We start from the raw sequence: 57,671 nt of genomic DNA, 5'->3' as shown, positions 1-57,671 counted from the left end.
TAAGCAAAGCTTTAGGCCACTTGCTATAAATTTAGTGGCTAAAAGTGCTGAATCTATACCCACCCGTGCAGGCCTTGCTATAAATCCTGATTGCATAACAACTAACGCGCCTTACAGCGATTTGATTATAGTGCCGGGTATTTGGCGGAACCCACGCCCAGTGGTGCGAACAAATCAAGAAATAGTTGATTGGCTGAGCGAAAGCTTTAGCGCAGGCAGCCATATAATTGGTGTCGGCACTGGCAACTGTTTATTAGCAGAGGCTGGCTTACTTGATGGCCACCCTGCTACCACCCATTGGCATTACGCCAAACAATTTAGCCATGACTACCCGCAGGTGCGCTTAAAGCCCGACTTTTTTATAACCCAATCAGAGCGCATGTATACCGTAGCAAGCCTTAATGCCCTTGCAGATGTGATCGTACATATTATCAGCCAGTACTACACAAAAGCCGCCGCGCAGCATGTAGAGCGTAATTTTTCGCACGAAATACGCAAACCCTATGAAGATCAACGCTACTTAGAAGGTGCAGTAGACCGCCACCCCGATGAGCTAATTGCGCAAATTCAGTTTTGGCTAAAAACAAATTTAGCCACCGAGTTAAACCTGCAAGAAGTCGCAGCTCAATTTAGCTTAAGCTATCGTACTTTTACCCGCCGTTTTAGAGCCGCCACTAATCAAAGCCCTATTGAGTATTGGCAACAATTACGCGTAGAAGGTGCGAAAGAGTTATTAGCATCATCAAATTTATCAATTCAAGAAGTGGCTTTAGAAGTTGGATATAACGACCAAGGGCATTTAACCCGCGTGTTTAAAAAAGTATTAAGCCAAACACCCAGTGGCTACAGAAAAGTAGTTAGACGAAAGTTATTTGGCTAATTATAGTGCTTGTTCGAATAGTACTAATTTCAATAGCACTAAAAAACGCCACTTTTAGTGGCGTTCTGATTCGTTAAATTCTTTTCGATAATAGCGCTTTTGATAGTTTTTTACTTTAGTGTGTACGCCTTTGCTTAAGCTTTTAAATTTAGCCTCAAGTACGTCTACACCATATAAAATACCGACCACCAGTACCGAGAGTTTTATTGCAGCACCAAGGTTTTCGGTCGCTATCATCACGCCTATTGATGCAAGCACCCAAATGGTTGCAGCAGAGGTTACGCCAACTACCGCACCATCTTTTGCGAGCATAACGCCTGCCCCTAAAAAGCCAATACCTGTAATTATTTGCCCAACTACACGAGAATGATCAATTACATCCCCCTGTAAATTAAACGCAGTGGATAAAAACAAATACGTGCCCAGCGTTATTAGAGCTGATGTACGAATTCCTACAGGTTTACCACGCAATTGGCGCTCTATTCCAATAATAGCACCACAAAAAGCCGCAGTACCAATAGCTGCCCACGAATACGGGGCTACATCAATTAAATCTAAAAAAGTCACTGTTAACCTTATATTTTATTAGCTATAGCCACCGCCGTTCTTAAACGTTGGCTACCAAACGCTGACATTTTACTAAAATCACTTCGTGCAATAGGTACATATTGGCAATCTATTGCGAGCTGTTTATCATTACCGGGCTCACAAAATGGGTCGTGAACATACACGCAGTGCTCATCAAGGTGCGTAACACACACCCAGTGTGGCGATTTTTTACCATCAAAACTGTATGTACTAATTAATAACAGCACACTAAAGCCTTTACTTAACCACTGCTCAATATGCTCAAGCTCTACATCTTTATACGTAAGCGGTATATTTGCCTGTGCAATACCATCTACAAATTGCTGATGCACGGTGGCAAGTACCACTTTTTTGTTTTCGTTGCGTACGCCATCTAAAAACAAAGGCTCTGTGGTATTAACCATTACTTCGCTTTTAAAACCACGCTTATTAGCCCCAAGCGCCAAGCCAAACGGATGGCAACCACCATGACCCGATGTCATAAAAATGGTGGTACCTTCACGCCAAAGTGCCAGCTCATGTGATTGAGTTAGCTCAGTTGTTGGCTCAAGTGCACCCATTGCCATTAATAGCGCAGCAGGTCCGCACGTAAACTCAGTAGTTTGCTGATACCACGGCGTTAAACGCGCCACTTTTAACTCACTCGTTTGTCGAATGTTTTTTTGCATTCGTAGTGCGTCACTGTGGTCATCGTAATAATCGCTATATTGACCAAACACTCTGTAACCTAAGCTTTTATAAAGCCCTATCGCACCTTCGTTATTTACAGCCACTTCTAAACGAAGGTAAATACGCCCTCGCTCATACGTTTCTTTTTCAAGGCTAGTAAGCAATGTCTTTGCAACGCCCTTACCTTGCATTGTGGGTTTTACAGCAAGCGAATATAAACGCGCTAAACGAGTCCCTTTATGGCACCACACTAATCCATATCCACATACTTGCTCGCCATTTTGGGCAACGAGTAAAATACCGTGTTTTGCACTAAGCCAGCGTTTTAAACTACGCGGACTTAATTTATCGTTATTAAAGCAAGCGTTTTCAACGTCGATCAGTGCATTTAAATCACTACTAAGCGCTTTTCGAATAACAAGGTTGCTCATGTTATTACCCACGGCCTCGTGCTTCTAAGCGTTGTTTAAACTCATCCATAATGATCATGTATAGCTCGTCGCCTAAATAGCCGTCTTCTACCTTGTGATCAATACTTGGGTTGTCGTTTACTTCAAGTACATATGCTTTGCCTTGATGCTCTTTAACATCTACGCCATATAACCCCCTACCCACTGTTTTACATGCTTTTAATGCTGCATCTAATACCGCTTTTGGTAACTCAAAGGTTGGTAATGTTTCAAAGCCACCAGAGAAAAAACGTTTAGCATCGTGGTTATAAATTTGCCAATGGTTACGCGCCATTAAATAGCGGCATGCATAAATTGCACGGCCGTTTAACACACCTACTCTCCAATCGTATTCGGTATACATGTACTCTTGTGCAAGCACTAATGCGCTATATTCAAACAGCTCTGTAAGCTTAGCGGCAAGCTCATCACGGTTTGAAACTTTAAACACACCTTTGGAGAACGACCCTTCAGGCATTTTTAAAACAAGTGGATATGTAAACGCTTCTTCTAATTGCTCAAGCGTTTCATTTGCTTGATCAGCCACTACAACCGTTTTTAAACTTGGCACTTTTTGATAATTAAATGCATCGTGTAAATACACCTTATTACAACAACGCAAAATAGACTCAGCATCATCAATAACCACTAAACCCAGGCTTTGCGCTTTGCTTGCAAGGCGATAGGTTGGGTGGTCAATCGCTGTAGTTTGGCGAATAAATAACGCATCAAACTGGGCAATGTTATCAATTTCGTCAAAGCTTAATGCTTGTGCATAAATACCGTGTTTAGCCGCTGCTTTAATAAAACGTGCAATGGCGTCTTTGTCACTCGGTGGTACTTTTTCGTTATGATCAACAAGTATTGCCATGTCCCATCTAAAACGACGTTGCACAGAACTAATACGCCACTGCGTTTTAGTAAAGTTATCTAGCTTGGCTACAAATTCGCTGTACTGCTGCTCGCTTAAAGACGACAAAGACCCTTGTTGCAATAATCCTTGTTCATCAACAAATAAAATAGGCGCTGGGTATTGTTTAAATACCGACTTTGCCGCTTTTGATTGTAAATCGTTTTGGGCATTACCAAAGTAAAGTGTGCCATCTATTTGGCCCACATTTAACATAGGAGCTTGGCCACTACGAAGAGCATTAATGGTTTTTACACTGGGTAAAACTTGGTGCTTGCGCGCCTCTGCGAGTAATGAGCAATAGTAACCTTTGCTCAAGTATTGGCTTGAGTCGCACAGATTAATAATGCGTGTTTTTGGTTCGTTATGTTTTGGGTAATCACGTAAGTAGGTATTAAACGTAATTACATTTTCGAACGATTGAGCAAGCGTTTGCTCGTTGTTATCAACCACAATTAAGGTTTTAAACACGACTTTTCCTAGTTAAGTCAAAATATAAAAAGCATGCTTAGTAAAATACTAAGCATTATAAATAGAAACACCCATCGTACTAAGTGGGCATTGCGCGAATCACTTAATATGATGGGTGCTTTAACAGGTACCTACTGTACGAGTTAGCGCTTAAATTGCTTAAGCGACATGTGCTTTATATGCCCTTTTTTAAAAACGCACAAACGAGATATTTTTAGCGTGAAGATGAAAAATATTGATTAACTAATAATGCAGATTAAAATACGCAAAACAACACCTTATGAGAGTTAAAAATGTCGCTGCCTGCTTGCCCAAAATGCCAATGTGAATATGTTTACGAAGACCAACAACTGCTTATTTGCCCCGAGTGCGCCCATGAGTGGAACCCTAATAATACTAGCGATGAAGACGCTATTTTAGTTAAAGATGCCAACGGCACATTACTTAATGATGGCGACAAAGTGACAGTAGCCAAAGATTTAAAAATTAAAGGCAGCTCGCAAGTAATCAAAATTGGCACCAAAGCGGTAGTTAGAAGAGTGCTTGATAAAAAAGATCACGAACTTGATTGTAAAGTAGATGGCATTGGCGAAATGATGGTAACTGCTAAGTTTGTAAAAAAAGCTACCTAAAATTGGATATTTAAAATATAGGATGTTAGATGAAAAATCATAAAAATAAATTCATCCAAGCCTTATGGTCTGTTATTGAAGCTTATTATTAGTGCGTGTAATAGATTTTGTTTAACTGCTATTAGTTGGTGTATATCTAAAGGTCCACCTACATTTAATAAGGCGAATTATCGCTTAGGTGTGTTTAAGCATTTAACCTCCTCACCTTAATGAGGAGGTATCTCTTGAACTGATCAGTTTACATTTCAGTTAAAGTGCTTTTTAAGCTTTGATTACCCAGTAAAGAAATCAAATACGTTACCAAGTGTTGATGATGAACCTTTATAAAATTCAGTAAAACTACATCGACTGCATGTCACAGCGGTGTACTTTTTATTTTGAACATCAAAAATTCTTGACCAAAAGCCACCCGAAACTCTTATTTCACCGGTATCAAATTCGTTATTATTACACTTAGAGCAAGACCAATTGTTATGTCTCATATTTCAACCTCCATATTATTTATGTACCGTATATTAAACACTTAAGGAACGTGTGTAGCAATTTTTTTAATAAACAAACTATAATTTAGTTCTTATATTGGTTAAGTTGGAATTTTGATAGATGTTTGGATGGCTTTTTAATAATTGCTTTTTATAATAATTAGTATGGGGGTCATACTAATTTCACTCAGGGATTACCTACTTGTTAGCTGTATATTGCGTTAGCAACAAAAATTTTCGTAAGTCTCGTTCTTGTCTCATTACGTGCAAAATATATACTTTATTGTTATCTTTTTTGTAAAATATACGACAAGGATTCACGACCAGTTCAAGATAATTTAGGTTAGCTAACTCAATTGGTTTTTTACCTGATTCAGGAAAGAGTTCGAGACGTTCAACTTTTTCAAATATTTTGGAAACCAATTTTTTCGCTGACTGCAAATTGCTTAATGCGATATATTCAGCGATATCGTTAAGATCATTCAAAGCTGGATTAGTCCAAATTATTTCAGCCATTTATTCATTTTATCTTTAGCTTCAAGATTCGACATGGTTTCACCACGACTTATTGCTTGCTCTCCTTTTGCAAGAGACTCAAGAATTTGCATACGCTTTTGCATAAATTCATAATCATCAACATCTACTAAGTATGCAGATGGTTGTCCATGTTCAGTTATCAACACAGGTTCTTTAGAGGAATGAAGTTCAGATAATATCTTCGTTGCTTGACGCTTCAATGTTGTGACTAGTTCTACTCTCATAATAATCCCCAAACAAATGTATCACTATAGTAGCACCGAGTAGCCAACTTGGGAAATACAACTAACGAGGCTGTATAACCACTAAAATCAATTAAAAAGGGAGCACCTAACGTCAACCCTGCTCATTTTTAAACTATTAGGTACTTCTCATTATATGCCTTTGTACAAATTGAAATACACACCACGTTACGCTATAAAAGCATAGCTGTAGGTTGGAGAAATGGTGAAGCCATGCCATCCGACAATTAATTTATGAATATAAATAAGCAATTATTACGTTGGTATGGCTCTGCCAGCAAACGCTTCTCTTAAAAAACCAAAGCTTTATAAGATCTCTACCACCACATATTCGTGGGCTTTACCTGCAATTGTTAACGTAATTTCATCATCAATCTGTTTATTTAATAACTGCTTACCCATTGGTGCGCCGGGTGTTACTACAGCTATTGCGTGCTCTTTAACATTTACCGTTAAACCACCAGCGGCTGGGCCTAAATAAAACCATTTTTGCGCTGCGTTATCATCTTCTAAACATACCAGCGAACCGATAGCTATTTTGTCGGTTGGTTTTTCGTTAAAAGCAGGCTCAAACAATTCTATGCTTTTATAGCAATCGTTTACGCGCTGGGCTTGGCCTTGTGCTAAATAAGCGGCTTCGAGCCCTAGGGTATCGTATTTGTTTTCGGCTATGTTTTCTTCATGTGTGGCGGTGTCGTGCGCGGTTTTTGCCGCTACTTTTGCTGTTGTAAGCTGCGCTTCTAGCGCAAAACGAAGATGTTCGATAACGTGGGTTTTATTCATGGGGATTAATACAATACAGGCAGTAAAAATAAGGCTACCAGTTTAACATTTTTGCGGGGCTTAAAACCATTGTTTTAAACCCCGCAAGGTTGGTTGGAATACTAGCCGGGTTTAAATAAACATTAAACAAGCAAAGAGCCGCTGGTTGGTGCAGCTCTTTGCTTGTGCTTTATTAAAAACCTTATGGCATATCTAATAATGTTTGCGTGTGGGCATCTACTTTAACTTCGTAGTTTTTAGCGCTTAAGCCTAATAGCTCCGGCAAGGTTGCCGCTATACAAATAGACGAGAACGTACCCACTACAATGCCAGTAAATAATGCAATAGCAAAGCCTTGCAGTGGTGCGCCTGCAAGTAACCAAACGCTCGCAACCGTTGCAAGTGTAGTACCCGACGTAATTAAGGTGCGCGTTAGTGTGCTTTTAATAGCATTATTAATAATGGTCGCTGGGCTAAGTACATTGTTTGATTGAACACGTAAAAGCTCACGTACTCTATCCCCTACTATTATTGAGTCGTTAAGTGAGTAACCAATAATAGCCAGTAAACTTGCCAGCACGGTTAGGTTAAATTCAATTTGTAATAGTGAAAATAACCCAAGAACGAGTATTAAATCGTGCACTAGCGCTACCACAGAGCCAACGGCTAATCGCCATTCAAAACGCACTGCAAGGTAAATCATTACCACAATCATTGCAGCAAACATTGCTAAACAGCCTTGATCAAATAACTCATCGCCCACTTGTGAGCCAATATAAGCTGACGATAATACCTGTGCGTTTATATAATCGTTTTGTGTAACGGCGCTTTGCCAATCAGGGCTATTAGCTGTTGTTGATGCACTTGGCGCTTCTCTTAATTGAAAATGACTATTACCTTGCGCGGTTAGCTCAAACTCACCGTTGTGATTTTTAGCAATAAACGATTGAAGCTCTTTTAGTTCAACACTTTGGCTGGTTGTAAACTCAGTTAAATAACCGCCGGTAAAATCTAGGCCAAAATTTAGACCTTTTTGCGTAAGCGTAAATACTGATAGCAGCACTAATATGGCGCTTAAAAGCATGCCCATAAAACGTAAACGTGTACCCGCCTCACCTTTCAAAAAATAATTAAGCATGTGCTTTTACTCCTGCTTTTTTACCCGTTTTTAAATACAACGTTTGGCTTAATATTTTTGATACGTACACACCTGTAAATACAGACGTTAAAAGCCCCAGTGCGAGTGTAATGGCAAAACCTTTAACGGGCCCATAGCCTATGCCGTATAAGATAAGTGCGGTGATCATGGTGGTTATATTGGCATCAAATATTGTATTTGCGGCTTGTTTATAACCCTCTTGAATAGCTTGATATGGTGCACGGCCTTGGCGACGTTCTTCTTTAATGCGTTCAAATATTATTACGTTAGTGTCTACCGCCATACCTATGGTTAGCACCAAGCCTGCAATACCCGGAAGCGTTAACACAACCCCTGGTAATAATGACATTAAGCCCACAAGCGACGTTAAATTTAATATAAGTGCCACGTTTGCAATAAGACCTAAACGGCGATACCAAAGCGCCATAAATGCAAGCGTAATACCCATGCCTAACATAAGCGCGGCTAAGCCATTACTAATATTTTCGCTGCCGAGGCTTGGCCCTATTGTTTGTTCGTGCACAATTGTAACGGGTGCTGTAAGCGAGCCTGCGCGTAGTAACAATGCCAGATCGGCTGCCGCTTGTTGGCTTTTCATATTGGTAATACTAAAACGCGAACTTAAATGCTGAGCAATATTGGCAACGTTAATAACTTCGCTTTTTTTAACTACTTCGCCTTTAGCATTTTGAGAATACTCAGAGTAAACCGTCGCCATTGGCTTACCAATATTGGCTTTTGAAAACGCCGACATTGCATCCCCTCCTTGGCCGTCTAGGCTTAGCTGTACCAATGGTTTACCCCAATCGTCGCGGCCTATGTTTGCATTATTAATATGGTCCCCTGTAAAAATTGGCACAGGATCGAGCTTTATGGTTCCGCCCGATTGCATATTAAATGTTTGCCCGCCAATTTCTTTTAATTGATAAAAACCAAGCGATGCTGTTGCACCAATAATACGCTTAGCTTCGGTTGGATCTTGCACGCCTGGTAGCTCTATACGAATGCGATGTTTGCCTTGTTGCTGTGTTACCGCTTCGGTAATGCCTAACTCTTCAATACGCGAACGAAGGGTTGTAAGTGTTTGCCCCATAACCTCTTTATCAAAGCTGCTGCGGCCTTGCTCTGAATAATTAAATTTGGCAGCTTTAACGCTGCCGTTATTGCTTGTTACAACGGCTAAATTAACAAATCGGCTTTGTAGCTCTTCAATAACGGGGGTTAACTTGTCGGTTGCATTAGGCAGTGCGTTTATTTCAAACCCATACTGTGTTTGCTGCGCTTTTACGCCATGTGCTTTTTGCTTAATAATGATTGATTTAGCTTGTTGATACGCACTGACTAATTGCTCATCAACGGCTTTATCTAAATCTACGTCTAGTACAAATAACACACCGCCATTTAAATCAAGGCCCAGCTTTATTGGTGATAAACCAAAATTTTGTAACCATGTAGGGCTGGTTGCATGCTCAACAATTTTTACTTGCGTGTTTGGGTATTGCGCTTTTATAGCCGCTTGCGCCTGTGCGCTTTTAGTTGGCTCGTTTAAAAGTACATTAATAGTTGATTGTTTATCTAAGCCTTGCTCAACCTCAAGTCCTTGGTTATTTAAAAAAGTAACTAGGGTTTTAGTGCTTGGTAAAGATTGTGTTTCGCTGTGCGGCGTATTACTTACGTGCAACCACGATTTATTTGGATATAGGTTTGGTAATGCGCTAATAGCTAATAAAACCAGTACTATTAGCATGGCTATATAGCTTAATTTGAACTTAGCCGTGGACGGCTTTTTATCTTTTTTAAAACTTAACATGTTGAATCCTTATTGCCAGCAAAGCTAGCAACGTACTTTCTAAAAGCACAATTAATCTGCAGGCTAAAACTTTAAAAGTTAAAACCTAATAAAATTAAATAAGGAAAATTAAGCGTGGTAGGTAGTTACGGCAGTGTAGAGTAAGTTAACGTCTTTCCAGCCACTTAAGCGCGACTTTTTACTATTAGTTACAAGCGTATACCAAGGTTGTATGCGGTTAACGGCTCTTGGTGGTAAGAATATATGCCTAACAAGATTTTGAGCAAAAAATTCAAAAACCACATCGTATTCAGGCTCACTTTGCACAGTATGCAAAAACAATGATGAATTATTGGCAGTTAATCTTGGTTGGTGCGCGTTAAAATCGGTTTGATGCGTTTTTTTATGTTGCGAAGTATCTACAGACTTACTAATAGGCTGTATTTTAGTTAAATCGGTAATATCAGTAGGAGAAACCTGCGTGCTAATATTTATATTTAAATTTTGTGAGGCGCCCATAGCATTGCTCTGCACACTAAAAAGTGCAGCAAGTAGCAAAAAGGCAGTTAAAAACACTCTAAATTTAAACATTCACGTTTTAAAACTAAAATAGGGGATGCGTAGTATATAAGGGCAAGCATTTAAAATACAATGCTTATTAATTAAGTATTTAGTTTTAACAGAGATCACTAATGCGCCCCAGACAAAGCACAGAAAAACGCCCCGACGCCATGAATTTACGCCAAAGTGTAAAAACACTGTGGCCCTACCTTACAAAATTTAAAGGCCGTGTTTTTATTGCACTTATGGCGCTTATAGGCGCAAAAGGTGCCACTTTGTTAATGCCTTGGGCGCTTAAAGAAATAATAGACTCGGTAGATAAGTCAATTAACCCACTGTTAGTTATCCCTGTTTTATTGTTATTGATGTACGGTGCACTGCGTTTTGCTAGCGTATTTTTAGGTGAGATAAGAGATGCTGTATTTTCTCGCGTAACCGAGCACGCTATGCGTGATATTGGTTTAAAAGTATTTAAGCATTTGCACTCACTTGAGCTGGCTTTTCATTTAGATAGGCAAACTGGCGGTATTAGCCGCGATATAGAACGCGGTACAAGTGGGTTAAGCTTTTTAATGCGTTTTTTAATGTTTAACATTGTGCCTACTTTATTTGAAATACTGACTGTTGCGATTATTTTTGGCACGTTGTTTTCTGTTTGGTTTGCGCTTATTACATTATTGGCAGTTGCTATTTATATTACCTTTACTGTGGTTGTTACCCAGTGGAGAAACCGCTTTATTAGAGAAGCAAATGCTGCCGACAATCAAAGTAATACCCGCGCTATAGACAGCCTACTTAATTATGAAACTGTAAAGTATTTTAATAATGAGCAGTTTGAAGCAAAAACGTACGACACCTTTTTAGCAAACTGGGAAAAAGCCCGTTTAAAAAATAGAATGTCGCTGCTCGCCCTCAACTCAGGCCAAGCACTTATTATCGCTTGTGCTATTACCGCTTTAATGTGGTTGGGCTCAACCGAGGTAGTTGCAGGTACGCTTTCTATTGGTGAACTTGTGATGATTAACGCGTATATGATTCAATTGTTTTTACCGCTTAACTTTTTAGGTTTTGTGTACCGCGAAATAAGGCGCGCACTAACCGACCTTGAAAACATGCTTGGACTACTTAACAAAAAACCACAAATAACCGATGCACTTAATGCTAAAGAGCTCAATATTAGCCAAGGTGAAATAACATTTAATAATGTAAGTTTTAGTTACGATGCGCATCGCCCTATTCTTAATAATCTTAGCTTTAGTGTTAAAGCAGGCAGCAAAGTAGCTATTGTTGGTGCCAGTGGGGCTGGTAAAAGCTCATTGGCGCGACTGCTTTATCGTTTTTATGATGTAAGCGCCGGTGAAATTAGTATTGATAATCAAGCTATAAACTCAGTAACACTTAATAGTTTACGAAAAGCCATTGCAATAGTCCCGCAAGACACCGTGTTGTTTAACACCACCATTCGTGAAAATATTGCTTACGGTAGACCAACAGCAAGCGATGCTGAAATTGACGACGCCATTGTAATGGCGCATTTAAAAGACTTTATAGACACACTTGATAAAGGCGATAAAACACTGGTTGGCGAGCGCGGTTTAAAAGTATCCGGCGGCGAAAAACAGCGTATTGCCATTGCCCGCGCTATTTTGAAAAAATCCCCTATTTTAATTTTTGATGAAGCAACATCTGCACTCGACTCTCATTCTGAGCAAGCAATACTTGCTGCAATGCGTGAAGTTGCCAGTAACCATACGAGTATTGTTATTGCTCATCGGTTATCTACTATTACCGATGCAGACACCATTATTGTGCTCAAAGCCGGACAAATTATTGAGCAAGGTAAGCACGATGAATTACTTACACTCGCCGGAGAATACGCCCGTATGTGGGAACTACAGCATAAAAAATAAATAGTGTGTAACCCCTCTTAGCTCGGATACCTTCAAGTATTCGAGCTAAATAAAGCGTTTATAGAACCTATTAGCCCTTCTCTTTACTCCTATATTAGTTTTATCGAGCACTGTGGTGATTCACCTCAAAAGATTTGTTTGTCTGATTAATTTCAATAACAATCGATAAGTTAAATATTCGTAACAATAAAAATAATTCACTGCTGCTTTAATTCAATCAGTGATACTCAGGAGTAAGTAATGAAAAAGAGTTTAATTGCCGCAGCATTAGCTGCCACATTTATTACCGGTTGTTCAGAGCCGCAAACAACAAAAACACACGAGCAACAACCTAAAGTAGTCACTGCAGCAGTGACAGAAAAAGCAGAGTTAGGTAGTTTTGGTGTTGATCTAACAGCTCGTAACGAAGCCGTTAAACCAGGCGATGACTTTTTTATGTATGCCAGCGGCACGTGGTATGACAACTACGAAATGCCTGCAGATAAAACCCGCTATGGTGCATTTTCTGGCTTAGCTGAGCGCAGCGAAGGCGATGTTAAAGCTATTATTGAAGAAATAGCAGCACGCAAAGACTTAAACGCAGAAGAAAAACTCGTTGCTGATTTTTACAATGCCTATATGGATACCGAAACACTTAATAAACTAGGTGTGGCGCCAATCAAGCCATTATTAAGTGAAATTAGTGATATAGCGTCGACCGACGATTTAGCTGAAATGTTTGGTAAGTCTTGGTTAACCGGTAATAAAGCTCCTTTTGGCGGCGGCATGTGGTTTAATCGCCTAGACCCTAATAAATATGAAATGTCACTAGGTGCTGGTGGTTTAGGTCTACCCGATCGTTCTTACTACCTTGAAAATGCTGAGCGCTTTGTTAAAACCCGTACAGCTTATGTTGCCCACATTGCTGACATGCTTGAGTTTGCAGGAGTCGAAAATAGCGCAGAGCGTGCTCAAGCAATTGTTGATCTTGAAACCAAAATTGCACAAGGTCATTGGCCCCGTGAAAAGCGCCGTAATCGCGATTTAACGCTAAACCAAATTGAACGCGCCGATTTAAGCACTGCTTATCCTGGCTTTAACTGGGATTTATACTTTGCGCAAACAGGTTATAAAGTACCTCAGTTAAATATCTCTCAGCCTGAGCCAATAAAAGCGATGATTGAACTAATCAATCAAGAAGATATTGCAGTATGGAAAGACTACCTAACGTATCATGCTATAAGCGGTAACGCAGGTTTACTATCAGAAGACGTATTTAATACTAACTTTGCTTTTTTTGGTAAAGAACTAAACGGACAACAAGAGCCTCGCCCTCGTTGGAAACGTGCAATAAGTGAAATGTCAGGCACAAGTTCGCTTGGTTTTGCTATTGGTAAAATATACGTAGCACGTTACTTTCCTGAGTAGTCAAAACAACAAATGTCAGAGCTGGTTGAAAACCTTCGTACAGCCCTTGGTGAACGTATTGATAACCTAGAGTGGATGGGCGATGAAACTAAAGTAAATGCGCGCGCTAAACTGGCTGCATTTGTACCAAAAATTGGTTATCCCGATGTTTGGCAGTCTTATGATGGTTTAAGCATTACTAAAAACGATTTAATCGGTAATGTGAAAAACATGCGTGAATTTTTTCATGCAGAAAGTGTTGAAAAAGAGCTACAAAAAACAGACCGTAACCGCTGGGGCATGACGCCACAACGCGTAAACGCTTACTACAATAGCTCGTTTAATGAAATTGTATTTCCGGCTGCGATATTACAACCGCCGTTTTTCGATCCAAATGCCGATCCGGCTGTAAACTATGGCGGTATTGGCGCTGTAATTGGTCACGAAATGGGTCATGGGTTTGACGATCAAGGTTCAAAATCAGACGAAAACGGTGTGCAACGTAATTGGTGGACTGATGCTGACCGCGCTGCATTTGACAAAAAAGCCGACCAACTGGCTGCGCAGTACAGTAAATACGAGCCAATCGAAGGTAACTTTGTTAATGGTCGAAATAGCCTTGGCGAAAACATTGGTGATGTAGGTGGGTTATCAATGGCTTATCACGCGTACAAGCTCAGTTTAAATGGTAAAGAAGCGCCTGTTATTGACGGCGTTACTGGCGATCAGCGTTTCTTCCTTGCGTGGGCACAAGTATGGAAAGAAAAACGTACTGAGCAAAGCATGCTTAACCAACTTCGTGGAGGCACACATGCCCCAGGTCGCTTTAGAGCACAAGCGCCGCGTAACCACGATGCATGGTACAAAGCGTTTGATGTAAAACCAGGCGATGCGTTATACCTTCCTGAAGATGAGCGTGTACGTATTTGGTAAGTAACACTTACTTTTTATTACTTAGTAAGGCAACCTGTTATACAGGTTGCTTTTTTATTGAATTAAATTTACACATAATAGATATAATTCCAACGTCTAGAACCCTCGATGATCCCATTAATAAAATACAGTTTACATGGCTTTTAAACGTTACCGATTTAATCTGTTTTAATACTTACTAGCCCTTGAATGCATTTACCTTTAGAATACGCATTATAATTTTATTCTATTATTTACATATATTAAGGCGAAACGCAGATGGGAAGAGCTTACCAAAACAAAAAAGATTCAATGGCTAAGACTGCGGGTGCTAAAACTAAAGTTTATTCTAAGTACGGCAAAGAAATTTATATTTGTGCTAAAAACGGCGGTGTAGATCCAGATGGTAATTTATCATTACGTCGTTTAATTGAACGCGCTAAAAAAGACCAAGTACCAGCACACGTTATTGACCGCGCAATCGACAAAGCAAAAGGCGGCGGCGGTGAAGACTACGCAGCAACACGTTACGAAGGTTACGGCCCTGGTAACTGTATGATTATTGTTGACTGTTTAACAGACAACAACAAGCGTACCTTTGCTGATGTACGTGTTTGTTTTACCAAAGCAAATGCTAAAATTGGCGCACAAAACTCTGTTTCACATTTATTTGACCACCTTGCTATTTTTGTATTTGACGGTGATGACGACGAAGCAGTACTTGAAGCTCTTATGATGGCTGATGTTGATGTAACTGACGTAGAAGTTGATGACGGTAAAGTTACTGTTTTTGCTCCTCACACAGAGTACAACAATACACGTACAGCGCTTGAAGAAATGGGCGTGACTGAATTTGACGAAGACCTAATTAGCTTTGTGCCACAAATTGAAACGCCGATTGAAGGCGAAGACGTTGAAGTTATGGAACGCTTTTTAGCAATGTTAGAAGATTGCGACGACGTACAAAACGTTTACCATAACGCGCAATTCTAAAGAGCAATTTAGTAAGTTAGAACGACTTTAAGCCAACAGCTATGTTGGCTTTTTCATTTTTAGAACATGGTATTAATATGAACTCCCTTAAAGAGCTTAAAAGTGGCAAACTTGTTGGTGCTACTCGCCTGCAATTGGTAGAAGAGCTAACGACATTTCCTGAAGAAATTTTTAGCTTAGCTGACACGCTTGAAGTTCTCGATTTATCAAATAATAAATTATCAACACTACCTGATGAATTTGCCTGTTTAACACACCTTAAGCGTGTGTTTTTATCGTTTAATCAGTTTAAGCATATTCCTAAAGTGCTCGCTAAATGCCCTGCTTTAATTATGGTCGCGTTTAAAGGTAACCAAATTTCTGAATTTGCTTTAAACAGCCTGCCAAAAAATATTGAGTGGCTAATACTCACCGATAATACGTTAAGCGAATTACCTGAAGATTTTGGTAATTACACCCAGCTTAAAAAGCTTGCGCTTGCAGGCAATCAACTTAAGCAACTGCCAAGTAGCATGGCGCGGTGTAGAAACCTTGAGCTTGTTAGGCTCTCTGCTAATAACTTAACACACGTAGACGACTGGCTTTTTGAATTACCAAAACTTGCTTGGCTTGCGTTTGCCGGTAACGATTTTAATAAAGCTCAGTGCCTTACAAAAAGTTGCTTAGAAAATAAGCCTCTTAACGATTACACACTTAGTCATGTTATTGGCCAAGGTGCATCGGGCGTTATTCATTTAGCGCAAGCTGCTGATAGCGCTGTAGCAATTAAATTATTTAAAGGTGCAATTACCAGCGACGGCTACCCGCTTGATGAAGTCAATTGCTGCTTACAAGCAGGCGAACACGCTAATTTAATTAAAGTACTTGCCTACATTGAAAAAAGTGATCAGCTAGGTTTAGTGATGGATCTAATAGATAAAAGCTTCGCTAATTTAGGTTTGCCTCCAAGCCTTGAAACCTGTACGCGTGATACCTTTAATGATGATTGCCATTACTCAACTCACGCTATTTTAAAAATTGCACAGCAAATGGTGAGTACGCTGCATCACTTGCATGTTTGTAAAGTAAGTCACGGCGATGTATATGCGCATAACACCATGATAAACAAAGATGCTGATGTTTTATTTGGTGATTTTGGTGCAGCCACAAACTTAGCCATGTTAAGTGATTATCAACAAAAGCAAATCGAGTTAATTGAAGTCCGTGCATTAGGGTGTTTAATTGAAGACTTATTAGGCACGGTAACTGGCGATGATAGACAAAGTGAGCTCTTTGTTAAAATGTCCGATATGGCAAAATGTGCTATGCAACCTGCATTAAATCAAAGACCTACATTTACTGAGCTATTAGCTGAGCTAAAATAAGTTTAATATTAATAATATAAGCGAGCAAAATGTAACACCTTGCTCGCTTTTATTTTATGTTTATTCGGATTTTCCGAACTTATTTAGTGCGCTTAAACGGGTAAACCTGTTGTTTAAGCATACCTACGGGCATGTAATCCCCGACTACACCATACGCTTGTGGCCACTCTTTTTGGCCTTTAACAGCAGTACCAAACACATAATCTAAAAACGAAAAATGTGCAGCGTAATTTCGGTCAATCGCGGCTTTATCTGACGCATGATGCCAATGGTGAAACTGCGGTGTAACCATAAAATATTTTAGCCAACCAAATTTCACACGCACATTTGCATGGTTAAACACAGCCTGCAAACCCACAATTATTACGTACAAACTAATTATTTGCTGTGAAAAACCAAGCACAAATATAGGCGTGAGCACTAAGCTGCGCGTTACGAGTATTTCAAGAATATGCTGGCGAGAGCCCGCTAACCAATCCATTTCTTTGGCGCTGTGATGTACGCCATGAAAGCGCCATAATAAAGGGACTTCGTGATAGGCACGATGCACCCAATACTGCATTAAATCGGCCACGAGTATTATTAAAAACAACTGCACTACAAAGGGAGTTTGCTCTATATAACCTTGTACTGTAGATGATACAGCCCAGCCAAAACCATAATGCACAAAGTGGTTAGTAACGAGTAATACAAAACCAATAATTAAATGATTTACAAAAAAGTGGTTTAAATCGCCCCGCCATTCGCTACGTAATATTTTTTGATCTTTACGATGAGGTAATAACTTTTCAATCACAATAAATATGAGTGTTGAGCCGAGTAAATCTAAAATAAACCAATCAAGCCCTATATAAGGTGTGTCGGTAGCAAATTCGTTTACTTCAACGTTTGGTCCGCCAAACATAATAGCGAGTAAAATAAAAAACCACGCTGTAGCCCCTAAACGCTTATTGGTATTACGTACAAAGTTAAGTAATCCTAAACTGCCCGAGACCAATAATGATGCAAACATAAGCTGACGTAAAAAGTCGACGCTGTAGCTTTTTCTCAGCTCTGGTGTGGTTAAGTATTCAGGGAAGTGAAACGCTAATACGCCTAAGCAACTCAGTATTGCTAAAAAGCAGGCTATGTAGCCACTTATGTTGCCCTCACCTATCTGAAGATGATTTGTGCGAAATACTTTTCGCGATAAAGCTCTGATCATTTTTATTATTCCTTGCGTCGTTGAGTTGATTAAATACAACGAAATTCCATTGATTAACACACCCACATATTAACAAAACTTAGGGTATAAAAAATACAAATAGTTCACTCCGTAGTCTGAGTAGCAAATATAAAGATAAACCAAACGCAAAAAAGCCACGCAATGCGTGGCTTGGTTGGATAAAGCTAAACTTTTACAAGGTCAATTATAAGTACTGACCTAATGCTTTAACTTGGTCTAACATGCGGTTTGAGAAACCCCACTCGTTGTCGTACCAAGCCATTACTTTAACTAGTTTGCCATTGGCTTTAGTTTGCGTTGCATCAAAGATTGACGACGCTGGGTTATGGTTAAAGTCGATAGAAACAAGCGGAAGCTCGTTATATTCTAAAATACTCTTCATTGAACCCGTTGCTGCTTCTTTCATGATTGCATTGATTTCTTCTGCAGTCGTATCACGCTTAGTGATAAACGTAAAATCAACTAAAGAAACATTGATTGTAGGAACACGTACAGACATACCGTCTAATTTACCAGCAAGTTCTGGTAATACTAAACCAACAGCTGCCGCAGCACCTGTTTTAGTTGGGATCATAGATTGAGTTGCACTACGCGCACGGTATAAATCTGGGTGGTAAACGTCAGATAAGTTTTGATCGTTGGTGTAAGCGTGAATAGTCGTCATGCTACCTTGTTCAATACCTACTGTGTCGTTAATTGCTTTTGCAATTGGCGCTAAACAGTTAGTAGTACAAGAAGCGTTAGAAATGATATTGCTGTCAGCATTAATTACGTCGCTATTTACACCATGCACTACTGTTGCATCTAAACCAGTACCTGGAGCAGATACGATTACTTTTTTAGCGCCTGCAGTAATGTGCTTAGCGGCGTCATCACGTTTAGTGAAAAAACCAGTACATTCTAAAACGATATCTACGTTTAGCTCTTTCCACGGTAAGTTTGCAGGGTCACGCTCTTGCGTTAACGTAATTACGTCATCCCCAATTAGCATAGTGTTGTTTTCAAGTGTTACTTTTTTTGAAAATTGACCATGAACTGAGTCATACTGCGTTAAATGTGCATTTACGCTAGCTGGTGCTAAATCGTTAATTGCTACAATTTTAATTTCGTTGTTTTGAGCTGACTCATAAAGTGCACGTAAAACATTTCTACCGATACGGCCGTAACCGTTAATTGCTACATTAATCATTTTAGACTCCTATTTAAGTTCACTTGCTTGGCGAGCAAGCGCTTCAATTGCTTGCCAGTCTTTATTTTCAATTAGTTGTTTATCTAGCATCCACGTACCACCAACACAAATAACGTTGTTAAGCGCTAAATAATTAGGAGCAGTTGCTAGGCTAATGCCGCCAGTTGGGCAAAAAGTAATATGTGGTAATGGGCCACCGATTGATTTAAGCATAGCTGTTCCACCTGCAGCTTCTGCTGGGAAGAATTTTAAATACTTAAAACCATGCGACGCAAGTTGCATAACTTCACTTGCAGTTGCAGCGCCTGGTAAAAATGGTATGTCTGATGTTTTAGCTAAAGCAATAAGCTCATCACTAACACCTGGACTCACCATAAAATCTGCACCAGCAGCAACCGAAAGATCAAAACTTGCCTTATCTACTACCGTACCAGTACCTACATAGGCTTCAGGTACTTCTGCTTTCATTAGCTTTACAGCTTCTGCAGCAATGGGTGTACGTAGTGTTATTTCTAAGGCTTTTAAGCCACCGTTGTATAAAGCTCTTGCAAGTGGTGCTGCATCTTCTAATTTTTCGATTACAACCACTGGCACTACGGGTGCCGATGCTAAGATTTTTTCAATACTCATTACTTGTTCCTCATTACCCAGTATGGCTAATATTTATTCAAGTCCAAAAGCACTCGCGCCTAAATCGGCACTGCTTACGATATTTCTAAATCCAGTAAATAATTCACGACCTGTACCAAATGTTGCACTTGGCAGGCTAAGCTCTGCTTCACGCTTAGCAAGTTCTTCGTCGCTAACGTGAACTTTTAATATTCCGTTTGGCGCATCAAGCGTCACTAAATCGCCTTCTCGGATTTTAGCAATAATGCCGCCTTCTACTGCCTCTGGTGCTAAGTGAATAGCAGCAGGTACTTTACCTGATGCACCCGACATACGACCGTCAGTAACAATGGCTACTTTAAAGCCTTCATCTTGAAGCGTTGCCATTACTGGCGTTAACTTGTGTAGCTCTGGCATACCTTTCGCTTTAGGGCCTTGCTCTTTTAGCACGGCAATAAAGTCTTGGTTTAATTCGCCACGAGTGTATGCATCTTGCAGAGCACTTTGTGAACTAAATACTTTTGCAGGAGCAGTAACGGTTTGATGTTCTTCAGCAACAGCTGACACTTTGATAACAGCTTTACCTAAGTTGCCAGTTAGAAGTTGCAGACCACCTTGCTTACTAAATGGGTTACTCACTGGGCGAAGTACTTCTTCATCGTGCGAGTTTGCTGGGCAATCTACCCATTTAACTTTAGTTGGGCCAGTTGAGTCGCTCATGATCAAGCTATCGTCTTTATCCAAACGAGGCTCTGTCATGTATGGTGCTAAACCATCGCCAAGCATTGTTTTAACGTCTGTATGTAAGTAACCAGCGCTTGCTAGTTCTCGCATTAAGAAACCCATACCGCCTGCTGCTTGAAAGTGGTTTACATCAGCTGAGCCGTTAGGGTAAATACGTGTAAGAAGTGGTACAACTTCTGATAAGTCAGACATATCTTTCCACGTAACCTGAATGCCGGCAGCTTTTGCTATCGCAACAATATGGATTGCATGATTAGTAGAACCACCTGTAGAAAGCAGGCCTACTAAACCGTTTATAATCGTTTTTTCGCTGATCACATCGGCTAAACACGGGCTTTCTTTATCATCTGTAAGCTGCTTAAGCATTGTTTCTACAGCATTACCTGTAAGGCCATCGCGAAGCTCAGTGTAAGGGTTAATAAACGAGCTACCTGGAAGGTGTAAGCCCATTATTTCCATCAACATTTGGTTTGAATTGGCAGTACCGTAGAACGTACATGTACCAGCGCTGTGATAAGACGCACTTTCAGCTTCGAGTAAGTCTTCGCGGCTCACTAAACCTTGTGCAAACTTTTGGCGAATACGTGCTTTTTCTTTATTCGGAATACCTGATTGCATTGGACCTGCTGGTAAAAAGAACACAGGTAAATGACCAAACGACAATGCACCAATTAATAAACCCGGGACGATTTTGTCGCAAACGCCTAAACAAAAAACGCCATCAAACACATCGTGCGAAAGAGAAATTGCTGTAGACATAGCAATTACATCGCGAGAAAAAAGTGAAAGTTCCATGCCATCACGCCCTTGCGTAACACCATCACACATTGCAGGAACGCCACCAGCAACTTGAGCTGTAGCATCGTATTTTGTTGCAATGTCTTTAATTAAATCTGGGTAGTCTTTGTATGGCACATGAGCCGATAACATATCGTTATATGAGTTGATAATAGCAAGGTTTGGCTGCTCATCAGCCTTTAAGCGCGCTTTGTCATCACTGCTACATGCAGCCATAACATGGGCTATATTTCCGCAACCTAAACCGGCACGAACTCTCGTTTGTTTTTTTGCGTGCGAAATGCGATCTAAATAATCTTGACGGGTATTTTTACTGCGTTCGATAACGCGCTGGGTAACTTCTTGAATACGAGGATGTAACATAATTTAACTCATCTCTATTAGTTAGAGGATAAAGGCTCAGTAGCAACTACAGACTCCACGTAAATAACTGTACTGAGCATCTTTGATTTACCCGTTCAAAGGTACGCTACCAGGGAGCCTCTCACAACAACCCTGACACCGGTGTCACTGTATTAACGCATAGCAATGACACCGGTGTCAACCCCGGGTAACAAAAATAGTTTAATATTTTAACATGACCGAATAATGACCTAATTGATTTTTAGGCACAAACCATGTTTTAGCAAGTTCAGAGTAAAAAAAGCCCGAATAAGCGTCACTCATATTCGGGCTACTGTGAAAAGATTTAAAACTCACTATTTTATTGCTGAGGTAGACTCGCGTGTAATCAAGCGTGACTCAAGCGTTACCTGATACGGCTGCTCTTGTGGTTGAGCTATGTGTGAAATAAGTTGTGTTACGGCTTGTTTAGTCATTTCTTCAACGGGCTGTGCAATCGTTGTTAACCCAGGCCAAATATGACGTGCAATGGGTGCATTATCAAACCCAGCTATTGAAATGTCATCAGGCACTTTTAATTGGCGCTGAGTTGCTAATTTAAGTACGGCAGCCGCCATGTAATCGTTTGATGCAAATACAGCGGTTGGCCTAGGGGATAAATCTAATATGCTGCGTGCACTATCTACACCTGAGTGATAACTAAAGTTACCCTCCTCTACTAAGCGCTCATCAAATTCTATACCATGGCTTGCAAGTGAACGCCTGTAACCTTTAAAACGTTGTTGCGTGGCACTGTGATCTGGGTGCCCTTTAATAAAGGCTATAGATTTATGACCGAGGTTAATTAAATGCTCGGTAATCTCAAATGCGCCTTGCTCGTCGTTACTACGCACTGAAATTGAATCATCTTGTAGTAAAGCTGAAGCAACTCTTGCATAAGGAATTTTTTTAGATTTTAAAAAAGAAGCAAGCTCAGCAAAATCACCAAAAGGAGGTGTTAGCACAATGCCATCTAATCGAGAAGTTTGTAGTAATTGCTCAATATTATTTATAAGTGCTTCACCACGAAACTCACAAGGGTGTATCAATAAATTATAGTTGTTTTCTTTACACGCTTCTAAGGCGCCCGTTTGCACTCGGGTAATATAACTTTTACTTGGGTTATCGTATAAACAGCCAATAATAAAGCTACGATTTTGAGCAAGACCTCGTGCAATTGGATTTGGGGTGTAATCAAGCTCTTTAAATACCGCAAGCACCTTTTCTCGGGTGGCGGCACTTACATTAGGCTCATTGTTTAACACGCGTGAGACGGTTTTTTTAGAAACCCCTGCATGGCTTGCTACACTATTTATGGTTACTTTTTTCATCTGTCCATTATCCAAATACAACCTGTAAGACCAAAGCCCTATTTGCTATTGTGTAAACACGCAGCAGCGCCAATAAGCGGTATGTTGTCTTGTGTTACGAGTGTTACAGGGATTTGTCCTGCGTACTGCGACATAATACCCTTTTGCGAAAATCGTTCAACAAAACGACTCTCTAGAAGTCTCGCTTGCATACGAGGTAGTATTCCACCGCCAATAAATAATCCACCTAACGCGCCATAAACAACCGCTAAATCACCGGCAACACTGCCAATCCAATCACAAAACTGGTTTAAGGTTGCATCACACACATCACATTCACCACTATTTGCAAGGCTGCTAATTTGTGCGGCATCTAAATTTTTAGCTGTTACACCCTTAACCGCAGACATTGCTTTGTATAAATGCGTTATGCCAGGACCTGAAAAAACTGTTTCGATAGAAACATGGGGATGATCTTTACGTAACTCATTTAATAATAAAGTATCGAGTTCATTAACAGGTGCAAGTGATATATGCCCCCCTTCTGAACTTAGCACTGCGGTAGATTGAGACGTTCTAACTAAGCACGCGGCACCAAAACCAGTACCTGGACCTATAACACCAATGTTTGCGTTATCATCAGCTTGACCTGATTTAACAATGACATTTTGTTTAGGATCTAAGTAAGGGGCAGCGTAAGCAAAGGCAGCAAAATCATTAATGACTTCAAGTTGTTGTAAATCAAAATGAGTTTTAAATTCACTGACGCTAAAATGCCAACCTAAATTGGTTAAATGCACTTGCCCGGCTTTTATTGGCCCTGCAACGGCTAAACATGCGCGTTTAGGTGAAATATGCGGGACTGTTTGTAAGTATTGCTCAAGCGCACTTTCAAGAGAACCAAAATTGGCACTAGGAAAAATATTAATGTGCTCTATTATAAATTGGTTAGTCTGTTCATTAAAAGCAGTTATTAAAGCAAAGCGGGCATTAGTGCCGCCGACATCAGCAACTAAGATGGGATCAAATTGGGCAGAAGCGTTTGGGCTCATAGTATTATCTCTTTTGTTAAGCGACTCATGCTTATTATTTTACAATGGTGTACCATTGTTATTTATACTTTGAGCTATCACCTCAAAGTAGCTATCACAGTAAAAAATGCTGCCTATAAAGATATAGACAGCGAATACGTTTTGACAACAAAATGATAAAACACTGACATTATGACACCGGTGTCAGGAATTTATCAATAAAAATATGCGTTAATTCACAAAAAGCTTGAAATTATTCATCAATAAACGAAAATGACACAATTATTTATCAATTTAATTAAGTTGTAACAATGAAAGGTAAAGCTACCTCATTTGATATTGCCCACTATGCAGGGGTATCTCAATCGACTGTATCTCGCGCTTTACGTAACAGCCACCTTGTTAATGAAGAAACACGCAAGCGTGTTTTCGATATAGCCAAAAAGCTTAATTATAAAGTTGATAAAAATGCGAGTAACCTTCGCACCCAACAAAGCAGCACGCTTGCATTATTGTTGTTTGAAGATCCCACTTCTGACGAGTCCCAAATAAATCCTTTCTTTTTAGCCATGCTTGGCAGTATTACCCGTGCTTGCGCTAAAGAAGGTTACGATTTATTAGTTTCATTTCAATCGGCCAGTGCTGATTGGCAAGCAGACTACGAAGACAGCCACAGAGCTGATGGCATTATTTTACTCGGGTATGGCGATTACATTGATTACCAACCAAAATTTAACACCTTACTTGAACAAAACACTAAGTTTGTTTGCTGGGGTGCAACGGTAGATAACCGTCCCGATTTAACTGTTTGTTGTGATAACTACGGTGGCGGTAAGCTCGCCGCTGAGCACTTTATTGCGCATAGCAGAACTGATTGCGCTTTTATTGGTGATGCTTCTGATCATAGCCCTGAATTTTTTAGTCGTTTTCAGGGCTTTAAAGATGAGCTACTGGCTAACAACGTAAAAATAAACGAACGTAAAATGGCTAATGCTATATCTACTGAAGAATCTGGTTATCACGCCACACGCTCACTAATTGCTAATAATATTAAATTTAACGCCTTATTTGCTGCAAGTGACTTAATTGCTATAGGGGCTATACGCGCACTTAAAGAAGCAAATATTAACGTGCCGAAAGATGTTGCGGTAGTCGGCTTTGATAATATAGCCATTGCAAGTTATGTAAACCCACCACTAACTACAATAGAGCAAAACACCACTATTGCTGGGCAAATGTTAGTAGAGAACCTATTAAAACTGATACGTGGTGAAGAAGTTCAAAGCACCCTGTTGCCTCCTATTCTCATTCCTAGAAGTTCAAGCTGAGCCGGGCTGATAAAATAAAGTAGAATTTATAAACGGTTTTAATTGGAAGTTACAACGACACTAATTTATTCAGTATATTTTTATCTATTCATTTCACTTTTCTTTCTGATCTATTCATATCTCATGAAAATTCAAAATTTAGATATAAAAAAAGCCTCTAACGAGGCTTTTTTATTAAACAACTTTTAACTCATACTAACAAGTTATTAAAAGTCGTAAGACGCAGATAATTGAATTCTACGAGGAGACTGGTAAGACTGAGCTAAACCAAATGTAGCATTTCCATCGCCAGCAGCTATTTCTGCAGCTTCGTCGTAACGAGTTTCAGTAGAGGCATCAAATACGTTAAATATATCCATAGCTAAACGAACTTTTTGATCGTTAAAGCGAAGGTTATAAGTAAAGTTAAGATCTAAACGTGCTGTCCATGGTGTAGTACCCATGCTGCCACGAGGGAAACGTTTGTCACCTACGTAGTAAGTATCACCGTATACGTATTGATCAGGGTCTGGAGTATAACCTTGACCTAAAGCAGTCCAAGGACGTCCAGATGCGATATTAACATTAGCACCAATTAAGAAGTCTTCTGTAACAGCAAAAGCACCATAAATTTTAATGTTATGACGACGATCTGCAGGTAGATTACCATTAGCACCATCCATTAAATAAGGGTAATCCCAATCTTGCGTAAGACCTGCATCATCCTGACCATTATCAGATTTAACAAAACCTTCTGTATTACCATAGTTGTGAGACCATGTGTATAGCGCTTTTAAAGACCAAACCTGATCCCATGTTTTCTCTAATGTTAAATCAACTGATGCATATTTACGCTTAGCATCCGGGTAACCTAACTCTTCTGCACTAAAGCTATATTCTTCAGTGGTGCCGTCACCATCAAGATCGAAATTGAAAGTAGCGCCATTACCAGGATTAAATAAGAACCAGTTTTCACCTAAATATTCACCATTTTCATCATTAAAGATATAAGAACCATCATCAATTTGATTACCTAAAACACGGTAAGTTGCCTTGATACCCCATGACCAATCATCATTAATTGCTGCTTGATAACCAATCATATACTCATCGTTATACATTGGTTCAAGATCTTTATCAGATAAGGTATTTGATGCTTTCGCAGTACCGTCACCACCATTAGAAATAGCAGGATCACCTAGCTGAGTACCTAAACCTACAGGAGTACCGTCAGCATTTAACCCTTCAAAAGCGTACCAAGTTTGGATAAATGTTTCTGCACCCGCTAAACGAATATTTGTATTAGCTGCTACTGGTAGGTAATAACGACCAGCAGTGAAGAATAACTTACTATCGCCATCTCCATTAATATCCCAAGAGCCACCTATACGAGGGGCAATTTGGTTATCAATAGAAACAAACTCTTCGCCATCTGCATTGTAGTTAGTAAAACTATCATTACGAAGGCCTAATGTTAATGTTAAATCTTCAGTAACTGACCATTGATCTTCAATATAAATAGCCCAGTTTTCTACTTCAAACGAACCGCCATTTTTATAATCGCGTACACGTGTTGTCTTCATTTCTTCAGGTAAGACATAACCATTAGCCAGTCTAGCACCTTCTTCGTATGTACGATAATAGTAGTAAACGCCACCAGAGTTTTGTGTTGTTGAATCAGCTGTATTAGTTTCAGAATCATAGCCAAATCTTAACGTATGCTCATCGTTTAGGTAGTAATCAAAGTCAACTCGCAATTGCTCACGTTTATCTTCATTTTCACCAACGGTAAAGTTTACATAACACGTAGTATCCTCACCTAAATCGGCATCATAACCTGTAGGACAATCATCAAAGTCTGAGTAATCAGTTTCTGAAAACTTAACTTGGCCAAACATTGCTGACATACTTAGATCATCTGTAAGGTTACCAGTATAGCGAACTGCAAAACTCTCTCCGCCTCGCTTATGATACGCAGTGCCACCATCTACAGTATAATTACCATTTCCTTCCGGATCTGAAATTGTTTTTTCTGAATAAGTGCGTTTATCACTAAAGCCCCACAGCATTAGCTGGTGGTCTTCGTTGATATTCCAATCAAAACGAGCTAGGTAGTATGGGTCATCATCTTTTTCAACCGTTAAATCTGTTTGAGATGCATTACCGTATTCGTAGTCATTATCTCTTGCCGTATAGATACCATAGAAAAATAATGTATCTTCAATGATCGCACCTGAAGCATAAATACTTGTTTCAAATGAGTTGTCATAGTCGTCTTGGTTATTAACATATAAATCACCAATACAATGCCCGTCTGCATCGTCACAGCGATCATTTTGCTTGTAAAGTGAATTAGGAGCTTGCTCACTTAATGAGTCAGATGAATAAATCGTTTCAACACCAAAGTGAAAATCATTAGAACCAGATTTAGTAACTGATGAGATTAATCCACCGGTAGTACGCCCAAACTCTGCAGAATAACCACCCGTCTTAACCTGGAAGCTATCATACGCGGTGAAAGGGATTGTTGCGCCACCAAGACCATTTCGGAAATTAGTCATATTTAGACCATTCACGTAATAAGCATTTTCAGCTACAGAAGCACCACCAAATGAAGCTTGGTCGCCAAAACGACTGTCCCCTTCAGTTGCGCCAGGCGCAAGCAATGCAACTGAAGTTACAGAGCGAGATATAGGTAAAAGTTCTAGTTCTTCAGAGCTAATATTGAGTGAAGATTCTGATGCAGAAACATCTATCGCACGAATAGAACCACCGACAACTGCAATTCTTTCGATATTACCTGTAGTTAGTGGAATTTCAATAAGAGCTGTTTTACCAACTCCTATTACTACATCTTTAACTTGAGCTTGGTCAAAACCAGCTTGTGAAACTACTATATTATACTTGCCTACCGGTACCTGTTTTAGATCGAACTCGCCGTTAGAATCTGCAATAAGCGTTTTTGAATAACCTTTAGTGTCATCTGTTATTGTTATTGTTGCACCCGCTAGCGAAACACCTGACTGAGCCGTTAAGCTACCTTTTATAGCGCCGTTAACGTTATCTGCCATTGCAGGCATTGCCGCACTCAACGTCATTGCAACTGCTGCAGCAGTAAATGAGCGTTTAAATGTCTTAGAAAAATTGTGGTTCATCTTGATTTATCCCTAGATAATTAAATTATTATTTTTTATGTATTACATTATTTAAATTCACATAAAAATTACTTATATAAATTAAATAACACCTCTTAACCTACAAGAGAAACAAATTAATAACACAATAAAAATAAACTTGCCAACAAAATGCGATAGCGGTTAACCATGGACTTATCAATAGAAACAATGGATTAACATAAACAAATGGCGCGAACAGAAAATCGGGACAATGAACACAAAATTAACACCACTAACTATTCACGGAGACAATGAGCCAAACACAACAACAACCCTGTCATTTGTAAGTTTAGAGGCCTGAAACAGTAAAAAAAGATAAGGCCTATACGCCAAAACGCGATTCATAACTAATTATTATATAGGCTAAGCTGCATAAATATTCACACAACACTTTTTCAATTAGGAACCATTGCATAAAACAAAACTAAATTAAGAGAAAAAAAGTTCCTAATTAGGAACTTTTTTTGTGTGATTTTAAGACAACTAATTAAGTGACTCGCCAACCACTGGATAATAATCCCATACTTGTTTATCACTGAGTGAGCGTACAAGCTTAATGTATTCTGCATGTGTCCATGCAAGTGGCGTTGCTGAGTTTGTGCCCTCGCCTAGCTCATAACCAGCTTTATTTACACCGACACCATCCCATACTTGCTCTGGTAGCATTAGCCCTTTATTGGCAAATTGCTCCAAACCTTTAACATAACTATTTTTAATTTGCGCTTGTTTAGCATCATCAAAGGCGTTGTTTGCGTTAGCTGCTGCTATTTCATAGTGGCCACGTTCACCTGTGAAAAACGGCCATAGACGACCACGTTGGCCTGGTGTATTACTGCCACCCTCGGCATAGTTTGTGCCCGTTACTTCATCTTCGCCGTAGCCATCATTACCATAGCGGCGGTAGCCTGCAAATGTGCCGCTGCCGTCGTCAAAGCTAAAGCTGTATTTAACTTGTAGGTTATCTTCTAGTGTTTCGTCATCATACTCAGGTAGTGTTTTAACGATGCTTTCATCATTTGCACCGCGTACGCCATAGCGTACTAGCTCTAAAAAACCGCCATCTAAAATTTGCTTTTTATTAAACCCTTCGCGGCCATTATTAGCGTTAATTTTAGTGTTTGAGTTTGCATCGGTATCTTGGCCTATACGAATAAAGTATTCGCCATCGCTATTCTCGCCTTTTAAGTTACCTTTAGTGGTAAACATTTGCGATTCAATATCGCTGCTGTATTTTTTAGCTGTATCTAAGTAGCGCTTTGCGTTTGTATCATCGCCACTTAGTGTTGCAATATCACTGGCTGTAATAAGGCCAGCTACTATTGCTGCAGTAGTCGAAGGCGAATAACCGCTTTGCTCTTCCCAACGCTCTTGTTGGGTTGCCGGTGGTGTAATTTGCGTGTCGTTCCATAAAATTTTAGCAAGGCCGCCATCAACCAAAAAATCAGCCGCGGGTTTTAACATTTTTCCGTACCAGCTTTTTAGCTCTTCATCACTAAGTACATTGGCTTTATGTAACTTCCACGCAAGCATAATCGGCATAGCCGTTTGATCTAGCTGTACCCCTACCCATTCAAGTTCACCATCAACATGTGTTTTTTGTAAAAACCATCCAGTATCACCATTGTTACCGGGAGTTTTGCTATTTACTTGCACTTTTTCAAGGTATTCAAACGCTGTTTTTGCTGTGGCTGTATCGCCGAGTGCCATAAAGGCCATGGCTACTTGATAAAAGTCGCGCACCCATACTGCTTTATAGCCAGTAGAGCCCTCTTTAGCCGAAACCGTTTCGCCCCATGGATTAGATAGAGAAGCAATTAATGCCCCTGCGTGTGTTTTATCTTCTTGTGCTTTTAGAACCATGGCGCTGGTGTATAAAAGCTTACCGTTATCGGCTGTTTGTTCAATCATTTTATTGAGCGGTTTGAGACTTTGTAGGTAATCTTCCCAGCCTAGCGCTTCACCTTTACCGTTATAGTGATCAAGCACCGATTGGTACCCTTTTGCTAAGCTTTTTTCGCCTTGCTTTATACTTTGCTGCTGCGTTTTACCAAAACTAAGTGCTAAATCAAAGGTGGTATTCGCGCTTATGTCGCCAAGCTCTGCAAGCATGCTTACATTACCTGCTGTATCTCCGGTATTTGTGTATTGTGTATTTATAGATTGCGTAGTTTTAAGTGCGTTAATACCATCGCTTTCACCGGTAAAGCCCACTGTTTTATCTTTAAATGAGGTCGCTGATTGAAGTGATAAATAGTTATCGTCTTCCCATGCGACAAGGCCTTGCTCAGTCGTTTTAGCGAAGTCACCTAGCCCGTTATTATTAATATACGGATTAACAGACACATATGCTTTTAGCCCTTCAAGCTCAGTGTTAAATACACTGCGTACAAATAATGTTTGCCCATCTGGGTCAGTAAAAATGTGTTTTTCTAGGCTAAAGCGCCCTTGTTTATCAGTGCTAGTTACTTTGTAGGCAAGCGATAACGGGCGACCTTGTGCATCTTTATGTAAGTAATCAATGGTGACATCTAAATCATCAGCTTCACTAACGGTAAAGTCTTTACCTGTTACTATAAATTGCATGTCTTTTATTTGAGCTTGGTGAATAAGCCCAAACATGGTTTCGGTGATCATACCTTTAGCAATTGAAAACCACACCTTAGATACATCGCCCGTTGCAGCTGAATCACTGTATTGGCCGTTTTGGTATTGCTCGTATGACGTGCCAATACCTGTTTTACCCGCATAAGCCCAAAAAGGCTCTGTGCCTGGGGCGCCTGGTGCTGATGTAACCTGTGCTGTGGTACTTTCGTTAGTTGTGCTTGTGTTTTGAGCGCCGCAAGCGGTTAAACCTAACGTTAAAAGTGAGGCGGTTATAAGGTTATATTTTTTCATTGTGTGTCCTTAATTTGAATTTTTAACGCGCATTACCGCAACGGCAGCGACAACGAACGAGGCTGCACCAATTAACAATGCGTAAATAGGCTGATTAGAAAATACGTGGCGTAAAATGAGCCCTAAAATGCTGGCGGCAAGTAACTGAGGTATAACTATAAAAAAATTAAAAATACCCATGTAAACGCCCATTTTATTACTTGGCAGTGCGTTACTTAGCATGGCGTAAGGCAGCGATAAAATAGACGCCCACGCAAACCCCACCCCAATCATAGGTATAAGTAACATCTTAGGGTCTTGAATAAACATAAAGCTGCCAAGGCCTAATGCGCCCAGCAATAAATTAAAACAATGCGCGCCTTTTAAGCCCATTTTTTTAACTAAAAACGGAATACACATAGCGGCAATAGCTGCAAAGCCATTGTAGGCGGCAAATAAAATACCCACCCAGTCTGCACCATCGTTAAATGCTTTAGAGGTTGCATCGCTACTACCATAATGAAAGCTTGTTACTGCTGCGGTGGTATAAATCCACATGGCAAATAAAGTAAACCAGCTAAAAAACTGCACCCATGCAAGCTGCTTCATGGCTTCTGGCATTGTAAATACATCTTGTACTACTTGGTAAAAACCACCTTGAGTTTTGTTAGCACTTTTAAGCGCTGCTGCAATCCACTGCACAATACCAAACGCTAATAAACCACCAGCTAATAGGTATAATTCTTTTTCAAGCGATAAGCCCATTACTAATGCAAGGGTTGCTAAACCCAGCACTACAAAAATAATGGCGCCTTTATTAAAGTTAATATCAACCAGTTTGCTTGTAGTAGGTTGAGCGCTTTGCTTTTCAAACTCAGCTAATTGCTCTGGGCTGTACTCTTTTGTACGTGCAACGGTCCAAAGCACTGCAACAAGTAGCACCACCCCACCCCAATAAAATGAGTATTTAACAGACTCTGGAATTTGCCCAGGCGCTGCAGTATTACTTACATCAAACCAGTTGGTCATCATCCATGGTAATGCTGAGGCTAGTACCGCACCAATACCAATAAAAAAGCTTTGTAACCCGTAACCTGTAGCGCGTTGTTTTTCAGGTAAATTATCACCAACAAGTGCTCTAAACGGTTCCATGGTTACGTTGATTGACGCATCCATGATCCATAACATACCAGCGGCAATCCAAAGCGTAGGAGAATGCGGCATAATAAATAATGAAAGCGTTGTTAACACTGCGCCTATAAAAAAGAACGGACGGCGACGACCAAAGCGCCCCCACGTTTTATCGCTCCAGTAACCAATAATAGGCTGTACGATTAAGCCAGTAAGCGGGGCTGCAACCCATAAAATGGGAATATCATCAACTTGTGCGCCTAATGTTTGAAATATTCGGCTCACGTTACCGTTTTGCAGAGCAAAACCAAACTGTATGCCTAAAAAGCCAAAACACATGTTCCATATTTGCCAAAAACTTAAATTTGGCTTATCGGTATTATTATTTTGATTATTCATTATTAGCCTTATTTGTTAATACTGCGCTGCTAAATGCATCAAGTGTGAGTTTAAATGTAGCGCCTTGCGGGTGAGCTTTAAGCTGGGTGGTGTGATTTTCAAGTAAATCATTTAATAGCGTATTTTCACTCATTGCACCTAATTGTGCCTTTGATAAATTAACCGTAATTGTTTGAGGTTGTTCACTAAAGTTACTTAATACGTACAGCGCTTGTTGGCCAAGTTTGCGCGTAAAACCTACAACTCGCTCACTTCCTGTTACATTAAGCTCTGTCATTTCACCCCCAACCACAGCAGGTAAACTATTTAGTGACATAATCGCTTTGTAGTAGTCACGAAGTGCTACTTGTTCTTTTGTTAAATTAGCACCGTCAAACTTGCCATTATTCATCCACGCTTGGTGCGCTGGCACGCCAATGTAATCAAAAATACTGGTGCGTGTAGCTGTGCCAAATCCTGCGTTTTCTGAGCCATCTTCTCCCACATCTTGACCAAAATATAATAACGTGGGTGCGCGGCTCATTAAGTTTGAAACCACCATAGCCGGTTTACCCCACGCAGCGTTACCTGCAAAGTCAGGGCTCGCGATGCGTTGTTCGTCATGATTTTCTAAAAAGTGCAGCATGTGCGCTTCAATATCAGTAACTTGGCTTTGGGCTGCAAAAATAGTATTAGCAGCTACTTTACCCTGCATAATGGCTTTTAATGTGTCGTAAAAGCCGACTTTGTCATACAAGTAATCCATTTTCCCTTGGTGAATATACGCACGGTACATTAGCGGGTTATACACTTCGGCTAATAAAAAGGCGTCGCTTTTTTGCATTTTTATCGACGAATTTAAAAAACTCCAAAATTCTACAGGCACCATTTCGGCCATGTCGTATCTAAAGCCATCAACGCCTTTATCTAACCAAAATAGCGCTATGTCTCTAAATTTGTACCAGCTATTAGGGAGCTCTTTATCTTGCCAAAACTCGTAGTGAGCACGGTAATCCTTGTCTTTATAGTCGTTTGGCAGCTGAGCAAAATCGTAGCTGCCATCAGGCTTTACACCGTAATTCACTTTTACAGTTTCGTACCAATCGTTAATGTCGGGTTTTGGTGCACGGGCACCGTTACCTGTCCATTTAGCAGGTGTTTCATCAAAAAAGCCATCAGCAAGTGGGTGAGCTTTTCCACCTAATACGTTATAGGTTGTAGAAGTAGGCACTTGAAATGACTGCCCAGGCACATAATAAAAGTTGTTATTTTTATCGTACGTTTTACTAGTGTCGTCTTGTTCGCCAAAGTCTTTAACGCCTTTAGGCTTTCCAAGTGATTGATAATTGCGGGCAACATGGTTAGGCACTATATCAATAATGACTTTCATACCGTGGTTATGTGTACGTTCAATAAGCTGGCTAAACTCTCCCATGCGGTTCGTCACATTAACGGCTAAGTCGGGGTTAACATCGTAGTAATCCTTAATTGCGTACGGTGAACCTGCACGACCCTTTACTACATCGGGGTCATCTTGCGAAATGCCGTAGTCGGTATAATCGCCTACTAACGCATGGTGTAACGCACCGGTATACCAAACGTGCGTGGTACCTAGCTCTTTAATGCCTTTTAGGGCTGCATCGTTAAAGTCGGCAAATTTACCTACACCATTTTGCTCTTTAGTGCCCCATGGCACATTGGCAGTTTCGGTATTACCAAACAAACGGGTAAATACTTGATATACAACCGGCTTGGTAAGCTCATTTTGTGTGTGTGCGGGTGTTTGCTGTTGTTCAGGTTTGTTATTTTCTGAACACCCTATAGCAATAAGTGCACTACAAAGTACTGCGGGTACGTAAACTGATTTTTTCATTGTGTGTCTTTTTTGTCAGTATTGTTATTAACTTTATACTAAAGATTACTGCAGCAACCATACAGTTGCTGCATACGTATTCAGGTAAACTATTGAGAGGTATTTATAATTAATACCGTTGCACTCATTGCCGGTAAAGCAACTGTATTACTCAACACCTGTGTTTTGTGGGTGAATAAGTTAAGTGCTTTGGTATTTTTTGGTATTACTTCCTGCATATACTCAATATTCTTAGTTAGCTCTTTTGTGTTTTTATTCATAAATACCAACACAGTTTGCTCGTCGCTAATACGCGCGTAACTATACACGCCTTGTTGAGGCGTAAAGTGCACAAGTTTTCCTTTATCAAGTGCTGGGCTGCTTTTTCTAAAATTAAGCAAGGTACTAATTGTTTTGTGCATGTCTTTTTGCTGTTTTGTTAGCCCCTCGCCCGTAAAGGCGTTCCGAGTTTGGCCTTTAAATCCACCCGGGAAGTCTATTCTAATATCGCCATGATCTTTACTTGGGGTGTTATCTAATAGCACTTCCGTACCGTAATACATTTGCGCTATACCACGTGTGGTTAAAAATAACGTCATCGCCATTTTTGTTTTGGCTACATCTTGGCCAAGCTCGGTGTATACACGGCTCATATCATGATTATCTGCAAATACCATAATGTTATTAGTATCAGGGTATAAAAAGTCATTAGCTAACGATTCATATACTTTAACCCAGCCCGTGTTCCAGCTTTCTTCTTCATTTAGCGCTTGAATTACCGACTCTTGCAAAGAAAAGTCCATCACGCTTGGTAAGCTTGATGTATAACCATCTTGGTTATGCTTGCCACGTTGCCAGTAAGAGGCAATAGCAGGGTTAGACGTCCACTCTTCTCCAACAATATTAAAGTTTGGGTACTCCTGCATTATGGCTTTTGTCCAATCACTCAAAAATGCTTTATCTGAATATGAGTAAGTATCAACACGAATTCCGCTTAAATCAGCGTATTCTGTCCACCAAATAGCATTTTGAATTAAATACTCGCTTAACAGTGGTTGGCGCTGATTTAAATCAGGCATGGTTTCTACAAACCAACCATCGTTAAACTGGCGCTTGTCGTATTCACTCGCGTGTGGGTCTTGTATAGTTTGGCGCGCATGGCTTGTGGCGTTTTTACCTTTTTTAAACTCGCCATTAAAGTTAATCCAATCTTTAGTTGGCTTATCTTTAACCCAAGTATGCTCAGAGCCAAAATGGTTAAGAACCATATCCATTACCAGGCCTATACCTTGCTCTTTTGCTTTTACCGAGAGCGTTTTATATAACTGGTTTGAGCCCATACGTGGGTCAACATTATAAAAATCTGTAATTGCATAACCATGATAAGAATAATCTGGCATGTTGTTTTCAAGCACTGGGGTAAGCCAAAGCTGTGTAACGCCTAAATTGTTTAAATACGGTAATGCGTTTATAACACCTTGAATATCACCACCGTGGCGCCCGCCCTTTATACTTGGGTTTGCCGCTTCTAACATGCTTGGAACAGTATCGTTTTGTTTATCACCATTAGCAAAGCGATCTGGGTTAATTAAATAAAGCGTATCAGCTGATGTAAACCCTTGGCGGTTTGCGCTGTTTTTATTACGTTCAAGTAGTGAAAACTCAAAATTTTGACTCGCTTCGCTGCTGTTAAACAAAAGCGTTCCTGCTTTAGCGGTATCAGTAATAGTAATATTTAAAAATACATAGTTTGGGTTATCTGTACGGGTTACTTTATTTAACTTAACACCATTGTATTTAGCTAATTTAATCTGCTCGTTTGCAATATTTTGCTCATGCACCATGATGGTTATGGTATTTTTGTTCATGCCAACCCACCAATTAGCAGGCTCAACGTTAAGTGCGTAGCTAATGGTTGGTAAAGTACAGGCACTTACAAGTAAAAGTGTGTTTAAAAATCGCATCATCAGGCCTTTTTAATTTTTGCTAAAAAATCTTTATGAGTGGGTAATTGATCTACTGTTGAGGTAATAAGCGTTTTTAATGTAGAAAATAAGTCGTTTAGTTGTTCACTGCTTAATGAGTCAACAATACTGTTGTAATCATCGGGGATGAGGCCTTGGCCAATAAATACCTGTTGCCAAGCAACTTCGGCAAATAGTTCATCGTTTTCGCGCACTACTTTGCCAGTTTCCTTAAATAATTTGAGCTTGTGGGCCAATGAGTGAGGAATGTCCATTTGCTTGCATTGTCGCCAAAAAGCAGAATCTTCTCGCTCCGTCAGTTTGTAATGCAAAATAATAAAATCGCGTATGTGCTCTATTTCTATCACGCTTTGCTTATTAAATTCAGTAACTAAAGTTTCGCTTATGCCATGATGTGGAAACAGCTTTATTAAACGGGTTACTGCACTTTGTATTAAGTGGATACTAGTTGACTCTAACGGCTCTAAAAAGCCACTAGCAAGACCAACCGACACCACGTTTTTATGCCACTGCTTTAAGCGCCGTCCTGTTTTAAATTTTATAACACGTGGCGCCGTAATTGGTTCAGCGGGTAAATTATTTAATAATAACTGCGTTGCTGCATCGTCAGGTAAATAACGGCTACAGTACACCAAGCCATTACCTATTCGGCTTTGCAGCGGTATTTGCCACTGCCAGCCTGCGCTGTGTGCAATTGAACGCGTATAAGGTTTTAGCTCGCTAGTACCTTGAGACTGCACCGCCACGGCGCTATCACATGGTAAATAATGAGACCAATCTACAAAACCTGTATTAAGGGTTTGCTCTATGAGTAAGGCGCGCTGCCCTGTAGCGTCAATAAAAAGATCGCCATTTATCTGCTGTGTGTTATCAAGGGTTAATGATTTTATATTCCCTGATAGAGGGCATTGTTCAACCTGCTCTATTTTAGCATCAATATGATCAACACCGCGTGACATTGCGAGCTTTTTTAAAAACTCGGCATATAAAGTTGCGTCAAAATGGTACGCATAGCTTAAGCCAGGTAATTGCGTGTTAGGTATGGTATTTAATGGTGCAAACTTATGCTGTTTAGCTGCTTGGTAATTTAATGAAAAATCCCATAGGCTATCTTCAGAGCCTGTAATTTTTCCTTTTACCCAAAAATTATAAAAATCGCAAAAAGGGAAGTCTTTTCCAAATGAGCCAAAAGCATGCATGTAGCTATGAGAGGTGGTTTTCCAATTTTCGAACTCAATTCCTAGTTTTATAGATGCATTAGTCGCGTTTATGAACTCTTGCTCGTTTATACCCAGCGCGTTGTTAAGTTGAATAATAGGCGGAATTGTTGCTTCACCCACGCCTGTAGTGCCAATAGTACTTGACTCAATAAGGGTTATTTTAATTACTTTACCTAACACTTTATTAAGCAAGGCGGCTGTTATCCACCCTGCTGTGCCCCCGCCTGCGATTACGACGTGTTTTATTGGTTTCATATTATTGTCCACGTTTACAGTTTAAAGCTTTGTTAAGTTTGATAAAGTAGCTATAAAAAAGCCCTTGTAAAACAAATTACAAGGGCTCCTACACACAACCTTTATTATAGCTGGTAGCTAAAGCCTAACAAGTAAGTGCGACCGTAATCTTGGTAGTCGCGAACTTGTAGCGCGTTATCGCCAGAAAGCGATGTGAACGGCTCTTCTGTTAAGTTTTGAACTTGGAACTGAATTGATAAACCTTCAAGGCTCTCAACCCCAGCTTCAGAGAAGTCATAACCTGCCTGAATATCCCAAATTGTTTCGCCGATAATATTCACTTGCTCTGTATTAAAGCCTAATCCGTAAACATCACCTTTGAAGTCACTACGCTTACGCATGCTGGTTCGTAATTGCATGCCATTCATCTCGTAGTAAACCGTTAAGCTTTGAATTTTATCTGATAGACCCGGTAGTTCGTACTCATTGCCATTTCCATCTTCAATATCAGATTCAATACCTGTATGGCTTGCAATTAAGCCAAAACCTTCAAGAGACGGGTGGAAAATTTTAAATGGTAACGCTAGAGATAGCTCGTAACCGTATAGGTCACCGCCGCCGCCATTTACTTTACCACTGCCAGTACCTTCTGACGTAGCTGGGACTTCACCTGTTGATGGGTCCGCAACACCCGACATATCAATCGCGTAAGTACCGTCAAAAATCCACTGAGTTAAGTCTTTATAGAAAAATGCAGCAGAGAAGTAACCTTCATCACTAAAGTAGTTTTCATAAGATAAATCGTAGCCTGTTGCTTCTTTAGGTTCTAGATTAGGGTTACCACCCGATACAGACCAAAAGTTACCGTTTTCATCCGGTGTATCATTATATGATGCATTAACAGAGGCGTTCATTTCATCTATACGCGCACGTGAGATTGTTTTAGCTGCGCCAAAACGTATTGTTTGCTGCTCATCAATCGCAAGTGATAAATTTAAGCTTGGTAAAACGTGAGAATAATCGTGACCAATATCTGTAGGTGAAGTAATGACTAGACCAGTATTCCCATCTACACCAAAAGCATTACCTTGAGAGGATTGATCTGTATGAACATAGCGCACCCCAACATTACCAGTTAATGGAAGACCACTTACTTCTGCATTAATATTAGCTTGTGCAAATGCTGAGGTGATTTCTTCTTTTACTGTCCACGACTTAGTTGCATGAGTTGAGCTAGTTAAACTTTCGTCAAGGGTTTCATAGTAACCATCATTAACTAAACCATTTACATCGTAGGCTATCATGTCGCCTAGACCAATGAAGTCAAGGCCAACACTGCCTAAACGGTATTGCTCAGGTACACTAAGCATTCCTGGGTTTTCAAGAGAAAAATCAGTTAAAGTCAAGAAGTAACCTTGCGAAGATTTAGACTTTTCACGCTCTTTGTAACCTAAGCCAAATTCAATTGAACTAATGTATTCGTTTTCTAGTACTTTAGACGCTGCAAGTTTTAATGTAACTAATTCATCTTCAATAGTTGGAGCATTAATAAAACCGTCTTGAGCTTGGTTTTCATACTCTGTGCCAGTTAATCCATATGCATCATTTAGTGCAGAGCTTGCACCCCACGAAAGCGGCCCACCTAATTGAATTAGATCATAATCGCTGTAATCTAAGTCATGTGAAAAAGTAGCGCCAGTATTGCCACCATTAAAAGCATAACCTAAGTTATCTGCAACACCCCGAGAATCACCACGCCCTGTACCTGAGTAGCTTTCTATACTCCAAATTTTACGGTCAACTTGCGAGTAGCTTGCGTCAAATTCTACTGACCATGAATCATCAATATCGTATTTAGTGTTAAAGCCAAATGCAGTTAGTTCAGCATCACGCTCTTGGTAATCGTTACGCACAACAACACGTTGGCCTTGTGTTACAGCACTTGTTATAAATCCACTTTCTGCATCTACAGTAGCACTACTTGCATCAATACTACCTTGACCCCAAGCAAAAGGAACTTCAATGCCGCGTAAAATTTGCTCATCTGTAAAGTCTACATACAACGCATCAAACGTCATATTTAGTTTATCTGTAGGCGCTGCTTCTAGAACAAGCATTGCTGAATCACGTTCAAGTGTTGATGAACGAACATATGGTTTAGCACCGCCTAAAATTGAATACGAGTTACCATCTTCAGCAGTAAATTCAGGGTAGCCCCATGAATTCCAACGTTTTTCTTGGTTTGGCGAGCTCATGGTGTTTAGTGCAAATGCAATACCAATGGTGTCATCAGCAAACTGGTCGATGTATGAGAAAGTGCCACGGTAACCGTCGTCGTTGCCGTCAGGGTTTAATTTATCAAAGCTTGTTTGCTCATACTGTCCATTTACTTGAACAACACGTTCACCTTTGCTTAGTGGGCGAACTGTTTGCATGTTAATTATGCCCGCAATACCTTCTGCATCTAAATTTGCACTAGGTGTTTTATAAACAGTTACACCGCTCATAATTTCTGATGGGTAAAGGTCAAATTCTACGCCGCGGTTATCACTAATAGATACTTGCTCGCGGCCATTAAATGTGGTGCCACTTTCGTTTTCACCAAAACCACGAATTGATACTCTACTTGCGCGACCATCTAGGCGTTGCGCCGTTAAACCTGGTAAGCGTGCAATAGACTCAGCAATAGATGAATCAGGTAGCTTACCTATATCTTCTGCTGAAATTGACTCAACGACTTGAGTAGAAAAACGCTTTGTGTTGATTGATTCTACAACACTGCCACGAAAGCCTTTTACTTCGATAACCTCAACGTCATCATTTTTGACTGTATCTTCTTGTGCTGCTACAGAGGCAAAGCTTGCTAATCCTGCAGTAGCCATTGCCAACGTTAATATACTTGGTTTGAACATAGACATGATGTTTTCCCGTTACCCATATTGTGATACTCGCTTCTTTATTTGAGTGATAGTCAAACAGGCGAGCTAATTTTGTTGTCAGGATGAATATTAACGCCAGCTTTATTTTATTAACAACTTTATGCATACGTATTCAACAGTTACAGCACGACTTCACATTATTACAAACCTTGCCAAATAAACATTAAACAATTGATTTTATTGAGAATAAAATCATTTGAAATGACACAGCCAACTTTACATGTAAAATCTACTGTATCAAAAACTAAAAGTTAACAGCACGCAATGTAAACAAAGTGAAACTAATTAGTATCGCTATTCAAAATAAGAAATATTAGACACAATTCAAATGTTTAATTGGTCAGACCATTAAATTCAAAACATAAAATATATTTTCTCTTGTATGACAAACCGTTATGTTTAATAAAAGTCAGAAAGTAAGTGAGCACCATAATTGGTAAAAACCCAACACATAAATAAAACACCTTTAAACTAGCTATAAGTACTTATTTTTAATAATTTAATTGCGTTAATTTTAGTGCATACGTATGCAGACTTTTTACAGTGTACAAGGCTTCACGTATGCTTTTTGCAAATAACGTGATTAATCGTAATCACAAATAAAAATAGTCTAAATACTGTGTGGAATGACGGAGAAAAGCATGACCCAAAAGCAGTGGTATAAAGGTGCGGTTATTTATCAAGTTTATCCGCGTAGCTTTCAAGATAGCAACAACGATGGCATTGGTGATTTAAGAGGGATTATTAATCGTATTGATTACATTAAAAGCTTAGGCGTTGATGCTATTTGGATTTCACCTTTTTTCAAATCGCCAATGAAAGACTTTGGCTATGATATTAGCGACTATCGTGACATTGACCCGCTTTTTGGTGACCTAAATGATTTTGATGAGCTAATAAGCGAAGCCCACACTCGTAATATTAAAATAATTATTGATCAGGTGTTAAGCCATACATCAGATCAACACCAATGGTTTACTGATAGCCGTGAAAATCAAAATAACAGTAAAGCCGACTGGTATGTTTGGGCTGACGCAAAAGATGATGGGACAGCCCCAAACAACTGGCTATCTATTTTTGGTGGTGGTGCTTGGCAGTGGGAGCCTCGTCGCGGGCAATACTACCTACATAATTTTTTAACCGAACAACCAGATCTTAACTTTCATAACCCAGATGTTCGAAAAGCTGTGCTTGATAATGTTGAGTTTTGGCTCAAAAAAGGCGTTGATGGGTTTAGGCTTGATGCAATTAATTTTTGCTATCACGACGCGCAATTACGTGATAACCCGGCTAAACCAAAAGATAAGCGCCAGGGGCGTGGTTTTAGCGAAGATAATCCGTATGCATTTCAGTATCATTACTACAATAATACTCAGCCTGAAAATATTGCGTTTATGCAAGATATTCGCACATTACTTAATAAATACCCAGGTACTGTATCGCTTGGCGAAATCTCATCAGAAGATTCATTAGCTACAATGGCGCAGTACACCCAAGGCGGCGACAAACTGCACATGGGTTATAGCTTTGAGCTATTAACAAATGATTACTCAAGTGAATATATTAGAACTACGGTTCAAACTCTAGAACAACGTATGACTGAAGGCTGGCCATGCTGGGCATTTAGTAATCATGATGTAGAGCGCGTAGCGAGCCGCTGGAGCGAAAATGGCGAAGTAAACCCTCAACAATGTAAAATGCTAACCGCCCTATTAGCTTCTCTTCGTGGCAGCGTGTGTATGTATCAAGGTGAAGAGCTAGGTCTAGGTGAAGCAAGTGTGGCATTTGAAGATTTACAAGACCCATACGGCATTACATTTTGGCCTAATTTTAAAGGGCGTGATGGCTGTAGAACACCAATGCCTTGGGATCTCGCTGATTCATCTCATGCAGGTTTTAGTGAAGTAAAACCTTGGCTACCCGTTGATGATGCACATAAGCAGCAATCAGTGGCTATACAAACAGATGATAACAACTCAATTTTAAATGCCTACCGTGAGTTTATGGCATGGCGAAAAGGTCAAACAGTTTTACTTGAAGGTGATATTGAATTTATAGAAACTCCAGAGCCTGTGCTTGCTTTTTATAGAACGCTTGGAAAGCAAAGAATGCTTTGTATGTTCAATCTCAGCGCTAAGCAAACAAGTATTGATATGCCAACATCAATCGTTAAAGAATACACCGAGCTTAGCCACCACAGCGCAAAGTTAGACCAAGGCACCACAACGCTTGAGCCTTACGCATGTTTTTACGCTCAGTGTTAATGACTCAAAAGTTGAGTTTAATGTTCACCTAAGTGCGTTACACACAAAAAAGCCCAAGCTATTCACTTGGGCTTTTTTGTATTTAACGCATTCTAGTGACTTTTAGTTTCACCATTTAGACATTCAGTTAAAGCAAATAATACGGCTGATATTACAAACTTAAAATATCCTCATAGTAGAAATAAACAATGACGCTTATGCATTTCATTTTTGAATCTAAGAAATCAATTTATCCTAAAACGATCTCAAAGTTATTAATATAAAGCGTAGAATCAGGTTTTCGTAGCTACTAAATATATTACTCCAGCTAATAATGCTGTACTTACTAAAGTTAAAAAACTGACAAGTAAATTACTCATCCTCACGATAAAAAAATTTCGTTATCTTTTATTTCAATTTCGATTAAAAATCAGTATACCAACAGAGTTGTTCTGAATTGGGCACTACTGATTTATATCTAACTTTAAACTGGATAAATCAGTCATCACACCATTTTTTTAGGAATAAACGAATGAAAAAAGCATTGCTAGCATTAATCGTAGCACCACTATTTGCAGTATCTGCGACTTACGCGGTTGCAGACGATGCGCCAACAGCTTCAGCCGAAATGATAAAAGAATACACAGAAATGTGTGTTAACTGGGCTAAAGATGATGACGTAAGCAATGAAGAGCTAAATGCCTACGTATTAAAATGCGTAAATGATGAGCTTGAATCTGAAGGCTATAAAAAAGTATCTTCTGTTAAGATTTAATTATACCAATTACATTTAATTAGTGATCAATTATAGCGCTAAGAATATAGCTCAATAGCTAAGCGAAAAAGCATGACATATATTTGTTCTCGGCAGCTGCTCCCTGCAATGCCTACTCTCTGCATCTATGCAGTCATATATGAATAGTTTTTAACGCAGTAACTGAGTTATTTAATACGCTAAAATGACCATGTTTTTAATCAAATTGGTAACACGCTTAGGTGAATGTACTGCTAATAAAGCCGTTGCGAAAGCATTCAACTAGACACAAAAAAACCGGAATAGACACAAGCTGTGCATTCCGGTTTTTTTATGATTTTTTAAATCTACAAAAGCTATGAATAAGCAATAACGAGCTTATTCATCTTCTTTTTTAGCTTTCGCTTTAGGCTTAGCTTTAGCTGGTGCCTTTTTTGCAGCTGCTTTCTTTTTAGGCGCTGCTTTTTTCTTCGCTTCTTCTGTCCATTTACCTGCTTCATAATGAGCAGTCCAGCCTGTAGCTTTACCGTCAACTTCAGTCATAACATACTGAGATTTATTTTTACGGCTATAGCGTACAACAGCAAGATTACCATCAGGATCTTTAGCTGGTGCATCTGCTAAATAATAAAACTTAGGCGAAATACGATCTCTAAAGCGTTTTAGTTCTTCAACCTTAGGTGCACGTGTTTCACGTGACTTAGGAAAAGTATTTGCGGCTAAAAATATACCCGCAGCGCCATCACGTAAAACAAAATACGCATCTGACTTCTCACACTCTAATTCAGTAATGTGAACAGGATCTTCTTTTGGTGGAGCAGCCTCGCCATTTTTAAGTAACTTACGTGTGTTCTTACACTCGTCGTTATTACAACCAAAGTACTTACCAAAGCGACCCGATTTAAGCTCCATGTCAGAACCGCACTTATCACATTCGATAATTGGTCCGTCGTAGCCTTTAATTTTAAAGGTACCTTCTTCAACTATATGCCCTTTACATGCTGGGTTATTACCACACACATGTAGTTTACGGGTTTCGTCGATTAGGTATGAATCCATTGCAGTTTCACAAATAGGACAACGCTTCATCTGCATTAATTTTTCGGTTTCTACGTCTTCGACATCAGCAGCAACCGCTTCATCGCCCGACACTAAGTTCATTGTTGTAGTACAACGCTCTTTTGGCGGAAGGCTGTAACCAGTACACCCTAAGAAAACACCGGTTGAAGCCGTACGTATACCCATTTTGCGGCTACATGTAGGACATTCTATATCGGTTTCAACCATCTCATTAAGACGCATGCCGCCATTCTCTGGCTCGTCTTTAGCGACAGTTAGTTGCGTTGAAAAGTCAGCATAAAACTTATCTAGGACTTGAGTCCATACACGCTCGCCTTCAGCAATGTCATCTAAACGACCTTCCATTTTAGCTGTAAAATCAAAGTTCATTAAATCAGTGAAGTTTTCAACTAAGCGGTCAGTAACAATTTCACCCATTTTTTCAGCAAAGAAACGGCGATTTTCTACACGTACATAACCACGATCTTGAATTGTTGATATAATCGACGCATAAGTAGATGGACGACCAATACCACGCTTTTCAAGCTCTTTTACTAAACTAGCTTCACTAAAGCGAGCTGGCGGCTTAGTAAAATGCTGCTTAGGATCAAGTTCTATTAAAGTAAGTATTTCACCTTCTTTAACAGCCGGCAGTGATTGATCTTCTTCGTTCTTTTTACGCACAGCAGGTTGTACTTTTGTCCAACCATCAAAGCGAAGCACGCGGCCTTTTGCTTTGAGCTGGAAATCGTTAGCTGCAACAGTCAGTGTTGTTAAGTCGTATTCAGCAGGTACCATTTGGCACGCTACAAATTGACGCCAAATTAACTCATACAGCTTTTTAGCATCGGCATCTACGCCTTCGATATGACCAGACAACACAGTAACGCTTGAAGGACGTATCGCCTCATGCGCTTCTTGTGCATTGCCTTTAGAGCTATAGTTAATTGGATCTTTTGGTAAATATTTAGCACCAAACTCATTCGTTACATACTCACGACACATTTCAACCGCATCTTTTGAAAGATTGGTTGAATCGGTACGCATATAAGTAATATAACCGCCTTCATACAAACGCTGAGCGAGCATCATAGTCTTTTTAACGCCATAACCTAAGCGTGTACTTGCTGCTTGTTGCATGGTTGAAGTAATTAATGGCGCACTTGGGCGACTTTTGCTTGGCTTTTCTTCAACGCTAATTACTTTATATTCTGCATTCTCAAGGCTTTTAACAGCTGCGCTAGCCTGAGCTTCATTTACAGGCTTAAATGCCTTTCCTGCTTGTTTGGTTACTTCTAAACGTAACTCAGACTCAGTATTCTTAACATCAGCGTGAATATCCCAAAACTCTTCAGGGATAAATGCCTTAATTTCACGTTCACGCTCAACTAATAAGCGTACCGCAACAGACTGAACTCGTCCTGCAGATAGACCACGTGCAACTTTTGCCCACAACAAAGGAGAAACCATAAAGCCTACAACACGGTCTAAAAAGCGTCGTGTTTGCTGAGCGTAAACCATGTCAGTATTAAGCTCGCCAGGTGTTTCGAAAGCTTGCTGTATTGCGTTTTTGGTAATCTCGTTAAAAACTACGCGCTTATACTTTTCAGGTTCGCCGCCAATGATTTCTTGAAGGTGCCAAGCAATTGCTTCCCCTTCTCTATCCAAATCCGTTGCGAGGTATATTTGATCTGCATTTTCAGCCAGCTTTTGTAATTCTTGAACAACCTTCTCTTTACCTGGCAGGATTTCATAATGCGGCTCCCAACCTTGCTCAGGATCAATACCCATACGCGCGACCAGGTTAGTATAATCTCGTTGCTTTTTATACGCTGCTTTCTCTTCAGGTTCCATTTTGCGAACTTCTGCTGGCGTTTTAGTTGCCGGCACTTTAGCTTTGCTCGAACCTGAAGTAGGTAAATCACGTACATGCCCAATACTGGACTTTACGATGAAGTCATTACCTAAATATTTATTAATTGTTTTAGCCTTAGCAGGTGACTCTACAATTACTAGCGATTTGCCCATAGTTGCCTATTTCTAACCAAATATTAAAAATGTGTTTTGCCGACATAAGCGGCGCGAATATTTATAGGTATATCTACAAACACTAGTTGTTACAAGCTTTTAATACAAACTTTTCAGTATTTACTGAATAAACGAACAATTTTTGTCGTTAAATTAAACAAACAGGTGTTTTTAGATTAATTGATGTGGAATATATAGAACAGAAACAAAAATGCCAACCTAAAGGTTGGCATTTTTTATTTTAAACGATTATAAATCGTCGATTACTGAAACTGAAAATGGCGAAACTAAACCTGAAGGAGCTTCAACTGAAATGTTTAAACTACCCGATGGACTATCGTTACCACCTGTCAAAGGTTCCCGTTTAATACCAAAAGAAACACCTACTGGAACAAAGCTCGTAGTATTAGGAAATACATAACTAGTTTCGCCAGTAATTTCACCGTTATCAGTACTAATAGATACCTCAGTACCTGCAGGCATAGGATTATTATACATATCTGCAATATACATAATCAGACTGACACTACTAGTCCCTGTTGGACTCTGGGTTAAATCTATTTCACTGACTTGACACATCTGTTGGCTTGTTGGATCAGCTTGTGAGCGACGTACTAATGGGCTCGCTGGATCACTGTTTATATGCACCTCAGATGCTGTTACGCCTGCAATAGCGGAGCAATCATCAGCATAGGTTACTAATCTAAAGAATGCCGCATCACCCGACATAACAATCTCTTGGTTTTGAAATACATTAACCAATTGACGGCTACATAGTCCTGCGGCTTCGTCTTCTTCACGACATAGTAAACCATTGTATAAACCGTTTTGGGTAGTCCAAGAACCATTACCATCAAAATCTACGAACTCTTCAAACTCATCACCTGTTGAATTGTCACGAGAACATGGGTCTGTTCCATCACTACAATCTTTGCCGCCAAAAGTACCATCTTCATTGTTATCAATAAAAGCTTCTGGGATATCAAATAAATCATCAAAGAAGTCTTCGCTATCAAAGTAACCATTACCATTTAAGTCTGAAAAAGTCTCTTCACCAATAGCATATGCATGAACGGTTGCTCGTCCACCAAGTGGTAAATCTATTGTAAGATCATTATTTAAAATACCTAATGGGCACGGTAATCCACCATCACATTTTTGAGCAATTGTATTTTCGTACATTGAATCAGTAAAAGGACGCGGGTTGCTACTTGTCCAAGTAACGCTACATGCTCCATTCGTTGTAGTACAACTTGGCTCAATAACTCCACCTTCTGTAATAAAAGTAACGGCCGTACCATCTGGAACAGGATTATTAAAGTGATCGGCTAAACGTGCGTTAACCGCTACTGTATTACCATCAACATTTAATGCGTGGGGATTGAAAATAGAACGCGATAGCGAAAAACTATTTTGATCAGCTATACCTGTACTAACAACAAGAATATCTGAAGGGGCTGTTACAACAACTGTATTACCTTCTACCTCTTCTTCACTTGATGCAATAACACGTACAGGTGTTGCAATCGAACCCGATAGTACTGATGTCTTCACTTCGCCACTGGCATTAGTGATAGCGCTGGCAGTGCCTAATGTAATGCCACCTACAGCAGTTGAAAGTTCAAAGTTAACCGTTCTTGACGCTAAATCGTTCCCGTTCGAATCGACAAGTTTGAAAGTCACTTCTGAAATTTCAGTACGATCAGCACCACCTGTACCTTTTAATGCAATTACAGATTCTGTAACATCTATAAACTGTAAAAAACCAATATTTGCAGGTGATACATTAATTGTAGTATTTGCAGAAACCGTATCTCCACCAGTAATGACCGTTGCTGTAATAATATCACCACCCACACAAGTTAAAGGGCGATATGTTGAACGTGCAAATCCACCAATACTAGTCACTGTTTCATCAATTGATGCCTGCCCCGAACTTACACAGCCCGATGAGAATTCAACCGTTAATGGAGTTGTATATAACTCACCATCTTTAGAAATTTCAATAGAAATTAGAGCCGTAGCCCCTGCAGCTAATAGCTCATCATCAGCAATAGAGCTCGAAATAGAAATTTCGATATCTACCGCAGCAATCTGAAACGCTTTAGTCAAGTTACTATTAAGTACAGACACGGTGATTTCACCTGCCCCTACATCCTGCCCAGGAACAATATCGAGTAGTGCGATACCATTTGCATCTGTAATTGCAGTGCCTGTTGAAGGAGTAATAGATCCAATAGTAGTAGTAGCGGTTACTAAAGCTTGAGTAAGTGGTGTTGTAGAGTCTTCATTAGTCACTTCAATAAATAAAATAGCTGAAGAATCACCTGAAATACTTGTTGCCTCTTTACATAAACTTGCATCTCTAGTTGTTTTAAAATCAACCGGACAGTTTTGCAAAATTTTAAAATTGATATCCGCGGTGCTTTGATTAGGGTCGATAGCATCACCACGAGTATAAAACCCAACCTTTTCTGTAATAGCTTCGTACTGGGCTGTAACATTACCGGCCCCTTCAATTGTACCTGGTGCTAAATTTAGAGTAGCAATACCGTTAGTATTTGTTAGCGCAGTACCTGAGCTTGGTAAAAGACTACCTAAGGTAGAGCTAAAAGAAACCACTTCCCCGACTACTGGGTCACCATTTGAATCTAGGACTAGAGCTTGCACTAGGCCATTATCGTTAGCACTAATTTCACTTGTTTGTATTAGTGTTGTTGACGATATTAGGCTCAGATCAATTGTGAAATTATCTGCATCACCTTGGGCAGGAGAATCCCCGGCAGTTGTATATGTAAAAGCTTCAGCTGTGTAACTCGTGTTATCGCTATCAATATATTCGGCCGTTATTGAACCTGCCCCGGCTTCTGTTCCTGCTAATAAATCAACCTTCGCAATCCCCTCCTCATTCGTCAGTGCAGTACCATTAGAAGGATTAATAGTCCCTAAGCCTGATAAATTAAATGCTACTAACTTAAAGGCACCTGGTTCACCGTTTAATAAGAGTTGCGCCTGGGCAACAGCAGGGTTTAAAAAATCTACATTACGAGTGGTCGAACCATCATTTGCTATTAAGCTAACCATAATTTCAGCCTTTTCAACAATGATAGATTCAAAGTCAAAGGCTTCCGATGTGTACGTAACTCCATTATTTACGTAAGTTACAGATAATTCTGAAGCACCTTCAATATTTCCAGCTAAAAGCTCAATAGTAGCTATACCATTGCTATTGGTTAAAACACTTCCAGAACTAGGGTTTAAAACACCTATATTACTAGCTAACGAAAAGTTAACGCTTTGTGAGCTAACTGGAGTACCGTCATTAAGTAACGTTGCTCTTAATTCAAGTGGCACTAATGAAGTAACCATGTTTGATTGAACTTCCGTTCCATTTGAATACCCTTGCAAAGTTAAACTATAAGCAGGTTGGTTACCTTCTTTACCGTCGGATTGAAACGAGAAACTTGAGGTGTAAGTAACACTATCAATGTTGAAACTTGCTACAACTTGACCAGCGCCTTCAATTGTTCCTGATGTTAATTCTACTTTCGCTTGTCCATTAGTTTGTGTAAGTGCTGAACTTGCATTTAAAGAACCCACATTACCCGATAGAGAAAATGTTATTACCTCACCAGATACTTGATTACCGTTATTAGTAAGAGTGGCGATTAAATCGATTGGAGTATCCCCTGAAACTGAATTGGTTTCAGATCCATCCCCTTGAGAGAAGCCTTGTAATTGGATCACGTATTCATTATTTGGATTTAGTCCAGCATCACCTGTTGAGCTAAACGAAAAACTATCTGTATAGGTCGTGCCATCAATTGTATATGTGGCAGTTACTTCTCCAGCACCTTCGACAGTACCAGCCATTAGTTCAACTTCGGCTTCCCCATCTGTATTTGTTAGTGCAGATGTTTGGCTTAAAGCCCCAACGGTATCGGTTAAAGTAAACGTAATTCGCTGACTAGCAACAACATCACCGTCGTTATCAGTGAGTATTGCTCTTAAGTTTAAGGGAGAATCTGCCGTAACAGCATTTGACTCTATTTCGCCTGTTTGAGAGTATCCCTTTAATGAAACCGAGTATGTAGCAGCCTCTGTAGTGGAATCACCATCACTAATAGAGCCGTCTTTTTCAAGTGACCCACCGCCACCACAGGCTGTGAGTAAAAAACTTAGCAATGAAATGCCGAGCAGTCGCATTAAAGGCATGAACCTCTCCCTAGCGTTGTTATTATAATCAAAATTAATTTTCACTTAATATTAACCTATAACTTAGTCTAAAATCTCAGTTTTTTATTACTTTTTTGCGCAAAATAATTTTAAATAAATACCAATTTTTTCTGTAGTAAATATTTCCTTGCTGGTAGTCTATGGCAAATTTATAAAATGTAGATCAGGGAATATGTCAAAAATCCGTTCAATGAGTTTAACCACTCGCATCATGATTGGTATGGCGCTTGGGGTTGCAGTAGGTTTTATATTTCAGGCTATATTAGCTGGTGAAGACGATTATCTAATACCACTTGGGTTATTCTCTTTGCCAATTAAAGCCTTTTTTGTTGATGGTATTTTCCATGTTGGTGGCCAAATATTTATTGCCAGCTTAAAAATGTTAGTTGTTCCTCTTGTTTTTGTATCGCTCGTTTGTGGTACCTGTAGCTTAAGTGACCCTAAAAAACTAGGCCGCCTAGGTGGTAAATCTATTGGTTTATATTTATTAACTACGGCTATTGCTATAACAGTGGCGATTACACTTGCCTTATTATTTAGCCCTGGTGAAGGTATAAGCTTGCCATCTAATGCAACTTATGATGCTAAAGAAGCGCCTACCCTTGCACGTGTAATTATAGATATGTTTCCTACTAACCCATTTGAAGCAATGGCCAAAGGCAACATGCTTCAAGTTATTGTTTTTGCACTATTATTTGGTGTGGCAATGGCATTAAGTGGTAAAACAGGCAAACGCGTAGCAAGTGTTTTTGAAGATTTAAACACAGTAATCTTAAAACTAGTTACGCTGTTAATGAACATTGCACCTTATGGCGTTTTCTTTTTAATGGCAAAACTATTTACAACAATTGAGCTTAACTTAATTGTTAGCCTAGCCAAATACTTTGGCGTTGTAGTGCTTGCACTGTTATTACATGCTTTTGTAAACTACACATTGCTTTTAAAAATATTAACGGGCTTAAACCCGCTTATTTTCTTAGCAAAAATGAAGCACACATGCTTATTTGCATTTAGTACTTCAAGCTCAAGCGCAACTATGCCTATTACACTTGAAACTGCTACTAAAAAACTAGGCGCTAATAACTCGGTTGCCTCATTTACTATCCCACTGGGTGCTACCATTAACATGGATGGCACTGCCATCATGCAAGGTGTGGCTACCGTATTCATTGCACAAGTGTTTAGTGTAGATTTGACAATTTCTGATTACCTAATGGTTATATTAACAGCAACACTTGCCTCTGTAGGTACAGCAGGCGTACCAGGTGTTGGCTTAATTATGCTGGCGATGGTACTTAACCAAGTTGGCTTACCTGTAGAAGGGATTGCAATTATTATCGGTGTAGATAGATTACTTGATATGACACGTACAGCAGTTAATGTAACCGGTGATTGTATGGTTACCTGTGTTGTTGCCAAGTCTGAAGGTGAACTTGATGAGAGCATCTTTAACGACCCTAATGCAGCTAAAGACTTAGAAGATTATCATAAGTCTATTGACTCATAAGCTACATTTATACAGCTATAAAAAAACCTTGATGCAATACATCAAGGTTTTTTTTCGAGTAGAAAGAATTAAACTGAATCGTAAAAAAATTCTAATCTAAGGATTTAGGGATTTAAATTTAGAGAGTAAGTTTATTCCCACTTTATTTACACCACTACTCAGGCCAAGAGCTAGCTTATCGCTTAATCCCTTTTTAATTTTGTATTTAATCTTATAAATTTGGCGCTCATGTTGCTGCTCCAGTAATGCATCATCACTTGTCTTTATAATATCTACCAAACCTTTATCAATCGCTTGCGTTGCAAACCAATGCTCGCCTGTCGCAACTAAGTTTATATCTAAGCTTGGGCGTTGAGTGCTTACAAACGTTTTAAATAAATCATGTGTTTGTTCAATTTCTTCACGAAATTTTTCACGGGCCTTATCTGTGTTTTCACCAAATAAAGTAAGCGTACGTTTAAACTCACCTGCAGTTATTTGCTCAAATTCCACATCATTTTTCTTTAATATTTTATTAAAGTTTGGTATTTGAGCTATCACACCAATAGATCCAACTATGGCAAAAGGGGCTGCCAGTATCTCATCGGCTACACACGCCATCATGTAACCACCGCTCGCTGCTACTTTATCAATTGCAACACTCAAAGGAATACCGGCATTTTTAATACGCTGTAGCTGAGATGCAGCAAGTCCGTAGCCATGCACTACTCCGCCGCCACTTTCTAAACGAATAAGTACTTTGTCTTTACTTGGGTTAGCAATAGAGATAATGGCTGTTATTTCTTCTCGTAAGCTTTCTACTTCGTGAGCGTCCATACTACCTACAAAGTCAATTACATATAAACGAGGTTTAGGCTGATCTTTATCTGCTTTTTTACTTTGCGATTTAAGCTGTTTTTGGTGTGCTTTAAGCTCTTTTTTACCCAGCGTATTTTGTAGAAAACTTTCTTTAAGATCGACTAATTGCTCTGATATGTCGTCAATTTGTATTTCACCTTTTTTGGCTTTAGGCTTAACTGCAGCGCCAACTATTAGCATTAGAATAACTGCTATAGCGATAACAAAAGTAATTGTTTTAGCAAAAAACAAACCGTATTCGTATAAAAATTCCAACTGGTTTCTCCATTTATAAATTTCAGCTAATTTAGCATGCTTTAAAGCAAAAAAAAGCCACTTTTCAGTGGCTTTTAAAGGTTAATTATTTTACTGGTTATTAATCAGTCACAACCTCAGGGTTGGAAACTAATAACATTCGACCGCGAGCAGCTAAGTAAGTAGCTACTTGCAACTGCATTTCTGTATTAGCGGCAGCACTGCCTTCAACAGTTGCAGCCTGTGCAGCATCTTGAGCTGGCGTTAATATAGAACCATGATGCCCTTTAGTAAATTTAACTAAGTAGCTTGTTGGTGTTTCACTCAATGCTTGCGAAGTACTTACTGTTTCAAGACCCATCAAGTTAGCTAATGGGATTGTGCCAGAAATAGGATTATTAGCTGCCATTGGTGGTATCACTTGGTCAGGCTTGTTATCAACACCATCGCCCACAACAACATTAGTATAAACAGGAGTGCCTAATGCTTTCACAGTGGCTGCGTAATTAGTTGGATCGCCACTATCAAGTGCTGTTTGCGCCGCAAATGCAAATTGAGTAAACACTCCTTGAATATTAGTTAGCTTACTTGTTTCACCAGCTGTAGTTAACGAAGCTACATACTCGTTATAACCACAGGTTAAATATGCTTCCATATCTGGCAATACTGCACCACAGTTAGACACTGCATCAACTTGTAAATACGCGTTAAACTCATCAGCTTCTGTTGTACCTGCTTGTGAAAGTACTGAACCTTGAATAAATGGACCAAATGCAGCTGATTCTAGTAAGAAGCTAGCTATACCGCCGCCGCCACTTGCAAGTGCTACTGTGTTTACATTAAATAATGGGTCGACAGTTGGCGCTAATGGGTTATTAGCTTGTGCAATAAATGCAGGGGCTACAATAGAGCCTAATGAATGACCAATGTAAGTTACATCTTGCGCATTAATCGTTGCATCATTAATAAAGTTTAGACCTAAACGTAAACCTAATAAATCAGCCGCTGATTGACGTAAGCTATCACGCGCAACAAGTAATGAACTTAAATTCATGTAACTAAGCACAGAACCCGTTGTTGCATTAAAGTCGTCTGTTCCATCACCATCAACATCTATTCCACGCTCACCATGTCTTGGATGGTCAATAGCAACTGTTGCAAAGCCTTGAATAGAAAGCTGCGCCGTTAAAGCAAGCATACTTTCTTTTTGTGTTGTAATACCGTGTTGCATAATAACAACTGGCCATCCGCTATCAGGCATTGCGATAGGATCTAATTGTAACTGCGCACGTACACCATTAATTATTGGTAAAATAGGCTTAGTAACTTGCACTGGCACATTTGCCATGCTTTGTACTTTTGGAATGGAGTTATATTTTGTTAAATGACGTGTGCTATCTAGTCCTAAGTCACGTAATTGCCCGTCACTTAATGCAGAACATAAACCATCATTTTCACTAATAGGATCTGTCGGAAATGCATCACCAGCAACGGCCTTGTAACCGATTATTGCCACCGCGTTATCACACATACCTTGCCAATATGTATCACTTAAATCACTAATATCAGTACCCGTTGGTGTACCTAAATACATCGGTAGCATAATGCTACCTTTTTGATATTGCACACCAGAGAAAGCAGCAGACACTTCTACACCCTGAGAAGCAAATACCTGTTGTACATTTACCATCGGTTGTTCAGGAACTTGAAGCGCAGGCGTTGGCATCGCAGGCTGTTGCAAACTTGCAGCTAGCAATTTTTTAATTGTCCCAAGTACTGGCCCCGCAGACTGAATAGTCATTGCGCTAGAAAAAATAATATCTTCTTTTGTTATATTTCCTGAACTTACAACTACATTTTCGTAACTGTTAACAGCGCCCTGCAAACCAAGTTGGGCTTCTGTAATTAATGGCGCTTCTTGCTTAACCAGTCCATAAGTAGAAGAAGGCTCGATAGAGCGTCCTAATGAATCTTTAAGACCAGTAGTTAGTACATTGATGTATGAGCTACCTGCCGTAAATGGTTTTAAAGGAATAATTGCAACGGCATCACCAGAAGCTTGAGTGACAAAATCAACACCAAAAGTAAGCTCACCGACCAATTTACAAGCTGTACCTGCAGCTACAACTGAACATTCTGCGTCAGTTAAACTTGCACCCATTACTACTTCAAAAATACGGACTGTACCTGGTGTCCCAGCAGAAGTTTCATCTAAGCTAACATTTGGCGGAAATGTTAAATCGATTTTATAAGGAACCTGAGAAGACCAACCGTCAAGTGCGCCTAGAGCAAGCTGAGGGTCAGCATAAGCTGCTCGAGAAATAGACACATTGTTGTCATCTAATTCTCCAGGAATATTAAGTGTACCGTCTTGGGTTCCACTCATTAATAAATCATTAGGTACCGATAAGATACCTGCAGCAGGGTCAAATGTAACCGTTGCTGTTGGAATAACGGTTGCTGTGTCGTTCTTGACATCTTCTAACGTTTCTCCGCCGCCACAACCTGCCAAGGCAGCTGTAACAGAGAGTGAAAGTAGCATTTTTTTCATATTGTTGGCTCCGCACATATTTTATTTTTATAGTGTGTTTAATCAGTGTATTAAGTTAAAACAATGTAATCAGGTTATTAATGAGACATTAGACCAGTTAAACTTAACGTAAAGTTTCTATTTTCGCCACCTAATTTTACAATAAATTCGATTACTTCACGTTTCGCTATGTTAAAATCAAAAAAAATAGATGAATGGGTACTTTTATGCACACATATCAAGCGGCTGAAAACGCACTTAAAGATAAAATTATTTTAATAACAGGCGCCGGTGATGGTATTGGCCGAGTAGCAGCAATTACGTATGCAAAATACGGCGCTACAGTTATCTTATTAGGAAAAACAACTAATAAACTTGAATGTGTTTACGATGAAATTGTTAATGCAGGTTACCCTAAACCTGCAATTGTGCCCATGGACTTAAAAGGCGCAACTAAACAAAACTACCGTGACCTTGCTGCAACAATTGAATATCAATTTGGCCGCCTTGATGGCTTGCTTAATAATGCAGGTATTTTAGGGTCACTTGGTCCACTTGAACATTTTTGCTCATCTACGTTCGAAAACATAATGAAAGTAAACGTGACCGCGCAAGCGATGATCACTAAAGCGCTTTTTCCTGTTCTTCGTAAGTCTGATAATGCATCGATAGTATTTACGTCATCAGGTGTAGGCCGCAAAGGCCGTGAGTTTTGGGGGCCATACGCCATCTCAAAATTTGCTGTAGAAGGCATGATGCAAACATGGGCATGTGAAGTAGGCAAAACGAATATTCGTATAAACTGTATTAATCCAGGCGCTACTCGAACTTCTATGCGCGCTGCTGCATACCCAGGAGAAGATAGAGACGCGCTTGCTACACCAGAAGATTTAATGCCAACCTACTTATACTTGATGAGCGATGATTCTAGTAAAGTGAATGGCGAATCGTTAGATGCTCAAGTAAAAAAGTAATTTAGAGTTTAAAAAATTTATACAACACACATTAAAAAAGCCGCAATTAGCTGTCTCTTGATCACAAGTCTGACTCAAGAGATTTTGCTAAATCGTAGCCTTCCAGGATGGCTTGTAACTTAAGCCATCCTTGCCATAACACTTTCACAGATGCACGCCCTGTGCGCTT

37 protein-coding genes and 1 pseudogene (1 of these 38 running past the window's edge) are annotated in these 57,671 nt (G+C 39.7%); 11 read left to right on the top strand and 27 right to left on the bottom strand.

The window, feature by feature from the left end; translation table 11 throughout:
• Positions 1-880, top strand: partial view of a GlxA family transcriptional regulator gene (locus H5115_RS11885; protein ID WP_138488986.1) — the 3' portion only. 131 nt of this gene lie to the left of the window's left edge; 880 of the gene's 1,011 nt are visible here — the last part of the coding sequence; the start codon falls outside the window, past its left edge; the stop codon is at positions 878-880.
• A gap of 54 nt (positions 881-934) precedes the next feature.
• On the opposite strand, the gene H5115_RS11880 is transcribed toward H5115_RS11885, so the two are convergent.
• From H5115_RS11880 to H5115_RS11870, 3 genes are read right to left on the bottom strand one after another with little or no spacing between them, the layout of a single operon-like run.
• Positions 935-1,447 carry an MgtC/SapB family protein gene (locus H5115_RS11880; protein ID WP_002960746.1) on the bottom strand — a complete coding sequence of 171 codons (513 nt, stop codon included), beginning with the start codon at positions 1,445-1,447 and terminating at the stop codon, positions 935-937.
• An 8-nt stretch (positions 1,448-1,455) separates the two neighbouring features.
• On the bottom strand, positions 1,456-2,568 hold the full coding sequence (locus H5115_RS11875; protein ID WP_182694986.1) for a GNAT family N-acetyltransferase/peptidase C39 family protein: 1,113 nt from the start codon (positions 2,566-2,568) through the stop codon (positions 1,456-1,458).
• Positions 2,569-2,572: 4 nt separating this feature from the next.
• Positions 2,573-3,967, bottom strand: coding sequence for a RimK family protein (locus H5115_RS11870; protein ID WP_182681363.1), 1,395 nt, complete (start codon positions 3,965-3,967; stop codon positions 2,573-2,575).
• A 293-nt stretch (positions 3,968-4,260) separates the two neighbouring features.
• On the opposite strand from H5115_RS11870, the gene H5115_RS11865 reads away from it, so the two are divergent.
• Positions 4,261-4,599, top strand: a complete 339-nt coding sequence (locus tag H5115_RS11865) for a zinc ribbon domain-containing protein YjdM (protein ID WP_182755451.1) — start codon at positions 4,261-4,263, stop codon at positions 4,597-4,599.
• A 272-nt stretch (positions 4,600-4,871) separates the two neighbouring features.
• Here the strand turns inward: H5115_RS11865 and H5115_RS11860 are convergent, their stop codons facing one another.
• From H5115_RS11860 to H5115_RS11830, 7 genes are all read right to left on the bottom strand, one after another.
• Entirely contained in the window at positions 4,872-5,081 is a 210-nt protein-coding gene (locus H5115_RS11860; RefSeq protein WP_007582647.1) for a zinc ribbon domain-containing protein, read from the bottom strand.
• Between the two features lie 198 nt (positions 5,082-5,279).
• Positions 5,280-5,597 carry a type II toxin-antitoxin system RelE/ParE family toxin gene (locus H5115_RS11855; protein WP_182755449.1) on the bottom strand — a complete coding sequence of 106 codons (318 nt, stop codon included), beginning with the start codon at positions 5,595-5,597 and terminating at the stop codon, positions 5,280-5,282.
• On the bottom strand, positions 5,585-5,842 hold the full coding sequence (locus H5115_RS11850) for a type II toxin-antitoxin system Phd/YefM family antitoxin (RefSeq protein WP_149614826.1): 258 nt from the start codon (positions 5,840-5,842) through the stop codon (positions 5,585-5,587). The genes H5115_RS11855 and H5115_RS11850 overlap by 13 nt, the downstream gene beginning before the upstream one ends.
• Positions 5,843-6,166: 324 nt before the next feature.
• Positions 6,167-6,643 carry a GreA/GreB family elongation factor gene (locus tag H5115_RS11845; RefSeq protein ID WP_101164031.1) on the bottom strand — a complete coding sequence of 159 codons (477 nt, stop codon included), beginning with the start codon at positions 6,641-6,643 and terminating at the stop codon, positions 6,167-6,169.
• A gap of 181 nt (positions 6,644-6,824) precedes the next feature.
• A complete protein-coding gene (secF, locus tag H5115_RS11840; protein ID WP_182755447.1) occupies positions 6,825-7,760 on the bottom strand; it encodes a protein translocase subunit SecF in 936 nt (311 codons plus the stop codon).
• Positions 7,753-9,591, bottom strand: a complete 1,839-nt coding sequence (gene secD, locus H5115_RS11835; RefSeq protein WP_182755444.1) for a protein translocase subunit SecD — start codon at positions 9,589-9,591, stop codon at positions 7,753-7,755. Before secD ends, secF begins: the two co-directional genes overlap by 8 nt.
• Positions 9,592-9,699: 108 nt before the next feature.
• A complete protein-coding gene (locus H5115_RS11830) occupies positions 9,700-10,161 on the bottom strand; it encodes a hypothetical protein (protein WP_182755442.1) in 462 nt (153 codons plus the stop codon).
• A 101-nt stretch (positions 10,162-10,262) separates the two neighbouring features.
• On the opposite strand from H5115_RS11830, the gene H5115_RS11825 reads away from it, so the two are divergent.
• From H5115_RS11825 to H5115_RS11810, 4 genes and pseudogenes are all read left to right on the top strand, one after another.
• Positions 10,263-12,041, top strand: coding sequence for an ABC transporter ATP-binding protein/permease (locus tag H5115_RS11825; RefSeq protein ID WP_182755440.1), 1,779 nt, complete (start codon positions 10,263-10,265; stop codon positions 12,039-12,041).
• 240 nt (positions 12,042-12,281) lie between these two features.
• Positions 12,282-14,360: pseudogene (locus H5115_RS11820) on the top strand (M13 family metallopeptidase).
• A 258-nt stretch (positions 14,361-14,618) separates the two neighbouring features.
• The gene (locus H5115_RS11815) at positions 14,619-15,332 is read left to right on the top strand and encodes a YebC/PmpR family DNA-binding transcriptional regulator (RefSeq protein WP_002959761.1); all 714 of its coding nucleotides are present in this window, start codon (positions 14,619-14,621) and stop codon (positions 15,330-15,332) included.
• Positions 15,333-15,373: 41 nt separating this feature from the next.
• On the top strand, positions 15,374-16,696 hold the full coding sequence (locus tag H5115_RS11810) for a leucine-rich repeat-containing protein kinase family protein (protein ID WP_259396388.1): 1,323 nt from the start codon (positions 15,374-15,376) through the stop codon (positions 16,694-16,696).
• Positions 16,697-16,775: 79 nt separating this feature from the next.
• Here H5115_RS11810 and H5115_RS11805 read toward each other — a convergent pair whose 3' ends face one another.
• The 6 genes from H5115_RS11805 to glk form a co-directional block, all read right to left on the bottom strand.
• The gene (locus tag H5115_RS11805) at positions 16,776-17,900 is read right to left on the bottom strand and encodes a sterol desaturase family protein (protein ID WP_182755436.1); all 1,125 of its coding nucleotides are present in this window, start codon (positions 17,898-17,900) and stop codon (positions 16,776-16,778) included.
• A gap of 205 nt (positions 17,901-18,105) precedes the next feature.
• On the bottom strand, positions 18,106-19,110 hold the full coding sequence (gene gap / locus H5115_RS11800) for a type I glyceraldehyde-3-phosphate dehydrogenase (RefSeq protein WP_182755434.1): 1,005 nt from the start codon (positions 19,108-19,110) through the stop codon (positions 18,106-18,108).
• A 9-nt stretch (positions 19,111-19,119) separates the two neighbouring features.
• The gene (gene eda, locus H5115_RS11795) at positions 19,120-19,740 is read right to left on the bottom strand and encodes a bifunctional 4-hydroxy-2-oxoglutarate aldolase/2-dehydro-3-deoxy-phosphogluconate aldolase (protein WP_002959756.1); all 621 of its coding nucleotides are present in this window, start codon (positions 19,738-19,740) and stop codon (positions 19,120-19,122) included.
• 33 nt (positions 19,741-19,773) lie between these two features.
• On the bottom strand, positions 19,774-21,624 hold the full coding sequence (edd, locus tag H5115_RS11790) for a phosphogluconate dehydratase (RefSeq protein WP_002959754.1): 1,851 nt from the start codon (positions 21,622-21,624) through the stop codon (positions 19,774-19,776).
• 335 nt (positions 21,625-21,959) lie between these two features.
• Positions 21,960-22,973: a LacI family DNA-binding transcriptional regulator gene (locus H5115_RS11785; protein WP_002959752.1), complete on the bottom strand. Its 1,014-nt coding sequence runs from the start codon at positions 22,971-22,973 to the stop codon at positions 21,960-21,962.
• 38 nt (positions 22,974-23,011) lie between these two features.
• Entirely contained in the window at positions 23,012-24,004 is a 993-nt protein-coding gene (glk, locus tag H5115_RS11780; RefSeq protein ID WP_182755431.1) for a glucokinase, read from the bottom strand.
• A 290-nt stretch (positions 24,005-24,294) separates the two neighbouring features.
• On the opposite strand from glk, the gene H5115_RS11775 reads away from it, so the two are divergent.
• Positions 24,295-25,311 (top strand): LacI family DNA-binding transcriptional regulator, encoded by a 1,017-nt coding sequence (locus H5115_RS11775; RefSeq protein ID WP_024603984.1) that lies wholly within the window; start codon positions 24,295-24,297, stop codon positions 25,309-25,311.
• A 206-nt stretch (positions 25,312-25,517) separates the two neighbouring features.
• Here H5115_RS11775 and H5115_RS11770 read toward each other — a convergent pair whose 3' ends face one another.
• The 7 genes from H5115_RS11770 to H5115_RS11740 form a co-directional block, all read right to left on the bottom strand.
• Complete coding sequence (locus H5115_RS11770) at positions 25,518-28,445, bottom strand: TonB-dependent receptor (RefSeq protein WP_182755429.1); 2,928 nt, start codon at positions 28,443-28,445, stop codon at positions 25,518-25,520.
• Positions 28,446-28,949: 504 nt separating this feature from the next.
• Positions 28,950-31,361 (bottom strand): glycoside hydrolase family 15 protein, encoded by a 2,412-nt coding sequence (locus H5115_RS11765; protein ID WP_182755427.1) that lies wholly within the window; start codon positions 31,359-31,361, stop codon positions 28,950-28,952.
• A gap of 9 nt (positions 31,362-31,370) precedes the next feature.
• On the bottom strand, positions 31,371-32,870 hold the full coding sequence (locus tag H5115_RS11760) for an MFS transporter (RefSeq protein ID WP_182755425.1): 1,500 nt from the start codon (positions 32,868-32,870) through the stop codon (positions 31,371-31,373).
• Positions 32,863-34,722, bottom strand: a complete 1,860-nt coding sequence (locus H5115_RS11755; RefSeq protein ID WP_182755423.1) for an alpha-amylase family glycosyl hydrolase — start codon at positions 34,720-34,722, stop codon at positions 32,863-32,865. The genes H5115_RS11760 and H5115_RS11755 overlap by 8 nt, the downstream gene beginning before the upstream one ends.
• A gap of 89 nt (positions 34,723-34,811) precedes the next feature.
• Positions 34,812-36,668: a glycoside hydrolase family 13 protein gene (locus H5115_RS11750; protein WP_182755421.1), complete on the bottom strand. Its 1,857-nt coding sequence runs from the start codon at positions 36,666-36,668 to the stop codon at positions 34,812-34,814.
• Positions 36,668-38,161 carry a tryptophan halogenase family protein gene (locus H5115_RS11745; protein ID WP_182755419.1) on the bottom strand — a complete coding sequence of 498 codons (1,494 nt, stop codon included), beginning with the start codon at positions 38,159-38,161 and terminating at the stop codon, positions 36,668-36,670. The genes H5115_RS11750 and H5115_RS11745 overlap by 1 nt, the downstream gene beginning before the upstream one ends.
• A gap of 104 nt (positions 38,162-38,265) precedes the next feature.
• Complete coding sequence (locus H5115_RS11740) at positions 38,266-41,058, bottom strand: TonB-dependent receptor (RefSeq protein ID WP_182672690.1); 2,793 nt, start codon at positions 41,056-41,058, stop codon at positions 38,266-38,268.
• A 662-nt stretch (positions 41,059-41,720) separates the two neighbouring features.
• Here H5115_RS11740 and H5115_RS11735 point away from each other — a divergent pair.
• Together H5115_RS11735 and H5115_RS11730 are read left to right on the top strand one after the other, a co-directional pair.
• On the top strand, positions 41,721-43,343 hold the full coding sequence (locus H5115_RS11735) for an alpha-glucosidase family protein (RefSeq protein WP_182755417.1): 1,623 nt from the start codon (positions 41,721-41,723) through the stop codon (positions 43,341-43,343).
• A gap of 511 nt (positions 43,344-43,854) precedes the next feature.
• Positions 43,855-44,097 (top strand): hypothetical protein, encoded by a 243-nt coding sequence (locus tag H5115_RS11730; protein ID WP_002959734.1) that lies wholly within the window; start codon positions 43,855-43,857, stop codon positions 44,095-44,097.
• 357 nt (positions 44,098-44,454) lie between these two features.
• Here H5115_RS11730 and topA read toward each other — a convergent pair whose 3' ends face one another.
• Both topA and H5115_RS11720 read right to left on the bottom strand, forming a co-directional pair.
• Positions 44,455-47,163: a type I DNA topoisomerase gene (gene topA, locus H5115_RS11725; protein WP_149602799.1), complete on the bottom strand. Its 2,709-nt coding sequence runs from the start codon at positions 47,161-47,163 to the stop codon at positions 44,455-44,457.
• Positions 47,164-47,412: 249 nt separating this feature from the next.
• Positions 47,413-51,378 carry an Ig domain-containing protein gene (locus H5115_RS11720; protein ID WP_182755415.1) on the bottom strand — a complete coding sequence of 1,322 codons (3,966 nt, stop codon included), beginning with the start codon at positions 51,376-51,378 and terminating at the stop codon, positions 47,413-47,415.
• A gap of 193 nt (positions 51,379-51,571) precedes the next feature.
• Here H5115_RS11720 and H5115_RS11715 point away from each other — a divergent pair, with 193 nt between their 5' ends.
• Positions 51,572-52,906, top strand: coding sequence for a dicarboxylate/amino acid:cation symporter (locus H5115_RS11715; protein ID WP_024606768.1), 1,335 nt, complete (start codon positions 51,572-51,574; stop codon positions 52,904-52,906).
• Positions 52,907-53,002: 96 nt separating this feature from the next.
• Here the strand turns inward: H5115_RS11715 and sohB are convergent, their stop codons facing one another.
• Positions 53,003-54,019, bottom strand: a complete 1,017-nt coding sequence (gene sohB, locus H5115_RS11710; protein ID WP_182755413.1) for a protease SohB — start codon at positions 54,017-54,019, stop codon at positions 53,003-53,005.
• 100 nt (positions 54,020-54,119) lie between these two features.
• Positions 54,120-56,549 (bottom strand): VolA/Pla-1 family phospholipase, encoded by a 2,430-nt coding sequence (locus H5115_RS11705; RefSeq protein ID WP_182694966.1) that lies wholly within the window; start codon positions 56,547-56,549, stop codon positions 54,120-54,122.
• 206 nt (positions 56,550-56,755) lie between these two features.
• Here H5115_RS11705 and H5115_RS11700 point away from each other — a divergent pair, with 206 nt between their 5' ends.
• Positions 56,756-57,502: a YciK family oxidoreductase gene (locus tag H5115_RS11700; protein ID WP_002959717.1), complete on the top strand. Its 747-nt coding sequence runs from the start codon at positions 56,756-56,758 to the stop codon at positions 57,500-57,502.
• The last annotated feature ends 169 nt before the right edge of the window (positions 57,503-57,671 follow it).

The organism is Pseudoalteromonas sp. SR44-2, assembly GCF_014163745.1.
Classification (GTDB): Bacteria; Pseudomonadota; Gammaproteobacteria; order Enterobacterales; family Alteromonadaceae; genus Pseudoalteromonas; species Pseudoalteromonas distincta.
The sequence above is the reverse complement of the archived record's forward strand: the minus strand, read 5'-3'. Positions and strand labels throughout refer to the sequence as shown.

Coding starts and splice junctions, on each gene's coding strand:
- H5115_RS11875 (WP_182694986.1), bottom strand. CDS start 2,568: ATGAGCAACCTTGTTATTCGAAAAGCGCTTAGTAGTGATTTAAATGCA.
- H5115_RS11865 (WP_182755451.1), top strand. CDS start 4,261: ATGTCGCTGCCTGCTTGCCCAAAATGCCAATGTGAATATGTTTACGAA.
- H5115_RS11860 (WP_007582647.1), bottom strand. CDS start 5,081: ATGAGACATAACAATTGGTCTTGCTCTAAGTGTAATAATAACGAATTT.
- H5115_RS11855 (WP_182755449.1), bottom strand. CDS start 5,597: ATGGCTGAAATAATTTGGACTAATCCAGCTTTGAATGATCTTAACGAT.
- H5115_RS11850 (WP_149614826.1), bottom strand. CDS start 5,842: ATGAGAGTAGAACTAGTCACAACATTGAAGCGTCAAGCAACGAAGATA.
- H5115_RS11845 (WP_101164031.1), bottom strand. CDS start 6,643: ATGAATAAAACCCACGTTATCGAACATCTTCGTTTTGCGCTAGAAGCG.
- secF (WP_182755447.1), bottom strand. CDS start 7,760: ATGCTTAATTATTTTTTGAAAGGTGAGGCGGGTACACGTTTACGTTTT.
- secD (WP_182755444.1), bottom strand. CDS start 9,591: ATGTTAAGTTTTAAAAAAGATAAAAAGCCGTCCACGGCTAAGTTCAAA.
- H5115_RS11830 (WP_182755442.1), bottom strand. CDS start 10,161: ATGTTTAAATTTAGAGTGTTTTTAACTGCCTTTTTGCTACTTGCTGCA.
- H5115_RS11825 (WP_182755440.1), top strand. CDS start 10,263: ATGCGCCCCAGACAAAGCACAGAAAAACGCCCCGACGCCATGAATTTA.
- H5115_RS11815 (WP_002959761.1), top strand. CDS start 14,619: ATGGGAAGAGCTTACCAAAACAAAAAAGATTCAATGGCTAAGACTGCG.
- H5115_RS11810 (WP_259396388.1), top strand. CDS start 15,374: ATGTTGGCTTTTTCATTTTTAGAACATGGTATTAATATGAACTCCCTT.
- H5115_RS11805 (WP_182755436.1), bottom strand. CDS start 17,900: ATGATCAGAGCTTTATCGCGAAAAGTATTTCGCACAAATCATCTTCAG.
- gap (WP_182755434.1), bottom strand. CDS start 19,110: ATGATTAATGTAGCAATTAACGGTTACGGCCGTATCGGTAGAAATGTT.
- eda (WP_002959756.1), bottom strand. CDS start 19,740: ATGAGTATTGAAAAAATCTTAGCATCGGCACCCGTAGTGCCAGTGGTT.
- edd (WP_002959754.1), bottom strand. CDS start 21,624: ATGTTACATCCTCGTATTCAAGAAGTTACCCAGCGCGTTATCGAACGC.
- H5115_RS11785 (WP_002959752.1), bottom strand. CDS start 22,973: ATGAAAAAAGTAACCATAAATAGTGTAGCAAGCCATGCAGGGGTTTCT.
- glk (WP_182755431.1), bottom strand. CDS start 24,004: ATGAGCCCAAACGCTTCTGCCCAATTTGATCCCATCTTAGTTGCTGAT.
- H5115_RS11775 (WP_024603984.1), top strand. CDS start 24,295: ATGAAAGGTAAAGCTACCTCATTTGATATTGCCCACTATGCAGGGGTA.
- H5115_RS11770 (WP_182755429.1), bottom strand. CDS start 28,445: ATGAACCACAATTTTTCTAAGACATTTAAACGCTCATTTACTGCTGCA.
- H5115_RS11765 (WP_182755427.1), bottom strand. CDS start 31,361: ATGAAAAAATATAACCTTATAACCGCCTCACTTTTAACGTTAGGTTTA.
- H5115_RS11760 (WP_182755425.1), bottom strand. CDS start 32,870: ATGAATAATCAAAATAATAATACCGATAAGCCAAATTTAAGTTTTTGG.
- H5115_RS11755 (WP_182755423.1), bottom strand. CDS start 34,722: ATGAAAAAATCAGTTTACGTACCCGCAGTACTTTGTAGTGCACTTATT.
- H5115_RS11750 (WP_182755421.1), bottom strand. CDS start 36,668: ATGATGCGATTTTTAAACACACTTTTACTTGTAAGTGCCTGTACTTTA.
- H5115_RS11745 (WP_182755419.1), bottom strand. CDS start 38,161: ATGAAACCAATAAAACACGTCGTAATCGCAGGCGGGGGCACAGCAGGG.
- H5115_RS11740 (WP_182672690.1), bottom strand. CDS start 41,058: ATGTCTATGTTCAAACCAAGTATATTAACGTTGGCAATGGCTACTGCA.
- H5115_RS11735 (WP_182755417.1), top strand. CDS start 41,721: ATGACCCAAAAGCAGTGGTATAAAGGTGCGGTTATTTATCAAGTTTAT.
- H5115_RS11730 (WP_002959734.1), top strand. CDS start 43,855: ATGAAAAAAGCATTGCTAGCATTAATCGTAGCACCACTATTTGCAGTA.
- topA (WP_149602799.1), bottom strand. CDS start 47,163: ATGGGCAAATCGCTAGTAATTGTAGAGTCACCTGCTAAGGCTAAAACA.
- H5115_RS11720 (WP_182755415.1), bottom strand. CDS start 51,378: ATGCCTTTAATGCGACTGCTCGGCATTTCATTGCTAAGTTTTTTACTC.
- H5115_RS11715 (WP_024606768.1), top strand. CDS start 51,572: ATGTCAAAAATCCGTTCAATGAGTTTAACCACTCGCATCATGATTGGT.
- H5115_RS11705 (WP_182694966.1), bottom strand. CDS start 56,549: ATGAAAAAAATGCTACTTTCACTCTCTGTTACAGCTGCCTTGGCAGGT.
- H5115_RS11700 (WP_002959717.1), top strand. CDS start 56,756: ATGCACACATATCAAGCGGCTGAAAACGCACTTAAAGATAAAATTATT.